This window comes from Halorussus marinus (genome assembly GCF_004765795.1).
GTDB lineage: Archaea > Halobacteriota > Halobacteria > Halobacteriales > Haladaptataceae > Halorussus > Halorussus marinus.
Genome location: NZ_SBIV01000011.1, coordinates 1 through 57,671 on the forward strand (window position 1 = coordinate 1; position 57,671 = coordinate 57,671).

Here is a 57,671-nt window from a genome sequence, read left to right on the forward strand (position 1 = left end):
GCTTCGCCGTGCGAGCGCGGTCATGGTTTCGTGAGTTCCGCGAGATCGCGCTGATGTGTGTCGTCTATAACATCAAACGCTTCGTCAAACAGTGAATCTCTCCGCCTTACAGCGATTCAACACAGCCGCTGTATATTATCGGCTACTTCACCGTAGAGTCCGTTCACGATCTGGAGGAACTAACGCCCGAGGAGCGTGGCAGCGTCTTGGACAAATACCCGAATAACGCGCATGTCAAACGGGAAAGATTGGCATCAGACAGTAGAACACCTGGTCGAGACAGCTATCCAATAATCGTAAGTGGTGATCCAGACCGGAGTGAACTGCTGGAGCATGCAGTTCCGCTGACCTCTCCGACCGTCTCTGGCTCTGGACTGTGGTACAGCAAGTACCGACCACTCTCAACGCCGAATACTTTGCTCGGTATCAACGCTACCGATCTCAAACGGTCTATGCCAAAGAAGCTGCGAGGGAAGCCAGACGAAATCAGATCGTGGTTGGAGGGTGATGTTTCGTATGAGGTTCAATCTCGTGCGAAGCCGCCGAAGCATTATCTCTCTGACGGAGAGAAAGCAGGTTCGGATCAAGCTTCCAAGTCTTCAACATCGAGAGGATACGTCATCGCTACAGATACCGGGTTCGCACCACACGTGCATCAAGGACTAATCTCTTTAGCGACTTGTGCACCGCAGGTTCGGAGTTCAACGAAACCAGGAGACTGGGTGTTTGCTGTCGGTAATCGGCACTATCCAACTCGACGTGAACTGGTGTACGCTTTTAGAACAGAGTATGTTACCAAGATGGATGACTACTATTCTGATCCCCGATTCCACGCCCGGAAACCTCTATCCGAGAATAGTAATCGCGCTGGAGATAACATCTATGCTCCCCGCTCTGCAGTGGAAGAGATCTCCATCGTAGACGGATCTGAACTCCCAGACGGTTCTGGAGCGACGGCAGGAACGCGCTATGAACGAGGCGAGATTGACGAGGAGCTATGCTATACTCACCAGGGAGGAGACTACTTCCAGCTCCATTCGGGATATCACGACCTATCGAATTACTCGACAGATGTGGAGAAGCAAGGAAATCGGGAGAAGGTCCTCATTTCAAGTGAGTTCTATTACTTCGGGGAGAATCCGGTTACCGTGCCTCAGGAAATCGCCGACTTGGTCATTCCAGGCTCCGGTGACCACAACGGTCGAAACTCAGGACGCACCGAGAGAGATAGCGAGAAGGTAGCACCGTTCGTGAAATGGCTTCGCTCAAATCACCGTGTTGGTATCCAGGGCCATCCAAAGCACTCTGATTCTGACTTTGATTTAGAAGACACTACTGGGCCTGGCTGTTAGTGTTTCAAGCCAGTCCTGAGTCCCTCACGGGAGACTACATCAAGTAAGTTGGTTCGCCAGTGATTCGAGTTCCTCGGCCGCATCGAGAGCAGCAAGCCACCGGTCAGGAAGCGTCGATGCTCCGAACCGTGCACCGGCGACCGCGCCCGCTACCGCGCCAATCGTATCGGTGTCGCCGCCACGGTTGACAGCGGTCACAATCGCCTCCTCAGCACTCTCGGCGAATAACCCATCGTGGAGTGCTGTTTGCAGCGAATCGATGACGTACCCTGACGTTTCCAATGCACCGGGGGACTCACCGCGAGCGAGTGATTCGAGCGCCGCTATGAGTTCGTCAGGTGCGTCTGAACCGACGTAGTCAAGCGCGTCTCCCAACGGCGTCTCCGTGTCGTCAAGTATGCCTGCTATGGTGAGATTCAGAACTGCACACCCGTACGTGCACCGTGAATCCGCGTGTGTGATCTGTGAGGACTGCCGGCTCACCTCTGCGAGTCGGTCCCAGTCAGTCGCGTACGGGATGGCGAGTGGTGGACACCGCATCACGCTCCCGTTCCCCGCGTTCTGGCCCTCGCGGCTCTGCTCCCAGACGTGCTGGCCTGCCTCGTCCCATTCGTCGCCGTGTTTGAGGCGGCTGAGCGACCGCATCGTCATACGCCCGATATCGAACGGCCCACTGTCATACCACGCGACGAACCGCTCGGCGATATCCGCTGGATCGAACACTTGGTGTTCGACCAGACTTCGGGCGATGCACAGCGCTTGTTCGGTGTCGTCTGTGATCGTCCCGGCGGGCTGGTTCCACGTCCCGTCCCCAACCATCTCGTCAAGCCGTCCGTGCTCAGTCTCGATTGCTGCCGCCGAAGAGAACTCAACTGGCCGGCCAAGCGCATCCCCACACGCGAGACCGAGAAGTACGCCACGAGCGTAATCCGAATCCATACGTCATCAACGACAACCGGTGAGAAAAATGTAGGGTGGCAGTCACTCGTCGGACTTCGTTCCCTCAGAGGGACGACGTTCAAGGGGTACCGATCATAACGGATTCAATAGGGAATAACAGCTCTGCCGAGTCCTGATTATTAAAACCAGAATAGAGGAAGTTGGGTTATAACGGGGACTGGTCACGGATCGTTTGGACTGCGAGACGGGATAGGAGGCGTGCGGGCCCGCGCTTGGGCAGGTCGCGGAGCGTGTCGATCCCGCCTGGTGGGGATCCGCCACCGACGTCCAGCTCCCACTCGGTTTCGTCGGCGAACCGTTCCACGGCGCGTTCCACGCGCTCCTGGACCGCCCCGGCGTCCATCGTCTCCACGACGCCGTCCCGCAGCACGAACTCCCCATCCACAATCACCGTCTCGACATCTGCTGGGGCGGCGTTGTTCACCACGTGTGCGGGAACGTTAGTTAGCGGCGTGAACTTCGGCTTGTCCACGTCAAGAAGAATAATGTCCGCGCGCTTTCCGGGTTCGATACTGCCGATCTCGTCCCCGATACCGAGCGCTCGGGCCCCCTCAATAGTGAGCATTCGCACGAGTTCCATCGACGAATACTGGCCGGTCGTCCGCTTGACGTTGGCAGAAAGACGGGCTTGGCGTGCCTCGCCGAACATGCTGTAGGAGTCGTGCCAGTAGTGGTCGTCAATCCCGAACCCGACATCGACGCCCGCGTCGCGTAACTCGGGGACTGGCGTCCACTGCATGTCGGCGTCCGGGTTCCAGTACGCGAACACCGACGGGCAGTGCGCGACTGACGCCCCCGCAGCCGCCGTCCGCTCGATATCGTCCGCGTCGGCGACCCGAAAGTGCGCGGCGAGCAAGCGGTCGTCCAGGAGGCCGACGTCATCGAGCAGCCCTAGTGAGTCAGCGGCGTCGTTCGCACGCGCCATCGTATTGCTCTCCTCAAGTTCGAGCAGGTGGGTGTGGACGAGCAGATCGGGATACTCGGCGGCGAGGTCGGCAGTTCGCTCCCATAACTCGCGGGTACACGACCAGTCGTCGTGCGGGCAGATCGTCGCCCGAATCCGGCCCTCGTAGGTGTCGTGATACGCCTCGATGAACGCGCAGGCACGCTCGAACTGCTCGTCGAGGGGGACATCCCAGAACAGGTCCGTCATTGTCGGTCCGAAGAACCCGCGGAGGCCCGCCTCCCCGAACGTGTCAGCCCCCGACGCGGGCCGGACATCCATCGAGTTGACCGTCGTCACGCCCCCTAGGAGGAAATTCAGCGCGGCGAGGTCGTACCCGGCGTCGACGAGATAGTCGAACTCACCCTCGCCGATCCGGCCGTAGAGGGCGGTCATACTCCCCATCATCTCCAGGAGGTCGAGGTCGCTGAACGCGCCGATCAGGGGTGTGAGTTCGAGATGCGTGTGGGCGTTGACCAGCCCCGGCATCACCACCTTCCCGTCGCCGTCAATCGTGTGCGTCGCTTCCCCGTCCGTCTCGTCCTCGTCGGTCTGTCGGACGGCAGTGATGCGACCGTCCTCGATGAGGACTGTGCCCCGCTCGTACAGCCGGTTGCGCTCATCGACCGTGAGCACGAGCGCATCAGTAATCGCAATGTCAGCAGCCATCTTGGTTCGTCACTGACGTGGCCATCGCGTCAAGGTTCGGGTCGCGTCTTTCTTGAATACGGGCCTCGTACAGAGGACAGACGTCACTCGTCGGGTTTCGTCCCCGTGCGGAGATTCTCCCGGTACTCCGCCCATGCCTGGTACATCTCCACTCGTTCTTTCTCCGTCATCGTGTCGTGCTCGTCCGCGTCGTAGAACGGGAGTTCGTCCTTCTCAGGCATCGCCATCACTCGCCCGAGCGGGTACAGTTGCTCGTAGTAGTGTTCGAGCACCCAGTCTTCGCCGTGTTCGTCGACGGCTTGCTGGATGTACGGGGCGGCTTCGGGATACTCGTCGGCGAGTGTCTCAGTCATTGGGAGTCGTGTACTGCTGGCGTTGTTTGCGTCAGTACGTCCAAGCGTTGGAGGTCAGGCGTCGGTGAACTCGGCGAGTGAGTGATTTGCGCTGGTACTGTTCCACTTGCCAATCTGGATGAGCTCGAACGTGTCTACGGGGTCGTCAAGCTCGGTGGCAAGCTGGGTCTGAACTGCAGTGGAGATACTGTCGACGGGGATTGCGGTCAGCGCATGCCCGGTGAGGAAGTAACTAGTTGCAAGGCTTGTCGGGGCGACGACGATTACGTCTGAGCCATCGACGTCATCGAGCGCGAGTTGGGCATCTCGGTACTGGAGCACGGTCGCATCCAGCTCATCGACGGGGAAGAGGCAGCCCGCAGCACCGTACTCGATACTCGCCCCCGCCGACTCAAAATGCCCTTTGAGCATAATAATACACAGATATATGCTCCGAGAACATTATTCTTGTGGTGCGTGGGTTCCTTGACCCGGCTTTGTCGAACCCTACACGCAATAACGGGTATTCGTAGTCGTACTGAATATTCAAAGATAGTCCGAGAGACAGTGTTCGCCAGTACTGGGGTAGGGGAAGAGACACTCGGAAAATCAACCAGTCGGACGGGTATCGGCTGGCGACGACACCTCAGGAAGGCTCGGAACGGTGAGATCGGCTCGCCGAAGGAACTGTGCATTAATAGCAACAATAACTGTGCTCAAGGACATCAGTAACGCTCCGACGGCCGGAGACAGAAGAATACCCCACGGGAAGAGGACACCCGCTGCCAGCGGGATGGCGAAGACGTTGTAGCCAGCCGCCCAAACGAGATTCTCCCGCATCTTCTTGTAACTCGCCCGGCTCAACTTGACGAGTCGGACAACGTCCATCGGATTGTTCTGGACCAGAATGATGTCCGCCGATTGAACCGCCACGTCCGTCCCGCTCCCGATAGCGATGCCGACATCCGCCCGGGTGAGCGCTGGTGCGTCGTTGACGCCGTCGCCGACCATCCCGACGCGTTTGCCCTGATCCTGCAGTTCGGTCACTTTCTTGTCCTTGTCTTCGGGAAGGACCTCCGCGAACACGGTGTCGATGCCGAGGTCCTCGGCGACGGCGTGCGCCACGTCCGCGGAGTCACCCGTGAGCATCGCCACTTCGATATCGAGATTGTGGAGCGCTTCGACGACCCGATAGCTATCCTCCCGAATGACGTCCGCCATTGCGAACGCGGCGACTGGCGAGCCGTCGCGGACGAGGTAGACGACCGTCTGGGCGTTCGCGCCAGCCTCGTCTGCGAACACTTGAAGGTCGGACGGAACGTCGCTATCGAGGTGTTCGAGGAGGTTCGGTCCGCCGACGTGGACGGTTTCACCTTCGACTGTCGCCCGCACACCGCGTCCTTTGAGCGCCTCGAAGTTCGTTGCGGCCGGTGAGGTGACGCCGTTCTCATCAGCTGCGTTCCGGACCGCTTGGGCGATCATGTGTTCGGAATCACCCTCGACTGCGGCGGCCAGTGCAAGCGCGTCGTCCTCGCTGATGGCGTCGGTTGTCTTGATTCCGACGACGCCGTGTTCGCCTTTCGTAAGCGTCCCTGTTTTATCGAACACGATAGTGTCGAGGCTTCGCGCCTGTTCCATAGCGATGCGGTCGCGGATGAGCATCCCGTTTCGTGCAGCCATCGAGGTGTTGATGGCGACGACGAGCGGGATGGCCAGCCCGAGCGCGTGCGGACAGGCGATGACGAGAACGGTGACGACCCGCTCAATGACGGTGGCGTCGAACTGGACCGCAAGCGTCCACGCGATACCGGTCACGACTGCTGCCCCGAGAGCGACGTAGAACAGCCACCCCGCTGCCCGGTCAGCGAGCATCTGCGTTTTGGACTTGCTCTGCTGGGCTTCTTCGACGAGTCGCATAATACCGGCTAACGTGGTTTCATCGCCGGTCGCGTCGATCCGGACGCGGAGACTGCCGTCGCCGTTGACGGTGCCGCCGATCACCTCGTCGCCGGGTTCCTTCGAAACGGGCCGGGATTCGCCGGTGATCATCGCCTCGTTCACGTCGGAGTCTCCCTCTTCGACCACACCGTCGGCGGGAACGCTCGCCCCGGGACGAACGAGCACGAGATCGCCGTCTTCGAGTTCGCTCACGGGGACATCTTCGGTGTCACCGGAGTCAGTAATACGCTCGGCGGTATCGGGCATCAGTTTCGCCAGTTCGTCAAGTGCACTGGAGGCGCGCCGGACCGACCGCATCTCGATCCAGTGCCCGAGTAGCATAATGTCGATGAGCGTCACGAGCTCCCAGAAGAACGCCGACTGCGCCGGGTAGACCACGCTCGCCAGACTGTAGACGAAGGCGACGGTGATCGCCATGGAGATGAGCGTCATCATCCCAGGCGACCGGTCTTTCAGCTCGGGGAGGGCCATCTTTAGGAAGGGGATGCCACCGTAGGCGAATACGATCACTGCAAAGACAGGGTTGACCCATTCACTGCCCGGAAACGCCGGAACGGAGAAGCCAAGCCACTCCTGAAGCGTTGGGCTGTAGAGGAGGACAGGGATTGAGAGGAGCGTCGAGACGAAGAAACGCCGGCGGAACATCTGCTCGTGGCCTTCGTGCATCCCACCGTGACCGTCATGGTCACCGTGCTGGCTGTGTGCGTCGTGATCTTCTTCGCCGGGTGGCTGGGGCTCAGCCTCTGTTTCGATGAGCGACTGTTCACTGCGCTCCTCAGTATGCGACTCGTCGTGGCCACTATGTGCGTCTTCCCCGTGACGCGTATGGTCAGTCCCGTCAGTCGAGCGTTGAGAGTCGTCGTCCATTACTCGATAATTGACCCCGCGGGGGTTTCAACGTGGAGGTCACTTCGAACTGACATACTCGCTGAACGGGCCTCAATCGGAGCGGTTCCGAGACTGATGTGGTCGAATAGCGTCCTCCGCCACTCTCCGACGTCACTGTCCGATTTCCCGTCAAAACGACGTAGACCGTCCCCGGTGCCCCTCCAGAACTGACGAAGCACTCTCCACCGACGGGCACCGTTTTGGCTCAGGGGTTGGGGGCGTAGAGGGCGTACAGAATAGACAGCATCCCCGCTGCCGTGACGAGTGCCGCAACGAAACCCGCTTGGAAAATCGATACTTGGAGTATCTCGAAAAGAACTCCTTCCAAGAGTCCGCCGAGCCCGACCAGAGCGAAGCCAGCGGCGACGTACAGGAGTAACTGCGTGCGATGCCGTTGATATCCACGATACGCCTGGTACGCGATGACCAGCGCTAACGCAGTCGTGAACAGTTTGCCGATGACGAATAACGTGTGTTCCATAGGTCAGTCTCCCCGCATCTCCTCGAAGATGGACGTGATCCGGTCGGCGGGGTCCGGCCGGACATCGATCTGGACGTCGAATCCCTCCGCCTGCAGAAGGACTTCGATGCGTTCGAGGCGCGCCTCGTACTCGCTGTAATGTCGTCCCCCGGGATCGACGTGCGTGTACTCCTCAAGGAGGCCCTGCTCAACGAGGCGGGTGACGCGACGGGAGACGGTCGGGCGGGACATGTCGCATTCCTCGCTGAGCTCCTTCGCGGAGAGTCGGTCGGTCTTCGTCGCCACGAGGATGTCACGGGCGTACTCGTCGTCGAGTGTGGCGAAGACCTCCGGCGGGTCGGGCTCCTCGGTCACACGCACCTACTCACGACAGGAGCGTAATATACCCTACCGATTTTCTGACCCAGAACGCTGGCTCGCTATTATATCGTGTCCGCACTCGTACTGATAGTTGAAGGTGCAATAATTATGTCTACACTCGACTCCGGCATGAACCAGCTTGAGAGCAAAGTCGGCGGCCTGACCGTCGGCGGGAAAGTCCACAGCCTCAGCGCGTGGTTCGTACTGGCGCTCCGCCTCATGATGGGGTACGCGTTCGCGTACTCCGGGTTCACGAAGATCACCGGCGAGTTCGCTGCCGGCGGCTACCTCTCGAACGTCGCGGCGACGAACGGAAACCCGCTCGCGGGCGTGTTCGCGTGGATGGGGTCGACGCCGTGGTTCGTCGAGTTCGCCAACGTCGCCGTGCCGTACGGTGAGCTCCTCATCGGTCTTGGGCTGCTCGTCGGTGCGCTGGTCCGCCTCGCGGCGTTCTTTGGCGCGCTCATGATGCTCATGTTCTACTTCGGGAACTGGGAGATGGCGCACGGGTTCATCAACGGGGACTTCGCGTACATGCTCGTGTTCCTCGCGGTCGCCGCGTTCGCCGCGGGCCGCATCCTGGGCCTCGACCAGTACATCGAGAACTACGATGTCGGCGGCGAGACGCTCGTCGAGCGCTACCCCGCCCTTGAATACATCCTCGGCTAACCACGCCGAGACTTTTGGTAGTACAACTATGCAAAATCCAATTCACGCACGCGGGATTCGTTCTCTGGGACTCATCGTCGTCGGAGCGCTGGCTCTGGCCGTCGTCGCCGGAATGGCGCTAACGCACGCGACCGTCCCGGATGCAATGATGTGGGGCTGGCACGACGGTATGTGGAACGGCGGCCATATGGCCGGGTGGGGCGGATGGGGCTGGGGGATGATGCTGTTCGGTCTCCTATGGATGGCCCTCCTTGTCGCTCTCCCCATCTATCTCGTCTACTGGCTGGCAACGCGATCCCAAACGGATGGCCGCTCTGCGGACAGCGCGCTCGCCGTCCTCCAGGAGCGGTACGCCCGTGGCGAGATCGACGACGAGGAATTCGACCGCCGGCGCGCCCGTCTCACACCTGACGACGGCCGTTAGCGGCTCTTCTTTGGCTACTCGTTGACTTCGGTCTTCACGACGGTCGCTGGACGAGTCGTCAGGCGGAGGACGCGGTCAGTGACACTCCCGAGCAGCGCACGATATTCGTCCGGCCGCCGTTTGGTGCCGAGTACGAGTAGGTCTGCGTCGTGGTCGTCAGCATACTCGACGATAGTTTCAGCAGGGCGGCCGTGGTGCATCGCCGTCTCGACGTCTACGTTGGCCTCTGATGCTCGGCGGCGGAGCTCTGTAAGCGTCTCTTCGCCGTGTTCTTCGAGGCCGTGTTCGGGGCCTTCGGCTTCATCGACGTATTCGTCGCCACTGTATGCAGTCACGACGTCCTCGTCGACGACGTAGAGAACGTGGAGGACGGCGTCGTGTGCGGCCGCGAGGTCGAGTGCGTGCGCTTCAGCGCGTTCAGATGCGACCGTGCCGTCTGTCGAAAGCAGGATCTGGTCGTACATTCACTCGGATTTCAAAGGCGCATACAATAAAATCGGCTTCCGATTCTCGACACGTTGGAGGGACTCACCACGTGTGAGATGCGCTGGGAATCGGCGGAGTCGAAATGAGAACCACGGATAATACTCTGTACAGCGAGGAATCTTCGATGAAACAGACGTTAGTGGTCGTGGCCCTCCATCACCATCGGATGCCCGGTGGCGTATTCGTCCGGGTCCTCCTCGAACGTCTCCTTGCAGGTCTGCGAGCAGAAGTAGTACGTCTCACCGTCGTGGGTCGCCGATGGCTCGCTGTCGTCAGTTCGCATCCCACAGACGGGGTCACGGTACTGGCCAGGCGCACCGAGGCCGCGACGATACACGTACAGGAGAAAGCCGGAAAGCGCGAACGCAATGAGGTTGAGGTAGAACGTGTAGTTGAGCTCGAAGTACGTCTGCTCGGTCGCCGTCTCGCCGCCCGCCAGATCAGGGACGATGTTGAGGACGTCGAACAGTAACTCCATGAGGAAGCCGGTGAACGCCATTGTGACGAAGAAGACGCCAAGAATGTACAGCATCACCTTCCAGCCGTAGTACTTCCGGTAGACGTTCAGCACGGGGATCGTGATGAGGTCGGCGTAGACGAACGCGATGACACCGGCGAAGCTGATGCCGCCGCCCCAGAGTGCGACGGCGAACGGGACATTACCCATGCTACCGACGAAGCTGAGGACGGCGATGGCGACGCCCATAATCGCGTTCTCGGCGGTCACGAGCAGCCCGTCGCCCTGGATGAACAGGGTGTTCCAGACCGACTGGGGGACGAAGACGATGACGAACCCCGAAATGAGGAAGCCGGCGATGACGTCCTTCCAGATCATCGACCACTCCTTGCGGTACTGGTTCCCGATCTTATACCAGCCGCCCCACGACAACAGCTCCTCGCGCCACCCGCCACGACTCGACGTCTCCTGGAGGTAGGTCTCCATACAACCCTTCGAACAGAATTTCAACGTCTCACCGCCGTCAGTCGTGAGGGAATACTCGTCTTTGCCCTCCATCCCACAGGTCGGGTCCTCGGTGATACCAGCCTCGCGGTCGCGCTCGTTGAGCGTCTCCCGGACTTCGTCGAACAGATTCTCTGGGAGCGTCAAGTGCACGATGGCGGCCATGACGGCGATGAGAATCAGGCCGCCGAGCAGTTCCGCGACGAGGAACTCCCAGCCAAGCAGAATCAGAATCATCAACCCGAGTTCGACGATGAGATTCGTCGACGCGAACATGAACGCGAGGAAGTTCACCGCGTGGGCCCCCTTCTTGAACAACCCCTTCCCGATGGCGACAGCGCCGAAACTACAGCCACTACTGGCCGCGCCGAACGCAGTCGCCTTGGTGAGCCCACTCAGATCGCCGTCGCCGAGGACCTGTGCCATTCGCTCCTTGGAGACGTAGACCTGGACGAGACTCGTGATCGTGAGGCCCATGATGATCGCCCACGCCGCCGTCCAGAGGAAGCCCACACCGATACGTAGAGCTTCGAAGATACCATCAATCATCGTCGCTACCATAGGTATCAGTTCAAAGGGATCATCTATTGCAGTTTTCCTTCAGATAGTTCGGGTCAGAGCCGTGGTGAGTAGGAATTCAAAAGAATAGTGGTGGGTAGAACACGCAGGTCAAAGGCACAACCGCATTGAATAGTTAGATCGTAGTATTACCTGACACCCGAACTAACGGAGGGATACAATATGCCGACAAATACAGACGATACGCGACTTATTACGCTCCTCCTCGTTATCATCGGTGCCGTATTCATCGTCCCGTTGTTCTTCATGGGCTTCGGGATGATGGGGTTCGGTCCGATGATGGGCGGGATGTGGGGCGGTCACATGTGGGGCGACGGGACGATGCCTGGCTGGATGTTCATCGTCGGCATCGTGATGCAGCTGCTGTTCCTCGCCGCCCTCGTCGGTGGTGGGTACCTCATCTATCGCGCAGTCACGGGAGATGCGAGTGACTCGGACCAAGCACTCGAAGAGCTTCGGCTTGCCTACGCTCGCGGCGAGCTGACCGACGAGGAATACGAACAGCGACGCGAAGCACTCGAACGAGACACTTGACCCGATACATCTGAAGCATGGCCAGCTTCCCTGATCACCGTCAACAGTCGACCCGTCCGCAACTTCCAGCATGGCTTGACCAATACACGACGCTGGGATTATACGGCCTCCTCGTTGGCACGGGACTCTGCCTGATCGCCTTCCTCACGAATCCCGTTCCCGACCCCTCGTTCCCGTGGGCGACGCTACCGGAGTCGCTTCGATTCCCCTTTGAGCAGCCACGGATCGAGCACTGGCCAGTCACGTACACCATCGGCATCTGGCTGTGGATCATCGGGTTCCCGGCGCTGTTCCTTGCTGGCTACCGGCGATTCGGAACTCGAACACCGTTCGGCTCGATGTTCTGGCTTACTGGCCTCCCCACGCTGGCGATGCTCGGGTGGACGACCTACTGTCGATTCTTCTGGCCAAAACTCCATCCACCGACCTGGAATGCTCCCTCCTATACACTGATTTGCTGGTTGTACTGCTCCTCGTACAATGTGGTTTGGAGTAACACCGCGTATCTGATCGCGCTGTTCGGTATTATCGCAACGCTGCTCGCCGTACGTAACCAGAACGCAGACGGAGTCGCTCTTCTCGGGTTTGGGATCTTGGCACTCCCCCTCGGATTACCAGCAGTGTACGAAGGGTATCGCCGAACGACGACCTGAGAGAGTGACCGACTCAGAAATAGTGCGCTTTAGGAACCGCTGAGAACGCGAACAAATGCACGTTGTAGGACACTCCGGAGACCAATCTACTGGATTTGTCGATTAGCAACAGTCGGTTACATTGGGGTTCCACTCACACGAATTGCCTGTCGTAAGGTCGTTCTCGTCGATGTACGCTGAGAGACAAGCGTAGTTACAGAAGTACAGCGGAGATCCACAGTCGTCGTCACAATCGCGGACACAGATCGGGTCGTGGTCGAAGATACGTGACTCACAGTACACACATGTCTCCTCCGCGTCGGGAGTTACAACAGTCGTAGACATACCGGTGCCACGGATGCTGGAATGGAAAACGTATCGTACGAGTGTGAGCAGCGCTTCTGTATCACGCACGCAGGTACTGCCAATTATTAGGGATTTCAACGATGACCTAGATTCACGAATCATGCAAGCCGGGTCCCCAGTTTGACTATCCCTCCCTCCCACCATGGAGTATGTCCCGCGATCTCTATGACTGCACCGCGGCTGAACTCGCTACCCACTCCGTCGAACACCTCCAACACGACACGCCACCACGCACCGCTGCCGAGTGGCTCGCCGAGAACGGCTACGACGCCGCCCCGGTCTACGCGAACGACGACCCAATCGGATTCATCCACAAAAACGACGTCACAACCGACGACGACGGCGACACCCTGGACGACCACCTCACCCCGCTGACCATCGGCCACATGATCAGCGGCGACACACCGTTCACCGACATCCTGTCCGCCCTCATCGAGCAACCAGTCTACTTCCTCGGCGGCCACAACCACGTCACCGGCATCCTCACCCGCGCCGATCTCAACACCGCCCCAGCACGCATCTACCTCTTCGACCGCATCACCTACCTCGAAGAACACCTCCGCGAACTCATCCTCGACACGAAACCAGACTGGAAAACCACGCCCGTCACCGCAGACGAACTCGACGACATCGAAGACCGGTACGAAGACGCCCAAGCCGCCAACGTCGCGCTAGACGAACTCCACTACGCACAATTCTCCACGCTCGAAACCATCGTCACCAGCGTCGAAGCCTGCTGGCAAACCTGCGGGTTCTCCACGAAAGGCAGCGCAGGCTCACGACTCCACGAAGTCACCCAACTCCGCAACGACGTCGCCCACGCCAACCTCCTCGTCGAAAACACAGATAGTAACGAGTTCCTCAGCACCGGCCGCACCACAGAAAACCTGTATGACACTCTCGACACCATCGACCAAGTACTCACGAACCTGCAGGAAGCCGGGTACGCCCCAGAGACAGTAGAAGCATAACGTACAGTGAACCCGGGTCGAATCGCGCTCTCCATCTAGTCGACACGGCTCAATTAGAACTGCTCGTAGAGAGACTCACAGAAGGAACGATGATGGGAACCCCCTCGCATCCTCCTCTTGGAGAATCTATAAATGCTTGACTGGGGTTCACACTACCATGGTTCCCTGGCGGGTGTACCAGCAAATCGCCACCGAGCTCGATGTCCCTCCCGAGACGATGCACCTCGTCAACGTGCTTGCTGATGGCGGCTATCTCACGGAGAACCAGCCGCCGTATCTGAACTACGACTTACCTGACTTTGGCACGCAGGTCACGTGGCTGGAAAAGCACCCGACGCAAGGGATCGCATACTGTAAAGAACGCTACGGGGAGGACGCCGCAGTCGCCGCGACAATCCATGCTGTCGGCACAGAGGTTGCCTCCCGGACGGAGGGCGATCTCGCGGTTGGCTTCGCCATCCTCGGCAACTACATCGACGACTTTCTGCAGGACATTTCCCGGCACGACATCGCTGCCGAGGTCGAGAAAGTCCGGTCGTATTTCGATGCGAACACGATGGAGCTCAAGCGCATCGAAGACGCGCATACCGACGAGGAAACCACGTACGAGTACTGTGATTACTGTGGCGACGAACTCGAAACCGCGTTCAGGTATCGCTGCGGAACGTGTGGCACGCGGTTCCCCGGCTGGTCGGCACTCGTCTTCGCTGAAGGTGAAGAACAGAGCGACTCGAAATGGCGCGAACAGCTCGACGTCACCGTTCTGAGCCAGAACGTCGAGAAGCGATTCCTCGTCCTCCGCTCGAAAACCTCGCTTCCCGGGTGGATCGAAGAAGGCGGGCAAATCGGTCAGATCATCGACGGCAGCCTCCACGACATGGGCCGCGTGGTGAATATCGATAACCGCGACATCCAAGTCGATTACTGGGGCGGCGTCGCAACAAGCCTTGAATCAGGACAGGACATCACGGTCTGCAGCTCCGAAACGATGATCGCCACAACCCAGCAACTCGGGTTGTTACGAGAACTACGCCGCGACTTCGCAGGCTGGCGGAACGAACAGAACCCAGACCCGACAGTGGCGAAACTCGCTGTCAACGGCCCCCACCTGTGCAACACACTCGACCAATCCACGATCACTCCGCCGACACCTGCCGAGGTAGAGGATACGCGGAGTCTCGACGGCTTCGAACTCGACGACTCACAGCAATCCGTGCTGGCCGACATCCTCGGCCTCGACCCCGGAGACCTCTCACTCGTCGTTGGGCCACCAGGGTCCGGGAAAACCGAGGTGATCGCTAAAGCCGCGCACGAACTTGCGAACCGAGGCGAATCCGTCCTCGTCACGTCGCACACCAACATCGCCGTTGACAACGTCATCGAGAAACTCAGCCACCAAGATTCGCATCAACTCGTCCGGGCCGGCCGGCCTGAGAAAATGTCGAAGGGTACGTCCGAAGTGATGCTCTCGAAAGTCATCGACGAGAGCGACGACGACTCCGTCTCAGAGTTGCTGGAGGAGGTCGAGGCCCTCAAATCGGAGATCAGCAACATGGGGAGTCAACTGGAGCACGACCAGGAGCAATACGAGGTGTTGCAACGAGCGGCTGAAACCGGACCTGTCAGCAACACGCAGATGAGCGAGGTCGAGGACGAGATCGATGCGAAGCAAGCCAAGCTCTCCGAAACGCGGCGGAAGATACAGGAGCTCCAGTCGGAGGCGGAGAAAACCTCCATCGAGAACGCGGACATCACCGGTGCGACGATCATCCGCTCCCAACTCGGCGGCCTCGCCCAGGTCCAGTTCGATACGGTCATCATCGACGAAGCGAGCCAAATCCCCGTCCCGCTCGGCCTCCTCGGGATGATCAACGCGAAGAAATGGGTGGTCGTCGGCGACCACCATCAACTCCAGCCAGTCCTCAAGACCCTCTCGACGAGCGACGGCAGCCCACCTGACGACGCCTCCATCTTCTCGTTCCTCCGCAACCGATACGATATCGACCAGTGGCTCGAATACCACTACCGAAGCCACGCCGACATCATCGGCTTCTCCCAAGACCACATCTACGACGGGAACATCACCATCGACGACTCCTGCCCCAGCGGGTTCGAATGGGACCCCGCGGACGACCCCGATTCGAACGTCGAAGCCATCTGCGACGGCCCACCCGTCACGTTCGTGGACATCACCGGCGAGCAATCCTGGCGCAAACGCTTCAGCGGCTCCGTCAACACCGCAGAAGTCGATGTCGTCGCCGACCTCGTCGCCCACCTCATAGACGAGCACGGCATCCCAGAATCCGAACTCGGCGTCATCACACCCTACCGCGGGCAACGTACCCTGATCAGCGACGAACTCACCGACTACGGCAGCGTCGAAGTCTCAACCGTCGACGGCTTCCAAGGCCGCGAGCGAGAAACGATCATCTTCAGCGCCGTCAACACCGAGAAATCCGGGCTGCAATTCGCCGGGAACAAGAACCGCTTCAACGTCGCCTGCACCCGCCCGAAAGACCAGTTCATCATGGTCGGCAACAAAACCGCCATCGAAGAGAACGCCCCGCGGAGAAACACACTCCGCGCATTCATCCGCTACGCCAGCAAGCACGGCGGCGTCTTCAACTGGGACGGCGGACTCTGGACTGACGGAATCGACCCCTCCAACGTCCCTGCACCAGAGCCACGCGACCAACCCGACATCATCGAACCACCGGCTGGCCAGTCCTCGAACACAGGTCGTACAACGACCACCACCAATGGCTCCGGACACAGTAGTAGTGGCAACCAGTCAGACAGCCCTTCCGTCGATCCGCAAGTCCGCTCACGAGTCACGGACATCGTCCAGTTAGCCCCGACATCAAACGGCGAATTAGCCGACGCATGGGGCCTCGACACCGGGAAAGAAGCCTGGCAATACCTCACCTCAGAACTCGACGACTACTACGAACGAAACGCCGACCACAAAATCCAACCAACCGACAAAGCCCACAAGCTCGTTTCGACTCCGAACACACCGTAACGCATCGGTGCCCCCGCATTCCGATTCCTCCAGATCCTAGAAAATCTAAAGTAAACCGTTTCTACAGCCACAAACGCTATTACTGAATACGCGCTCTCAATTCAGCAGGATCCTACGACCTCTTTCAATGAGAAATATTCGGTGATACACGCGGGAGAGATGCCGTCCTCAACTACGACTTCCGGACGGTAGTACTGTTCGCTAAGCGGTTCAATTCTATCTAGCGCGGGAATCTCAGCCAAGGATGTAACATACTTCGTGAGCGCGTCCTCGTACGACTCTGATATCATCACGTCGTCGGGTTCCTCTAAATATTGGAAGTCAATCGCATCGGAGATGAACTGGAATTCCGCCATATACAGTGGCCGCTCAATTTTCGTCGCGTCAATAACAACCACTATCTCCGGAATAGAGAGCTCACGACCATCTGCTGGAGACAAATTTTCAACTGCCAGTTCCAACGAGGGATAGAGAAAGCTACACTCTTGACGATCAATGGGGAACGCGATGTCTTTTTCAGCGGCTATTGCAGCCAGATCGGCCTCAAGCGAGTCACGGTGGGTACTGTCGGACGGCTGAACCCCTTCTTGTGTGATCGCCTCAAGTGCTTGCCGGGGAGCAAGATGATAGAGATACACAGAAGGTGTCATAGAACAGCTTCCAAAGAGAGTCTTACAGTACTTCTCGTTGAACTATCCGTTAGGAAAGTCTGCGTACCGAATATGGGACTTTCAATCAACGTCGGGTAACGGTTATCCACTCGTACTGAAATACTGGGCACGTATACTGCGCATTCTCGATTCGTCCAAATCACGCGAATCTACGTGAGGGAACGTCACTCGGAGTCAGGTTTACTGAATCCAAGGATTACGAGTTCATGGAGATCGAGCATTGGTTCCATAAATCTGAGCATCTTCCGTGTCCCGGAAAAGACTGTACTACCCGAATAGTAGTCCGGTACCACGAGACACCCAAATTCGACTTTTTTCCGCTCATTTACTTCGGTGTGTGCACCTCGCCCGAACTTTGCGAGATCCTTCCAGACATATTTTCTCTCCGATTTTTCCAACTCTATGGCGATTCGCTGCTCTGGATGATACAGGTCTACACTATGATTGAATCCCTCGTCGTCCCACAATGCGCACTCATCCGATCCTTCAAGCGAGTACTTCGTCAAGCTTTGTCCGACTCTTCGGTCAAACTCTGTAACTTCGCGGCCAGACTCAGACTCTAAAAACACATCTTCTGGGACGGATTCAATTGCTCGTCGAATCTGCGAAAGCTCGTCTTGAGGGAACACATGTTTCTCATTATTGTCTCGAAATTCACTCAATCGGTGTGTTCCAATAATCTCGACCATACACGATCCGTTTTCAGGAGAATGTATAGTATCTATGGACGGAGCGGGTCTACTTGCTGACCACACCCACTCTATCCAGCAACACGACACCCGATTCGTCGGTCAGAGGGTCGAGTTTGCCTCTTGTAACGACTCGATAGCTTCCTGTAGGTGTGCCCGCAATTCATCGCTCATACGGTCATCATCTCCGGGTCGCCCACTCCGGGAGTCACTATCACGCGATACGTCCGCTGCCGAGTTCGATTTCGGTGTGCCCCATGTCTCAGTCCGTCCCAGATCGATGCTCTCCTGTTCGGCGACGTCGTCGAGCCGTTGCTGTTGGTCAGACTCGTGTTCAGCCGTCGCTGTGCTCTGTTCCGGGCGGGACCCAGTCGGACGTCCGCCGCGTCCGAACGCGTCCAGCGGGAAATCGTACGCGTATGCTCGCTTCACTTTGTTGAACGTTGTACGGCGGGAGATCCCGAGCACCTCCGTGATGTTACTCCGGTCGCACCCGCGTTCTAACGCCTGCCGAACCTGCTCGTCCTCCATCCGTTGCAACAGTAATTGCTGGTCGTCTGGGATGTGGCCGCGCGCTGAGTTCTCGATCTGATCGACGAGCCCCCACTCGCCAGTCTCAATGTCCTTGTCGACGATCTGCCGGTCGCGCGACTCGATCCGGTTATCGAGCCCCATCAACACCCAGAGGCGCTCCCGGACCGCAGACACTGACAGGTCCGCGGTCATCCCGGACGCAATGTCTCCGGTCCGTGTCGGCCCGTGTGTCGCCAAGTACTGCAACACTTCGACGTCCTGCGGGAGGAGGACGCTTCGGTCTGCTTCCGTAATCGTGACCGGTGACTCACCCGGCGTCGCCTGCTGATGCACCCAGCTGTGACAGGGGCGGCACAGCAGCGTCAAATTCTCCAGGTCGTGCTCGCCCATCCCGTCTGGATCCCGCTCAATATGATGGACGTGCAGTGTCGCCAACCCGCCTTCCGCCGGGCTGCGCCGCCCGCACGACTGGCAGCGGTGCTTGTACTCCTCTAGAACGTCTTGACGCGTATCCGGGTCAACCGTCTCGTGACAGTTACAGTGCCCGGGCTGTTCGGACTCGCCGCTCTTCGTTCGGTCACCGCTCGATTCGCCGTGTCGTCGTGCCGTAGTTTCTGCCATGCTTCGTCCTCGTGGTGGTCAGTTACGCGCCGATACGCCGGGTACTGCGTGCTGTATCGCTTCAATCCGCACGTGCGCAGGGATCGCTACGACTGGGTCGAGATCGGTAGTCCAGCTGGGCTGAGTGGAGTGCTGGAGCCAGGGTGCTGGCGTGCCGATCTCGGGGGTGGGTGTGTGCGACGCATGCTACACCTCTCTGGTCGGGGTGAGTGACTTCACTTGGAACTCGGACTTGCTACAGTATCGTTCGGCGATACGGCCGAGCGCTCGCGTCCGCAGCACGTCCGCGACGTTATGCAACACGAGCTCCGCGAACCGCCCGTCCTCAAACGCCGCTACAGCCGCCGCACTATCATCGAACGGGTCGAGATCACCGTACGGGCCGTCGCACAACACGTCGTACGCCGTTACGAGGCCACCCTGGTCGGCGCCATCCACTGTCGTGTTGAATCGGTCCGTGACGACCGGCATCATATCCGCATACGGCGCGTCCACGAACGGCCACGCCAACTCACGGTGCGCGTACCGCGTTCGAAGGAACGGTAAATCGAACCCGCCGTTCCACGTCTCCCCGTTGTACGCGACCAGCAGGATGTCCTCATCACGGAACCGCTCCGCAACGAACTCGGACACCGCGAGCAACAGCTCTCGTTCACACGCGTGGGTAGACACGCTCACAAGCGTCTCTGACACTGCGGACTCAACCGCCGCCTCAATACCTGACGCGTCTCTCCCGTCAGTCTGCACGAACACTCGCACACCCAGCGGCACCGCAAACCCGACCGTCGTCACGACATCAACCGCGTCGAACCCGGTCGTCTCAATATCAAACGCCACTTGCTCCAACACCATCACACGTCACCCCCTGCGTGCGTAGCGTCCCGCTCGGGAACACGGTCCTCGGTCGCCGGGCGGACGCGGAACTCACCGAATCCGAACCGCGAATGCGTCCCAACCCGCAGCACGCCGTTCCGTGCCGTCTCAACCGGATCATCACCAGCATACTCGACGATTTGCCCGTGATCTACCGTGTCCACCACGTACGACTCGGCACCATCTGCGAGCCGGGTCTCCCGGCGCCGTAACTCGCCCGTCGACAGCCCGGACCTCGTTTCCGCCGTGTCGACACGCCACCACCACGGCACGCTCTGCGGATCACCACTCGGATGCTCGGAATCCAGCACGTACGGGGACACTAACTCGATCCGGCAGGCCTCACCGCTCGACTGCGCTGCCTCCAGCCGTGAGTAGTCCAGCGAATCCACGTCCACGACCTGCGTTGCAACGACCGACAGGTCGCCAAACCCGTAGTTCCGCGCGCCGCCGACCTGCAGTCCGTCGAGCACGTCCGCATCGACCGGGACGACATCGTCGCCGCGCGACTCGCTGTGGAGATAGCAGTGCACGTACCACGACACCGACCGCCGCTGGTTCCGCTGCCCGGCTGGCCGGCCAAACCAGCACGTGTCGTCGAACGCCACTCGGCCACCGTGCCGTTGCAGGTCGAGCGCGTTGTGCGCGTCTCGCGGCCGCGAATCCAGCAACCATCGCTGCGCCGCATCACGGAACACGAACAAATCCTCGTACGCCTCAACAGCAGGCAGCGACTGCCCGAGCTTCCCTGCATACCCATCCTGCGACGCCGCCGCAGGGTACGCACCGTACTCGCCCGGCAGGAACACGCCGTGACTCACCTGGAGCGACCGCCGCGTCTCACCGTCGACACGCCGCGCAACAGCGTTGAACAACGCGTTCCCCGTCACGAAATACGGGTGCCCGAGGTACTGCCCGTCCAGCTCGAACAACACTTGTTGAATCCGCGTCACGCACACCACCCCACACGGCGCTGGGCAACCACGTCGCTAGGCGGCCGGCACGCACCCACTCCGTTTCCAGTGTCTTTCACCCCGCAGCGCGACCACGATCTGCCACCCCACCACAGCACTCCACCACACACCCGGTTTCCAGTGCCACGACCCACAGAGACGCTCACACGCCCGAATGTAGCACCTCCGGATACGGTCGAAGCAGACTGCAGCCGGACACACACCCTGTTTCCAGTGTCATCTCGACGACCGCCCACGCTTGAACCACACACCCCATTTCCAGTGTCATCGACACAGCAACCACCGAACACGGTCCCCCGCCGACCGACCGATCCACACACCCCGTTTCCAGTGCCACGGGCCAAACAGGCACGCTCCCCGGAGAAACCAGCCGGTCTCTCACCACCAGCACCCACGACACCGTGATCACGCATCACGCGCATCACCCCCAGCACCAGCAGCCGCTCCAGCACCCACCGGTCCCAGCGCCGCGACATACTCCTCGATGTACTGGAGCGCCGTCGACCACGACCGGATGCGTCGCAACTGCGCATCCAGCACGCGCCACCGCCGCTCCTCATCCACAGCGAACGGTACAGCCGGGAGCCGCGACCACACATCCGCAAACGACCGCGCCGGCCCGGCACCAAGCCGCGCCGCCAGCCGCCCACCCGGCGCACCCGTCACGTGCACCGCAAACGACGGCGTCGTCAGCACCGTCCGATGCGGCACAACCACTGAATCAGCCGGTCCATCACGCTCGCTGACCGCGAGGAACAGCTCATCGAACTCGAACCCCGACCGGTAATTATCCACGAGCGCCGCGACCAGCAACGTGTGGTACTTCAACGACGTGTACGGGTAGTACGGCGACTCGTTGAACAACGACGGCACCGTTGCATCCAGCCACGCCGCGTGCAGCGCCGTCGACTCCTCACCACTGATCACGTCGTACAACGCTCCGCCAATATCACCGACCGGCTCCATCGCCGACGCCTGCTGCCCAGTCAACAACGACACGCGGAACCACGACTCGTGCGCATCCAGCGTCTGCTCCGGTTCTCCACACGGACGACTGAGTAACGCTGCATCCCGATCTGCACCTAGCGGCACCGCCTCATTCACCCGCACTCCGCAGAACGACTCCGCAGCATGCTCATGCCCCCGCATTCGCGCTTTATGCACGTCATGCCGGTACACTGCGACCAACGGATCGACACTCAACCCGTCGACCTCCACTTCAGCAGCCTCCCGCTCCGAGTCCGTCCGTGACACGAACGGCCGGATCGACTCCGTCGGCGGCTGCAACCCTTCCTCAGTCGACTCGTCAGGATCGGTCATGCCGACCCACCTCCGGGCATCGACACATCACCATCACGCGCCGCTACACGCGCCTGCAACGCCTTGACGAACGCCGGTCGGCACTCCGAGGTCCACAATTCGTCCTTCTCCTCCATCGCCTGCGTCACTGCCTGCGCACGATTGAACACCCGCCGCACCTCCCGCTCACTGTACAGCGGATTCATCACCCACGCGTCCGCGATGCCGGCACCGAAATTCCGAGCGCCGCCAACTTGGAACTCGAACTCGTCGCTGTGCGCGTCGAGGAACGACACCGCTTCTAACAGTAGCCCGACGAACTCCGGCTTCAGCTCGCGGAGCGTCAGCTTCCACGTCCCGTCAACGTTCCCGAGCACGTCACGATCCGCCTGGCGGAGCGGCTGCCCACCGTCCTCCTCGTTCCGCGACCGCACCTGATTCGAGATTTGTCGATAGTGCGCCTCCGCCTCTCCATCTAGGACATCCACCTGTCGCCGGATCGGTGAGAATGACACCGGGCGACGCAGCAACTTCCCCGGCTGATCACCGAATCCACCGAACAAGTCGTAGACGACACATCCATCGTCGTGTTCGTCGAGACACTCACCTTTCTTGTGGTACCCCGATTCGAGGTCGCGCTCGTACACGTTCGCGCGCATGTAATCCGCGTTCGGTTCTCCCGGGTGGCACGCAGTCGCGCCAGCGATCTGGACGACTTCCTCGCACCCGTGCCGCAGCCAACCTGACAGGGTGAATGGTGAGATCTGCCCCTCGATCTGATTCATTGGATCGTCAGACTCGTACCGCTCCGCCGACGCGTGGTGCCGGTCCGTGACGATGCCATCACCAGGAGACAGCAGGTCGATTTCGAGCCCAATGTACACGTCCGGCAGCAACATCTCCTCCACTGACCGCGGCAGCTCCACCTCGACATCGAGATGTGAATCAACGAGCCCCGACTCATCCGATGTCATCGCTCACCACCCCAGAACAACCCGCGAACTACATCACCCTCTGGGCGACTCGCACGACGCCTCGCCTCGTCACGGGACAACTTCGCCCGCGTCTCGGACGTTTCTGGCTCCTCAATGTCCGACGCGACGTTCGCAGGTGATCCACCATCTGGGATCTTCCGAACCGACTTCGTCGCCTCCGCACTCACTCCCACCACTTCGGGATCCAACAGCACCGGCCACGACGACTGCGTAGCCCCGTCCGAGCACACTCCGATGCGGCCCTCGACAAGCAATTCCCGCACACCAAGCGTGTACTCCTTGGGAAGCTCATGACCCTCGTCACCGCACACTACGTGACCGATCTGAAACATCACCTCACCAGCCGGCCGAAACACGTACACTGCGACCGCTTCACCCTCCCGAAGAGAAGAGCCGCACACTTGACACGTCGCGGCCCCTTCCCCGAGCGAAATATAATTTAATTGATGTATGTCTTCAATCAGTGGCCTGTCGCTACCTTCTTGGGTTTTCGAAGTTGAGTTCTTCATGGGTTCTCGGACGGTATTCGGAACCCAGCCTGGGTGCTGCAACACCCGGGCACTTCTGTTGATCAGTGCCCAACGGCTGAGTTCGTGTCCATTAGTCAATCGTCCATTGGCATAAACCTTTGGACGCTTGACTAATGGAGGGCTATCCAGCAGTCATATGTGAAATGGCACTCACGTCAGTACTATGGCCGACCGGGACCGGGACGAAGAAAGTGGGAAATTTACTGAGGAATATCCTCCCCAAGAGTTCCTAGATGCGATAGCCGAACTCGGTCCAAGTGGAACGACGGACATCTCCGATTATGTTGGCTGTGACCGTCGAACCGCCTATCTGAAATTGAAATCTCTCGAAGAGGAAGGGGAAGTTAGAAGCAGAAAAGTTGGGAATTCTCTTCTTTGGGAGCTAGCTGAATAGTCATTTGTCCGTCGCCGTATCTGGCACAAACTCTATTCCCGGTAGAGATAAGTGCGCTCTCTCTGCAGGTTATAAGCATCTTCAGAAGCCAACGTAGGACTATCTTAAGCCTCTAACAAATGAGTTCACAACTCCCTTCAAATATCCAGCCAGGAACAGTCGTAGAAAACCGTAACAGACTCTGGAGAGTTGACGCTGTCGACGGAAACGTTGTCACGGCAACCCCCCTGGATGGGAACACAGCTGACCGGCATCGATTCTATACGCCTGTTGAGAACATCAAGGAAGGTAGTTTAGAACCGCCAGACCCGAAGAAGCTCGGCAATCCCGAGTTTCAGCGGTTACTGAATCGGGCATATCGTCTCTCTATGCTCCACGGGACGGCCCCGCTCGTGAGCCTCCAGCGATCACGAGTAATCCCAACCGAGTACCAACTTACCCCAGTTGTGATGGCTCTCGATATGCCCCGGGTCCGGATGCTACTGGCGGACGACGTCGGTCTCGGGAAAACCATCGAGGCGGGTCTTATCACCAGTGAGCTTATGGCTCGCAACAAGGCTGATCGAATCCTCATCATCACGCCTGCGAATCTTCGGGAACAATGGCGTGAGGCGTTCAATTACTTCTTCCACATCGATGCGGACATCATCAGCCGACGCCACCGAAAGGCGATGGAAAAGGAGATCCCGCCAGGAACCAGTCCGTGGGAACACTTCTCGAAGCTCATCGTCAGCATCGACTATGCGAAGCAGAATAGCGTCCGGCACGAGATTCTTGATCAAGATTGGGACCTCGTCATCATTGACGAGGCGCACCAAGCGGCGAAGCCCCACGAATCCGGGGCGAACGAAACGGTCGATATGCAGCGCTGGGACTTTGCGACTGAGATCACCGACCACGCCGAACACTGTCTCCTCCTGACGGCTACGCCTCACAACGGGTACACGGATTCGTTCGCCAGTCTGATCCGGATGCTCGACGTCGACGCTGTCTCCGGGCCTCGACACAATCCCACTATTCATCGAGACGTTGCCCGAAAGCACGTGGTTCAACGCCGGCGAGATGACGTCAAGCAGTGGTTCTCCGATAGCGAGGGGAAGAGTCCCTTCCCGGAGCGTGACCAAGACGAGGTTCGGGTCACACCCACGGAGTACGAGAAGGAGACGTACGACGCCGTTCGGGAGTACGGTGAACTGCTGATGTCCTCCGCACAGCGTTCCAGTTCCAAGAGCCAGACACTGGCACGCTGGTCCGTTATTCACTTCCTCAAGCGAGCGCTGAGCAGTCCCGAAGCCCTCCGACGATCTCTGAAGAACCGCCAGGACAAACTCGAAGGTCGGTTGGAGGATCTTGACGAGGAAGACACCCAGACTGTAATCGAGGAAACAGCCGGAATCTCTGAGTCGATGGCACAGGCAAATGCACTCGACGACGACCCCGGTGAAGAGTACAGCGAGGAGGAGGTCGGGGAACGAGTCGAGCGAGTCGTCACGGGTGACAAAGCCGCCATCGAACAGGAGCTGGACGTTCTCGAAGACGTCGCAGAGAAGGCGGAGCGAGTCACCAAAACCCGTGACGCAAAGCTTCAGCGGCTTCTCGACGAGACACTTCCCAATCGGTTCCAGTACCCCCGTGTCATCATCTTCACGAAGTACGTGGACACGCTGGAGTACCTCGAAGAGCAGATCAAGGACTCGCAGAGCGACGAAACAGAGGTCTTCACGCTTCACGGATCGCTGAACGAAGCCCAGCGGAAGGAACGGTTCAAAGAGTTTGAGGACTCTACACGGGGCGTTCTCATCGCCACCGACGTGATATCGGAGGGCATGAACCTCCAGCACGCGGCGAACCAGATCATCCACTACGAGCTGCCGTGGAACCCCAATCGTCTGGAGCAACGGAACGGCCGAATCGACCGGTATGGTCAGAAGACCGACGAGGTCGTCATCCGAACGATGGTGGTCGAGGACCAGATGGACGTCGCCATCCTCGAAAAGCTCGTCCAGAAAGCGAACAACATCAGGCAGGAGTACGGCTTCTCACCGCCGTACTTCGGTGACGACGAGGGTATCCTCGAACTCCTCAAAGACGAGGGGATCGACGCGGGCGTTCCACAGGCGACACTCGAAGAGTTCGGAGGCGGTTCCGCACCAGCAGAGCGTGAGAGTGCAAGCGTCTTCGACGACGAGACACTCGACCGGATTAAGTCCGAGTCCTTCTACGGACACACCGAAGTCGGACTGCAAGAGGTTCAGAAGCGCCAAGAAGAGACGCACCAGCGGATCGGCGGTCAGGGAACCCTGGAACAGTTCGTGAAGAGCGCTTTGGACTTGTTCAGTTGCTCGTACGAGATGAACGTCCAAGGCCACCTCGACATCAAGATTACTGCTGACCGGCTTCAAGGACCGGATATCGACCGAGAGTACGAGGACGTGACGTTCGATCCGAACGAGGCGTCCCAGTCCTCGGACACGGAGATGCTCGACATCGCCCATCCGCTCGTACAGCGGCTCATCGAAGCCGTCAAAGAAACTGCGTTGACCGACGAGGATCGCTATGGGCGGACAGCCATACGGGGAACCGATGAGGTGAGTGAGCCGACGGCAGTGTATACAGCACTGGTTCGATATGTGGCAGACACCGAGCCTGACCCAACGATTATGGAGGAGTTGGTGCAGGTCGGGTTGCCGATCTACAGGGACGAGCCCCTCAATCAGGACATCGTCGAGGCGCTGGAGGAAAGCGAAGCAAAACCGGTTCAGCTGACACAGATGGAGAAGGAAGACGATCTCGAAGCAGCACTCGGACACGAGGCGTTCGAGCAGACGCTCCAACACCGGGCGGAACAGCGCCGTGACAAGATCGTCGAACAGCGAACGGAGATGCGAACGGAGCTTGAGAAATCCGGAAGCGGAAGCTGGCTGTCCGGCATCGACGACGTCGAGATTGCGAGTAAAGATCTGCTGACTGTCACCGTCTACTACGGAAGCAACTAACGATGAGTATCGATACCCCCTCCACCGAAGACGAAACAGAATCGAGTTCCAGTACGCCACGAACCGGGTCAACGACGTTTATCAACACTAGCGGCGGCCTGCTCACGGACGAACTGGTGAGCAAACTCCGCCAGCGTCACTGTGGGGAGTCGGCCGTCCGACCGGAGACCTTTGCGTTACCGGACACGGAGCCGCCCGAAGAGGCCGACATCGAAGCGGAGATCGGGAATACGTGGGACACGCTTCGAGAGCGGTGGGACGAGCTCACGATGGACGAGACGCTGTTCCATATGGACATCTCGGACGCTCGTACGAAGTGGATCCTCAAGCTGTTCCAGAATCTCGGCTTCGAACCGGTCTTCCAGCGTGAGAATCTCGAAGCAGGCGGCATCGAGGCGAATCTCTCCCACAAGGGTTGGCCCGACGGTGACATCGAAAGCTACGGCGAGATGGAGGGGCGGACGGCTCCGATCATCCATACCGTCGAACCTGAGCAGAAGCTGGACGAGAAACCAGAGGACGCTCCCCGTGGAGCCAAAAGTCCACACGACACGCTCCAGGAGTTCCTGAACGCCAGCGACAAACACGACTGGGCCGTCGTGACCAACGGACTAACGCTCCGGATTCTTCGAGACTTCTACCACACGTACACCCGTGGGTACGTGGAGTTCGATCTGGAGAATATGTTCACGAGCCGGGATTACGGAGACTTCCGGGCGCTCTACCGGCTCTGCCACGCCACACGGTTCATCGAGCCCGTTGTCGCCGATGATGAAGAGGATGACGTCGAAACCCCGCTGGAGCAACTGTATCAGGTCGCTCTATCAACCGGGGTCAAGGTCGGTCAAGACCTCCAGTCCAACGTCGTAAGCGCCATCGAGACGCTAGGAACTGGACTACTCAATCAGGAGATTCGAGAATACCTCGAAGAAGGTGGAGAGGAGGAAGCCAAGGAGTACTATCAGGAGGTTCTCCTGGTGGTGTATCGCCTGCTCTTCCTGATGTATGCAGAGCAACGGGGAATGATGGCTTCTCGTGATAGTCTGTACACTGACGAGTACAGCATTACGAACCTCCGTGAGAAGGCCGAAACACGCACGAACAGGAGTGACCGGAACAGCGACCTGTGGCACGGATTGCAGTCCACGTTCCGTCTCGTCGAGAAGGGCGATGATGAACTGGGTGTCCCCTGTTACAATGGGATGCTCTTCGACTCGGATCGGTTAGAATGGGTGTCAGAAAGCGAGTGCTACAACGACGATCTCTTAGACGCAATCGAGGATCTAACGCTGATCGAACACGAGGGGACTCGCCAGCGCATCTCGTACGCCGACCTCGGCGTTGAGGAGATTGGCTCCGTCTACGAGAGCCTTCTCGAATTCACACCGAAGCTTGCAACCGAGGTTGTTGAGCTAGAAGACCGAACGGTCTCTCACGGTGAGTTCTATCTCGATGATCGAGGAACCGAACGGAAAGAGACCGGGAGCTACTACACGGATCCCGGACTGGTACAGGAACTCGTTCAGAGTTCGCTCAAGCCCGTCGTAGAAGATCGCCTCGAAGATGCTGCCACAGCTGAGAAAAAAGAAGATGCTCTCCTCGATATCTCGGTCTGTGACCCAGCAAGCGGAAGTGGGGCGTTCCTGATAGCTGCAAACAATTTCCTCGCACAGCGACTCGCTCGTATTCGGACTGACAGTGACTATCCACCTGAAGAGCAGATACGTGAGGCACGTCGTGATGTCCTCCAGCATTGTATCTACGCCGTTGACCTCAACCCAATGGCCGTCGAACTGGCGAAGGTCAGCCTGTGGATCAATTCCGCCGTGGAAGACAAACCGCTGAACTTCCTCGACCACCACATCAAATGCGGAAACTCCCTGATTGGAACCAATTCGAAACTTCTGGAAGGAGAATTCCCCGTTGATGCGTACGAAACCGCCGGTGGCCGTGATTGGCACGTCGGGAATGAGATTCGGAAGCGGATTAGAAGCGAAAACAAGGAACGGTCTAAGGGTTCCTCAGAGTCGTCGTTGCAACAATGGGGTGCGGGCAAGGAGGAGTATGTGGATATCGCTGAACAGATTGATGAGATCGAAGAGGAAGATACGGAAGACATAGAGAAAAAGAAGGAGCTGTACGACGAACTCCAGCAGTCAGAGGCGTACCAACAAGAGAAACTCGCGTACGATATCTGGACAGCAGCGTTTTACTGGCCAATGGATGGTTCAGCGAAGGAATATCCATCCCCTTCGACAATCGAAAAAATCCGTCGTAACCCGTATCCGAATGACGAAGAGCTTCGGGATTTGATAGATATAGCTACTGAGCTTGCGGAGGAGCAGCGATTCTTCCACTGGGAACTTGAGTTCCCGGAAGTGTTCGGTGGGTCTTCATCTGGTTTTGATTGTGTCTTAGGCAATCCTCCGTGGGATAAAGTAAAAGTAGAAGAAAAAGAATGGTTTGCCGGAAAGGTTCCTGAAATAGCGGAGTCTGACTCGAAAGGGCACCGTTCACAACTTATTAATGATCTGGAAGAATCGAACTCGGATCTTTATAAGCAATGGGAGTTAGCGTCCAAACGGTCTTCCCAAACGTCCAAATTCATACGGGAATCTGGACGCTATCCGTTATCTGGATCTGGTGAAGTCAATACCTATCCCATATTTACAGAACTCTCAAACTCTGAGTTAGTAAGCGATCTTGGAAGAGTAGGGATGGTCGTCAAGACAGGTATTGCAACAGACTATCGGACGAGAGATCTATTTGCTCATTTCGTAGAAAACAATCAGTTATCGACTTTATATAGCTTTGTTAACAGTGAAGGACTCTTCCCTGACGTTCATCCAAATGAGCGGTTTTGCCTACTCACTCTCACAGGGGACGAAAACCCAGTTTCCGAATTTGAGTTGTCATTCTATAATACAAATATCGAAATGCTAAATGATAGCAATAGAAAGTATACATTAACCCCGGACCAGATAGAAGCGATAAATCCGAATACAAAGGGCTGCCCGACCTTCAAGAACAAACGTATTAGGGATATTTCAGTTTCGATCTATGATAAATTCCCTGTATTAGTTAATGAGGAGTCAGAAAATAATCCGTGGGGATTAACATACCATCGGGTCGTCGATATGACGGGAGATTCAGGCTTATTCGAAAATAACACGCTTGAATCTCTTCGGGAGCGAGGATATGAACTTGATAAGAACGGTATCTTCCAAAGTGACAATCCTGCCGAGGAAAATTACCTTCCGCTATATGAGGCGAAGTATATTCATCAATTCGATCATCGTTTCGGGACTTTTGAAGGAGTCTCTAAAGACTCTCGATTTACTCGAAGAGCCAGTACTAGGACTCCGTCTACTACAGAGAAACAGAGTGTGGATTATGAAATTGTTCCTCGATACTGGATAGAAGAGGGCGACTTTGAGAGTCTGAAATCTGAAATGAATTGGGACCGTGAATGGATATTTACCTTCCGAGATATTGCGAGAGTTACTAGCGATCAGCGGACAGCAATGGGAACAATCGCTCCTTTCTACCCATTCAGTAACAAAGCACCTGTTCTTACTTTCTCTAAGGACAGATCGGGCGAGGAGGTGGTTATTTTCACTACACTATTCACCTCATTTGCATTTGATTTCATTCTGCGACAATCTCTCAGCGGTGCGTCAATAAACCTATATATCCTAAAACAACTCCCAATGCCTGAACCAGAGTTGCTATCAGAATACAGTGTTGAATATGGTGGAGAGGAGCAATCTCTTGATCAGTTCCTATTTGAGCGCGGGCTCAAACTAATATGGACTTCCCACTCATTAGATCCATTAGGAAATGATGTCGAGATCGAGTCAGGGCCTTATGTGTGGGACGAAGAAGAGCGAGCCCAACTCAGAGCTGAAATCGATGCCGCAGTCTCAAAGTTATATGGACTAAACCGAAGTGACTTCGAGTATGTTTTAGAATCATTTGACATATTAGAGAAAAAACAGAGGGAAGAGTATGGTGATTATAAACAGAAGAGAAATTGCCTACGGACATATGATGAAATAGAACTAGTGAGCGACTGACCTCGCTAATAGAAATTATTGTTGAGGGTCAGTTCTTAGGGTTTCTAAAGGCACCCACTCTTCTTTTTCCTCACCAAAAAATTCCCACCATGTCCATCCATTTATTTCATATTCACTATTCGTAACATCTGAATTCGCTTCACGAGCGGCCCCCGATGGGGAGAATTTCTGATTATTATAAATTATATGCCCATCTCGTATTTTGGCTTGAACCGCTTCACCGGCTTGCTCACCCCGTTTATACTGGTGACGAATTACAACTTTCCTTTCGAGTTCCTTTAGCCTTGGATGGCCATTTTCCGATGTGTAGGCCTTCTCCGACATAAGAGAAACTATTAAACATATCTTCTTAAGCAATTCGTCAAGTGGCCTTCCTAGAGCACCCCCCGTCGACAAGAAGCAACATCAATTACCCTTGCCCTCGTAAAGGAAGTTAGTATCGTGACTGATGTTGAGTTAGCGAATATTGTCGGGATTCTTGATTTCCATAGGGAGTTAAACTTAGAGGCAGTTGCTGAGTTATTAGAATCTTCTAGTGTAGTGTCTGAGGTCAACTATTCTCCTGAAGAAAACCACTGGCTTCAAACTAGGTTTAGATTTAATGAGGGGTCGAAATACGTGGCTTTCTATCGATCTGGAACCTGTGCATTAGTTGGTTGTAGTTCATTTGAACAATTGAATCAGCTTGTAGAACTGGTTGAGAACGCAATGGAGCCAGTAATACGAGATACCCCTTCACTGGATATTAAGAATTTGGTGTGTGTTGGTGAGTTAAGCCAGAAGCTTAACCTCACACACTTAGCAATTGCTGCGGGCCTTGAACATGTGGAATACGAACCAGAGCAGTTCCCGGGATTAATCTATAGAGGTAATGAATCCGATCCAGTATTTCTTGTCTTCGCTAGTGGAAAAGTGGTTATTACAGGGGCAACTTCAAGAAAGGAGGCAAATCAATCATTTCAAGATTTCACAGAGAAGTTAGTAGAATTGGGGTTAAGGGACTAACCCAGCACAAGCATTTTGTCGCACTTGGCCATCTGACAATGTAATGGCCACTCGTCTCAATCCTTTCGACGCCCTCGATAACGTCCAATCCTCCTATCGGTCCTACGTCGAGACGTTCCAGAACGTCGACGACGAGACGATTAACGCCTGGATTGAGAACCGCATCGAGACGGGGAAGGTGCTGTGGAAGGAACCGTTCGTCCAACTGAATCAGCGCTTCCAGTACGGCGATACCCTCGAAGAGTTCGTCGCAGACGATAAACTTCACGAGGGTATTCTGGACGTGTTCACCGGTGCTGGCGGCGATCCAATCGAGCCGTACAAGCACCAGACTGAGGCAATCCAGTCCATCCAATCTGGGAACAACACCATCGTCTCCACGGGCACGGGCTCGGGGAAGAGCTTCGCTTTCGGGATTCCCATCGTCAGCCATTGTCTCGAAGCCAAAGAGCGCGGTGAGGACGGGATCAAGGCGGTCATCATCTATCCGATGAACGCTCTGGCGAACTCCCAGTACGAGGACTTCGCAGAGCGACTCGCCGGGACTGGCCTCCGGCTGGGGCTCTACACGGGTGACACGCCACACAACCCTGACGAAGCACCTGAGTTCCTCCGGCAGTTCGGCCGTGAGGAGGCGTTCGACTCCGAAGTCGTCTCTCGGGAAGAGATGCAGAACGACCCGCCGGACATCCTGATGACGAACTACGTCATGCTCGACCTCATCCTTACCAGGCATGACGACAAGAAGCTCTTCCCAGAGATGCACGAGGGAGTCCTGCAGTATCTGGTCCTCGACGAGATCCACACCTACACCGGCCATCAGGGAGCCGACGTCGCCGCACTCGTCCGCCGGTTGAAGCAGAATACCGACGCCGGAGAGGAGCTCGTCTGTGTCGGTACCTCTGCGACGGTCCAGAGCGACGAGGGAATCGACGCCAACGACGAGATCGCCGACTTCACCGGGAAGATCTTCGGCGAGGAGGTTGACGCCGACAACGTCGTTCGGGAGTCTCACTATCCGCTCCCCCTCTCTGACGACGAGCCGCTCCCCGACGACATCGAAGTCACCGAGGACGACATCGCAACCTTCGATGGGAGTCTCGAAGCCGCACAGGGCCTCACCGAGAAGCTCCTCGACCGGGATCTGATGCCGGCGGAAACGACCGATGCTTCAGCACTCGGAAACACGCTGGAGGATCACCCCACGATCAAGTTCCTCGACGAAGAGCTCAGCTCCCAGAGCCAGCAGATCTTCGCCGGCGAGGACGACGAAAGCGAAGACGGGAAGGATCTCGTCAGTAGCTATCAGGAACAGTACCGACCCGATACATCTCGGTACGACATCGAGCAAGAACTTCAGGCCGCTCTGCTCGTCGGAACGGTTGGAACGACCGAGATACAGGGCGAGGAACAGCCGATCTTCATCCCGAAGCTCCACACCTTCTTCAGCCAGGGGAGTGGCCTCGTCTCCTGTCTTACTGAGGAGTCTTTCCAGGACGACGAGCCGCATCTGAGTGACGCCGGCGACATTGAGTGCCGTACGTGCGCACAAGAACACGACCGCACCCGGACTGCCTACCCGCTCTCGTTCTGTCGGGGATGCGGTCAGGAGTACTACACCACGGTCGTCGATCAAGAGAACACCGTCACACAGGGTGCGCTGAGTACCTTCGTGGACACGGAGGAGGACGAAGAGGAGGCGTACCTGATGCGGGGCGATTGGGACCGAGAAACCGCTCCACTCCCCGATGAGTGGCTGAACGACAACGGGCAGCTTCGAGACACCTACGTCGAGGCTGAACCCCGACCAGCTACCTATTGCCCGGAGTGCGATCAGCTTACCCCCGGACGAGTGGAACAGGGACAGCTCGAATGTGGATGCTTCGCTGCACAGGGCGTCGAGGTAATGCGAGTGAACCAGCCGTTCCTGTTCTGTCCGAACTGTGGCGTCCACTACACTCGCCGAGTCAAGAACGAGTTCAACAAGCTGTTCACGTTCGGGACGGTCGGTCGCTCGACGGCGACGGACGTTCTCATCGGGAACACGATGCGGAACCTCCCCGACGACCAGCAGAAGACCATTGCCTTCTCTGACAATCGACAGGACACTGCGTTACAGGCGGCTCACCTCAATAATCTCTACCAGCGGGTTCGATTCCGACGCTCACTGTACCATACCCTCGCACAGGAGGAAGACGATGTCAGCCTCACCACGCTCGGGAACGACGTCTTCGATCTCCTCGATGACGAGGAAGCCCTTCCGCCAGCCATAGACACGGGGATGTTCGGGCCGTCGGCGGAGGACCGCCAGAACTACAGCGACTACCTGCTGTTCAACGTCATTCTCGAACTCGGCCGTGAACAGCAACGCACCCAGCAGAGCCTCGAAGATGTCGGGCTGATCGATGTCGAGTATGAGAACCTCGATAAGCTTGCGGACGTCGACGATGTCTGGGAATCGATCCCCGTGCTTTCGACTGCAGATCCGACGGTGCGGGAAGAGTACGTCCACGGATTCTTGGACATCTTCCGCCGGAGTATTGCGATAGACCACGAGAGCACCACGAACTTCGCCGACTTCAAGCGGAACGTAATCAACCAACTCGACGAAGAGGTCCATTTCCACGGGCAGGAGTTCTTCAACTTCCCAGTCGGATACAGCGATACAGCAAGTACTAGTGGGAGACACCGTGTCCGTCGCCTCACTCACCCTCGCTCTCGACACGTTCGTTGGACAGCCCGTGCGTTAGACGTCGACACCGATACTGCGAAAGCGATCATCAATAGCGTTATCGACCTCATCAGCGATGACGAGGTACTCAAGCTGTTGACGCAGGAGTCGCTGAAGTACACCGGGAAGGTGTATATGCTGAACCACAGTGCGATTCGAGTTACTCACGCTGACCCCGATGACGTGCGGGTCTGCCCGAAGTGTGGAACACCGACGACTCGGGATGAACTCGACGTCTGTCTGAACTACAGTTGCGGCTCGATCACGCCCGAGGAGACGGATCTCGAATCGTCCTACTTCTACGATCTCTATACCGAATCGTTCGACGCCGCCGTCGACATCATCGCCGGCGAACACAGCGGTCAGGTTGAGAACGAGAAGCGGAAGCAACTGGAGTCGGACTTCCGAGAGGGCGAGAAGGTGAACACCATCGTCTCGACGCCGACGATGGAGCTTGGGATCGACATCGGTGACCTCTCAAACGTTTATATGCGAAACGTCCCGCCGAACCCAAGTAATTACGCTCAGCGCTCCGGTCGGGCCGGACGACAAAACCAACCCTCACTCGTCACGACGTTCTGTGGCCGTGGGTTCGGACGTGGATCCCACGACCAGTACTTCTACCGAAACCCAGAACGGATTATCGCCGGGGAAATCAGTCCGCCAACGTTCCTGCTCAACAATCAGGATCTGGTTGAGGCGCACATCAACGCCCTCGTTCTCGAACAGATCGAACTAAAGTTCCAGAGCAAGCCCCGCCAGATGCTGGTCATCGAGGAGGGAAGCAACTACGAGATTATGCCCGATTACCGGGCAGATCTGGAGAATGCCGTCAAGAACAACCGACAGAAAATCATTCAAGCGGTGAAGCAAGCGTTCACCCGTGAGCGTGAACAGGATACCGTCGGGGAGTGGTTCACCGATGCCTTCATCGAGCGCCAGGTGGACAACTTCGTCGAGAATCTCGATGAGGCATTCGAGCCATGGCGGCGTGAATACACCCGACTGAGCCGTGAACTACGGCGCTTGAACCAACTCCTCGCCACAGAAGGAGGATCGTATCAGGACCGGATCGAGCGCAACGCCATCGAGGACCGTCTTGAGGATATGCGCTCGGGGAAGAAACGCTTCTACACGTATCAGTACCTCCGCTCACAGGGATTCTTGCCGAACTACGGATTCCCCAGACAGAGTACGACGCTCACGTTCACTTCCCGAGAGGACGACATTCAGCGAGATCAGACACGGGCTATCAGCGAATTCGCACCCGGAAACCACGTTTACTACGCTGGAGAGCGGTTTGCTGTTCGGTATGCCCGTCCTCGGACGAAAGATTCGGAGCCAGTCACCCGACATCTCCGTGTCTGTCCGGAGTGCGAGACCATCCTGATGGGAGAGGATGCTCAGGAGGCCGCAGCGTGTCCCTCCTGTGAGACGGCCTTCGATGGGACCCATCCGAATCCGAATGCGATGGAGCTCCCGAACCAACACGCTCGACCGGAAGAGTACATCACCAGCGACGAGGAGGAACGCCGTCGACAGGGCTACGACATCAACAGCTACTACGAACGGTCCGATCCCCAAGCATACGACTTAGAAGGAAACGGGATCGAGGCCCGAGTGACATACGAAGGGAGTGCGAATATTGTCTTGGTCAATAGCGGGCTTCGAGATGCTGACGAAGACGACCTCAACGGATTCGCCCTCTGTATGGAGTGTAACCGCTGGCTGACTAGCGAGGACCAAATCGAGAGTCACGTCGACGAAGACGATCCGGACTGCTACGCTAATGCGTCAGAGGAGGCGATCAAGCGTGAGATCGAGTTGTTCTCTGAGGGGCAACACGACACGGTGACACTGACTACGCCACTCCCCAGCGACCTGGAGCCAGAACAGACTGAGGAATTCTATCGAACCCTCAAGGAAACCGTCTATCAGGGCATTCTGGTTGCGTTCGATCTGGACGAGGAAGAGATCGACACGTTCGTCAAACCAGCAACAGGGGAACACGGACAGGTTACCATCGTAATCTACGAAACCAGTGAGGGTGGCGCAGGTGTACTCCACTCGTTGATGGACGAGGCACGCTTCAGAAAGGCAGTTCGAGAGGCACAGACCGTCCTTCACGGAGATCCCGATGACGATGGTTGTGAGCGAGCGTGCTATGAATGCCTCCTGTCTTTCTACAATCAGCCAGAACACGAGTTCCTTGACAGAACACTCGTTGAGTCGTGGTTAGAGAATATGGAATCTGGGACGCTGACGGAACTGCCCGGAGGAAGTGGTGGTGAGGACAAGGGGAACTTCGATAAGCTACTGGAGGCTTGTGAATCCAGCTTTGAGCGTGAAGTGCTTCATACCATCCGGGATCAAGGGTTCGAGCTTCCCGACGATGCCCAGAAAGTCATCTATGACGGCGATGAGCCAGTCGCAAAGCCGGATTTCTTCTACGAGCGGTCAGGAAGATCTATCGCTGTATTCGTAGATGGGCCTGCCCACGAGAAGGATTACGTCAAAGAAGACGACGAGCAAAAGCGGACCCGACTCAAACAGATGGGATATCGTGTAGTCCCTATTACTGATATTGAACAAGTAGCGGACGTATTGAGAACAATTTGACCAGCTAGGTCTGCTGAACGTGTTTCATCAAACTCCCTCAATATGGACGTGAATGCTACGGAATACCGAGTGCTGATAACCATCGCTGTCGTCTGATCCGATAATGCAGCGCTTCTCTGAGGGAGATCGCGTCCGGATCGATATTCCTGATGAGACGGATCCCGATCATCAGGAGTATCACGGCGAGCACGGGCGAGTCGTTGCAGTGTTGAGTGATGATGCGGATTCAGTTACTACTGACGAGCGGGATGCGCAGCTCTACCGGGTCGCATTTGATTCAGGTGAGACGGGTGATTTCCGGTGGCGTGACTTGCGACCGCCCATCGACGACTCCTCACAAGTATAGTCCTCGGCAGCCCTCGACCAGTTTCAGGACAGATCTGGCGGGGAAAGGATCATCATCCCGCTCTGTTACTGTTTCGTCATGCCTCCGGATCGGCTCCGTAGTATCGTCCCGATGTTTGGTGGTGGAACGCGGTATGTCGACACGCTGGATGCGATACTTGAGTTCGTTGAAGCGCATCAGCCGACGACGGACGAACTCGTCGGATGGCACCGTGGTTCGTTCCAGAACGTTTCCAGTCAGGACTCGATCCTGCGGCGGGTGCGGTATTTACAGCAGGTCGGGTTTCTCCGTCAGGCGAACGATCACTGGGAGCTTGGTGATGCTGGTCGGGAGTACGTTGAGCAGGATGACGTGGCGACGCTGCTGCGAATTATGTGTGATCGGAACGTCGGGCTGAGGAGTCTCATGTATGCGTTGGCTGCTGGTCCGATGACGCTCGCAGAGGTGAGTGAACAGCAGCTCGATACGCATCCAGAGTTAGGGTGGAGCCGTGGAGAGACCGACATGGCGAAGCAGCGGGTGAATTGGCTGCGGAGTATGGGGCTCGTTGAGAAGCGCGGCGACGAGTACGCGTTGACGGAGGACGGCCTACAGTTCGTTGAGAGCGCGGTGGAGGAATGGGCTGACTCCGAGTGGACACCGTCGGTGGGCGATGCTGGAATGGGTGCTGGGACGTACGAAACGACTGTTCACGCACGGTCCGTCGATCCGGAGTTCCGCGCGACAGTACTGTCCCGTCACGACCGGACGTGTCCGATTTCCGGGATAGACCATCCCGGCCTATTGGACGTGGCGCATGTCCTGTCGTGGAGTGATTACCCGGAATACAGGGCTGATCTCTCGAACGTGCTGGCACTCAGTAAGACGCATCACGCGGCGTTCGACCGGGAGTTGTTCACGATTGACCAAGATTACCGACTACGCGTGAATCCTGAGTTCGAGACTGAGAGTGACGTGTTACAGCGGACGATTATTGACTGCGAAGGGGAGCGAATCTCGCTTCAGGAAGAGAGCCTGAACCCGCAGTACGTCTCGCAGCACAATGCGGCGCTTGAGTGGGTGTGAGTGGGACGAACAAGTGGAACAGCAGGGCTGTTGTTCGCTCCGTTTGCGGGCCAAGTGTTTATAAGCGAGCTGGTGATAGTACGGGTTACGCGACGCCCGAGACCACCCCTGCATCTGTACATCGGACGATGCGTAGATCTCTCTGGCAGACCCCCTCGATACCTCAAACCCTGGTATCATAGAACGTTGCCGGCGCGGTGCCAGCGCGCCATCGGACGTCGCATGCTCGCTGTGCGGACAGCGGCTAGCATGTGATACCAATGACGCGAGAACACCCAGCTGAAGATGACGAATGTACAGTGCAGGACAAGGACAGTCAGCAGTTCCAAACAGTAGAGGAGAAAGCGAGAGAAGCGCTAACGCACGATGATCCGATGGAGAGTTGTGCTGTTACCGTTCGCGCGCATAACCGGTACTGTGACAACAATGGCGTGACGCACCATCTCATTAGGACTACGGAAGAGTGGATGGCGATTCGAACGTGGGTAGAGGCTGGCGGCGACACCGGGATCACGGTCGACAGTCACGGTGAAACGCTGACGTTGGACGTGTTGGAGCTTGACCAAGACAAGGTCGCAGACCGGATCTGTACCGAAGCGCTTGACGCGATTGATAGTCACGACGCGGTCGGGCAACCCGTGGAGCCGTTCACCGAACTGGTTCGGCACGCCGAAGGTGTCGCAGAACTCCTCGTGACGGAGTGGGAAACCGGCGCAGACCATGTCGTCAGAGAACGACTATACGAAGGGGTGGCCGGGTGGATTGACCGCACTGCGTGGACCGCTCATGAAGAGGAGGCCATGTACATTGAGGCAGAACGGGCAACAACGCAGTTCATCAAGAACCATGTCGGGTGCGAGGTGAGTGATGACGTGGAAGCGACCATCCAAGACATCTCGAAAGAGGCGTTATACGACGCGGTCGCCAGACACCGCGAACGTGAGACCCCGCACTTGGACTACGCAGCGGAGGTGACGCTCACAGACTGACCTTTGTTTAGTGACCGGGGGTTTGGTGACAGCGAAAGCAAGAACGGAAGGTTCGGTGAGTGTCTACCCCTTTGATTTTTCTCCTGGCCAAGTAGTGATTCTGTTACACACGAATGACGGGAATTGCCATTATTACAGCTGGACGGGAGGACGCCTATCAGGATTATCTGCAGTCTGTGAAGGAAGGGCATGACCCGGCAGAGTTTGAGGAGTATCTTTCTGATGGCGAAGTTGACGCGGTTACTGATTCGGAGACGGGGAAAGTGCATCTGTGGGGGACATCAGTTGACTCGAAGTGGCAGTTCGTGGAGGGTGGGGACATCGCGTTAATCTACCGGGATGGGAGGTACATCGCGCAGGCAACGGTTGTGCGGACACGTGAAGATCTTGACCTGGCTGAGCACCTCTGGCGTACTGAGGGGAACCCGTGGGATCCTGAAAGTCCGTGGCGGTATTTGGTGTTCTTGACTGGGGTGGAGGAGATTGATGTGGACGTTGAGTCGTTCAACGAACTCGCGGGGTACCAAGACAATTATATCCCGCAGGGATTCAGTCGTGTGTCTGATTCGCGTATCCGCGACATAGAGAATGCGTACGAGTCCGTTGAAACCGCGGTTAATGAGTTGACAGGGAGCGGTGTCCGGGTTCATGAGTTCGATGAGGAGCCGTCGCAAGAGGAATCTGAAGAGGTACAAGAACTAGATCTGGGAGAGCGTATTGTTGCGGCGAGTCGGGATGGTGACCAATATGAGGAGTTGGAAGAACTGGTCGCCAAGGCGTTCTCTCGGTTAGGGTTTGAAGCGCGATGGATTGAAGGCGGAGATGATACGGACGTTGAAATCACGGCTCCAATTCACGCAGTCATCGAGGTAAAGGCGCGAAGCAGTGGGACATTGGCCTCGCCGGATGCGACCCGAATCCAGGGGCATAAAGAGCGGCACTCGGCCGACCAGGCGATTGTTGTTGCGCCTGGCTTCACTCCGGCCGCAATTGAAGATGCGGACCGACAAGGGATTGTCCTCCTTGCGACCGATCACCTCCAGGCGCTCTTAGAACGGCGTGATACCTATGGGATTCCGCCGGAAGCACTCTCGGCATATCTCACCGAACCGGGGGCGTTCCAAGATGACCGGCTTGACCAGATCGATGATGAACTCCGGACTCGCCTTGGCGGTACTGAGGACTTATTGGCCGTGATGGAAGCGCTTCAACGAGCAGATCCAGAAGAAGGAACCGCCAACCGACTCCGCTTGATTTTGAAGGGCATGTACAATGAAGAACGAGTTCCGGAGCAGCACGTCATTGAACAGTCACTCAACCTATTAGCTCACCCGAGTATCCAACTGGCAGAGTACAAAGAGGGGCAGTACCAGCCGACAACAACCAAGGAGAATGCAGAAGTCCTGCTCCGACGGTTCGGGAATCTCATCACCGAGGTGAGTAAGTCAGGCGAAGAGTGAGCCAGTCAGATCCCGACTGCTTGATGTAGCGCCCACTCGTTCGATAGAACCTCGTCCTTGTCGTCGGTCCCACCTTCCGTGAGCAGTCCAATATGCCGGAGGTGGTATTTGAACTGAAAGTGAATGCCGGATTTGTACACGGTCGGATCGGTAAGCACGGATTCGTTGATGTCGCCGTCGGCCATGAGCACGTCCTCGCGCCTGGATTGGGTGATGAATACTTCTACGGCGAGTGGTTGGTTGATGCGGCAGGCTTCTCGGACGACGGCGTCGATAGTAGCGGGTTTGATGCCGCGATGGTGGAGGCGTTCGAGAGCTTCGATGATGAGCTGCGTTGGCTCGTACTGGATGGCGACTGAGCGGGCGAGTTGCGCCCAGCGAGGTGCGAGGTCGGTGAACGGTGTGGATCGGCCTTTCCAAGAGGCGAATTCGTCAAGTGCAGCATCGACGGTTCCGTGTTGAGTGCGGGCGAAGCGGACGACTTCTGCACCGAGATGCGTGAGGGTCTCTCCACCGGGCTGATTATCGACGAGACCGAGAAGGATAGCCCCGCGGCGGCCACCTGATACGCTGTTGATCACGTGCTCGGAGTAAACGTCAGGCGTGTCGTCATCTGCAGCGAGGGAGAGGGCGTAGCCGAGGTAGTTCTTCGGATGGTTGACTGGAAAACTGCCTTCGGTGAGTTGGTGCGTCGTGGCTTGAAACCGGATTGCGTCGATAGTGGTGGAGAAGTCGCCGACGCCCGTGACGCGAGCGGGTTCGATGAGCGTTGCGTCGTACGGGCTTTCGACGCCGATGACACCGATGTTAAGGTCGCGGGCCAGTGCCCGTGCCTGGTCGGTGATGCTTTGGATAGGGGCAGCGACGTACCCGATGTTGACTTCGGACAAGTGGCCGTGCGCCTGGTTAATTCCAGTTCGGACATCAGCAGCACTCGGATCGCTGTTGTGGCCTTTCGCTTCGATTACCGTGACTGGGGTTGTTGCGGCGTCGGCGTTCAGGACTTCGAGAGCGGGCATTCCGACACCGAGGAGATCAGGTTCTCCGTCCGTGAGGCGAATCGTGTTGTACGGCGCGAGGCGACGATGTAATTCGTCAGGAATCTCCCACCCGCCCCACGAGGGTTTCGTGAACTGCGTTTCCGTGACAGCGTAATGGTCCGGGCTCGTATCGAGATCAGGGTAGAGAGTGTCCTTCGCGGCAGCGAGAACCGTGGGCTCGGTGAGAGTAGCTGCCATTGCTACAGTCTTTCCCAACCTGTCGTCATTAAATTGGGCTGTCTGAGAATCATTCTAACCGTTCAAACGGGGACTCTTGTACAGAAAGCAGGGTCAGCTGGATATAGACTTGATGCTAATGTCTCTATATCGAGTCGGTGTAGCTAATGATCGATTCCAACTGTGGTGTTGGGTCGTTCGCCCCTTCCATTAGCCGAACGATTGGGTCGAACGTCCCTTTTCGTAGACCCTCGTACTCCCGCCTGTCTTCGACTCTCTGCTTTCCCCGAAGCGCGATACGTGCCATTTCGGCTAGTCCAGCAGGATTGTAGTGTTCAAAGATGGCGGGATTGTCGAACAGGTCCGTGTCGCGTTGCTGTGAGAGTTCTCGATACCAGAACCCGTAGAACAATAATTCGAGCCCGGTATCGAGGTCTCCCGGTAAGGAGAGGTCACGGTCAACTCGGTCGCCAAATGCAGAAAGTTGGTCTTCTAAGGTGCGTTCAAATTCAGACATCCGTCGTGAAATGTGTTCACCGTTAATTAGAAGCTCTCCAATGAGCGGATCAGCTACTGTGAGGGCTTCGTGGTAGTGTCGGAGGAACCCGAACCGCTCAACGAAGGCGTCATCGTGCCATTCCATCAGGGATAGAAGGGTCGCCGGATGGACGGCGAATACGCCTGTCAGCTGGTCTCTATCGAGCACGTCAGCGGTCGTGTCTGGTTCGATTCGACGGATTTGGTTGAGACGAATTCTACTGCGTACCAAGAATTGGGAGGCGATGATCGTCTGAATACGATTTACACAGATCGAGTGAAGCCTCTCGACGTTCAACTCGGTTTCGTAGGGTTCGTCGCCCGCCTGAAGTTGTGGAGAGAGCGCAGACCGAATTAATCCTTTAATGACGTAGTACCAGAGGTTGTCGAAGTGATCGAGGAGTTCTTCGACTGAGCGGACAGTTGGTGGTTCTTCGAGAAGCGTTTCAATTCGCTTCTGTGCGTAGTCCATCCCGTCTTTGAGCTCCAAATGCGGTTTTCGTCGCTTTGTTGTGATTCGAGTGCCGCCAGTTGCCCAGCTTCCTTCCTCGGCGTCTTGATCAGCTATAGGGGCATCTGGGTTGTCCTGTCGCTGCTGGTATCTTTCTGTGAGTTTAGACGTTGCTTGGGAGATGGCTGCGGTCGCAACTCCGACGTCAAAAAAGAGGGCTTCATCTACGAGCGACTGGATCCCCGCCCGGCCGTCGCTCCGTAGCAATTCGGTTACTTCTCGGGTTCCCTCGGTCGGTTCCGTCGTGATTTGGCGGAAATTTGAGTGTCTCTCATCGGAGAGACGGAGGCGAACGATTGACTGGGCCCACGTTTCTGGAAGCGAGATAGTAACGCCTTCTTGCTCATCATCACTATCTCGTTGCCAGTTGATCTGAAGGGTCTCTCCCCCGTCTGATTCGAGAATGACAGCATCTCCGTCGTCGATTTCTGGTGCGACGAACCGTGCTGTAATCATCTCACTTTCGAAGCGTTCGACACGCGCATCGTGAAGAGTTAGCGTAGCTGTTGAATTCTCCCGGCTGGCCGGCGTGTATTCGGCAAAGTCGAACGAGTCAGGGTTGCGCTGCTGCCCCGGGTGTGCGGGAAAACTCGATTGATGCCATAGCGATGATTCACCGTGCGTTTCGTTGGTCACCGAGAGCAGGGCGGCTTCAAGATTCCCGGATGACGCTGTATCGAGGAGAGCACGACCGGTGATGTTTGGGCTTCCATAGAGCGTTGCTCTGCCCCAGGGGCCTTCGAGCAGTAGTCCTTTGGCGTGAATCCAGCGGGAAGTATCGTGTTCAAGGGGTCGAAACGTGACGCTTTCACCAAACGCTGCGACTGCATCGCTAGGGCTGAGGTGCGTATTCCCATCAGAGACGAGCAGTTCGTATTGATTGGCTTCAATTATCGTCTCGATGTTGGATAGTGTCTTTTCACTTCCAAAGAATGGCGCAAAGAATACTGCGGTAGTGATGTCACCTAACTCATCAATGACCTGCTGGAGAATCGGTTCTTCGAGGTTGTGGAAGAAGCCACCGGAAACCTCAGTCGGTCGGTCGAGATCTTCCAGCCACTCGGTCGTATTCACTGCCCGGTCGATTTGCGTCCGAACGTCGTGTCCTGAGACGTGATCGGCGGCAAGATGTTGTATAAACCGGCGCACATCTTTTGTTACGTGAATCGCTTCTGGGGGACGTGAATCTTCGTCGTCGTCCAATTCCTTTGAAACCGTTATCGTTCGTCCCAGTTGTGCTGCCGTCGAATATTCTCCAAGGGTAAGATTGGCCGAGGAGACTCCGACGTGACATGCCTCCTCTCCGGCGAGGAAATTGACTTTTGGATGGAATGTGCCGCTGACGCTGATTGGCTCTAGGTAGTAGTGGTTGCCGATTGCGCGACTCGACAGCTGATTGCGACGGGCTAACTGTTCGTATTTCTGCCCGTCCATGAGGACGACCGGTGTGACGACGCCCGCGTCTTGCAGCGGGTCAATTGCGTAGTTCCCGAAGAAAAGCGGCTCAAATGGGAACGTGGTGCAGACTGCGTATTCTACGTCTGCACCACCAAGGGCATCGATAAGATTCACTCGTATTCACCTCGGAACCGGTCGAGGATGATCTCACCATCCTGCGTCGGTACCCAGAGGTCTCGGTCCTCATTGTACGTCAACAACCCCGCATCCCGCATGAGCCGACGGAGGTCATTGTAACGGAGGGCTTGGGTTCCGGGTTGTTTCGTCCCTCCTGCGGCGTAGAGTGTGTCATCACTGTACTCCGTTGCTTCCCCACCAGAATCTGCCCCGACACCGAACACAAGCGAAATCGGTCCGCTTCCAAGCCGATCATGGATCACTTGGTTGTGAACGTCGATAACCCGATCCGCCAACACCTCGCGTGCAACAGTGATGAGTGGCGTGTCTGGAGGAATGCTACCCACGTACTGAGCGGTACGGACGATTGAAGAGGGTCTACGCCCGTATTGGGCCTGCATATATCGATTGAAGAGGTCATTATGAGCGGTCAAGTGGTTGTACTGTCTGACGACCGCGAGAAGTTGAACCAAACTCCGAGCGACGAGGGTGCTCATTGCGTCAAATGCCTCGGATGGCGAGGAGGCAGCTTCAATTCCCGTAAAACTGTGCTCAGTCGCGTGTAGCAGCGTCCAACAATTTACGGTATTGTCTGTCGTTGGTCGCCATTCGCCAGCGAGATTTGAGTCCAACCACTCTTGAATCTCTCCGAGCGTCGTGCCGATTATTGTGGTTGTCTCCGGAACAGTGGTCTCGTAGGTAGTGGGTTTCACGCGGCCTGCAAGAAGCAATTCCTTCGTAACTCCGGACTGACTCATGCGTCCATCATCAAGTATGGTTTCGGTCTGAAGAACTGCGTTTGCCTCATCGACGAGTAAAGGTTCTTTCAGCCCAGAAAGTAGCTCCGAGCGGGACGTGCCGCCAGGAGCTTCGCGTTCTAGGTGAGCAGACAGACCCCATAGCTGAGATCGGAGTGCGTGGGCCAGCAGTACTTGAAGGAAGTAGGCGCGTCCGATTGGACGAAACGGTTGAAATCGCTCAGCGTCAACGTCGTCATATTGGAGCACCTCTTGGTCGGTGTTACCTTGCAGTAACTGGTGAGCCCTCAAAATCGATAGGCACCAAGCACGTCGAAAGTAGTGAACCCCGCCGACGACAGCATCCTTCAAATCGTTTGAATGCCGTTCTTCAGAAATGAGGTAGCGATAGTGATCTCCGATGGGGATGTCGAGTTGAGAAGGCCACTCGGCGAGTGATACAGTCTGTTCTCGTTCTTCCCAATCGAGGACTCCGAGAACTACGCGCTGTAGAGAATCCCGTTCAGACGGGTTGTCTGAGCCAGTAAAGCATCCCTGGTGACTAAAGGCATCTGCCAGTTCGTCAAGTAAATCAAGCGAGACTTCCCCGGTCTGAATTGCTTCAAGTATCTGGTCGAAATATTCGCCCGCGACGACATCCAAACTCTCTGCGAGTGACCGTCCAGCAGCCGTGAGAGCGAACTCCCCCTCTTTTAACGAGAAGTTCCCGAGATTGGACTGGAATCCACGAATTGCGTACTGGCTTTTGTCCAACAGCGAGAAAGACGATAGGTCAATGCTCTCCACTTCGTACAGATTGTCGTCTGAGGCGTTCGTTTTCCCCGTTAATCCCGAGAGACCATCTCGGACTTCACCATTGACTTGCTGACGCCGATAGCTTGCGAGCGCGAGGATTTCTTCGAACCCCTTCAGAAGCCGTCGCTTTTCTGATCTGGGAAGTTCACCAGTTGTTGACGCAGTCGAAATTCGATGCATTGCCCAGCAAAATCCCGAAAGATACCGTCCTCGTGCGCGGACATCTGTAGTTATTCCTCGTGCAATTGTGCTTGCGATCCCATTACGGACGCTATCAGCCCGGAGTGGCTGTTCTGGTGGCCCCGTTTTAGATAATCGCTCGCTCCATTGCGGGTCGAGCGCCATTATTATCCGTTGATTCTGTAGGTGGCGTGATAAAATAACGGGCTCACAGAAATTCTAGGTTGTAGCACGCCAGATGGTAGAACAGTGGTTCAGCAGACGATGATTAGGAGTAGAAGACGACGGGTGTCGAGTGGTTCTTACAGCATCGTTATAGCTATTGAAATTGTCGCAAGTCATCTGTCTCAGCTATAGCATTCTCTACCCGGACAACTTAGCGCGGGGCATAGACGCTTTACTGACAAACTGCAAGGCTGGAACGAACACGCCTTCTAAAAGGGCCGTAAGGGTACGACTCAGAGGACGGAACAGACCACCGGCAGAGACGTATGGGTTTTCAGCAGATCAGTAAGAACAACCAGAACGGCAGATAGCAGATGCTGATCTCGTCCTTCTCGATGACTAAGGATTCGTCCTCTCTAACTTCCTTCGGCAGGCTGTCGGTGATGATGAACCGGTACGGTGCCTGGTAATCCAAGTCTCGGAGATCTTCACTATCGGATTCGGTGTGTTGGCCAGAGCCGGGGTCGAAGTCTTCGGCGATTGTTTCGGCGTTACCGGTGTGTGGGTGGTAGGAGAGGATGAAGGGGAGGACGTCCCCGTTGCGGTGGAGGATGTAGTCAATAAGGCCGGATTCGGTTTCTGTGTATTCGACGTCGTATGCTCCGACGGTGTATGCGAGGCGTTTGGCGTGGTCGAAGGCGACGGTGCGGGCGAGTTTGTACTCGAATTCATGGTTGAGCGTGTCTTGCTGTTCGTAGCCTTCGAAGCCGTGGTGTTCCTGCCGCTGTGAGAGGAGGACGAGGTGACGTGGGTTGCGGAGATACAGGCGGGTGCGGCGGTAGCGTCGCAGGGAGTAGTCTTGTGATTCGGTGACGGCGATGCCTTCATCGAGTACGTCGAGGTAGTTGTCGACGGTTCGCCTGTCGACGCCGATTTGATCGCTGAGGTCAGTGTACTGGAGTTCTTCACCGGCGTTGGTGGCGGCGATGGAGCTGAGGCGGTGGAGGTTTTCGGGTTGTTGGATGGACCGGTACTTGGCGAGTTCTTTGTAGAGGAAGAGGAGGAAGTGAGATTTGGAGAGTTCGTTCCGGATCGATGGGTTGTCTGTCTGATGGAGAGTGCCGCCTGTGCGGAGGTATGCGCGCGCGGCGTCGTGAAGGTTGTCGCGGTCGTCCGCACCGAAAATGTCGAAGCAGAGTTCTGAGAGTGCCTCAACGGCCGTGTCGAGCCTGGTTTCAGAATCTCTTCTGGACAGCCCGGTTCGAATCGTCTTGATCGGCGATGGCCCGTCTAAGTCTGATGATTGGTATTGTTCGAGTCGGGTTCGGAATTCGTCATCGAAATCGACGCCGAGGCCTGCGCCGATTTGAACCGTGTCGATGAATTTCATCGGGAGGATCGGCCACAGTTCGAATTCCTCGACGGTGTCGGCGGATTCGGTAGTGGAGAGATCGACTTGGGATTCGACGATGCCGGTCAGGAATACGTACGTGTTCTCGTCAACGAGATCGAGTAGCTCCGCTTTTTGATCCTCGTTGAGGTCAAGGGCTTGGACATCGTCGAGGAGGATGAATTTTTGTCCTTGCCGGGGTGCGACGTGGGTCTGGAAGTAGTCGATGACCTGGTTGAGGCGTTTGATGTCGTCGCCTGCGCGTTCGAGCTGGTAGAGGGAGTCTTCTAGGGGGATGTAGAGGATTTGCCGCGGTTCGATTGCAGAGGTGAGTTCGAGGTCTGTGTTTTGGTGTGGGAAGTTGGTCGTGTTGAGGAGCGCTGCGACGAGTTGGTGGAGAAGGGTGGTTTTGCCGATGCCGGTCTGGCCGTGAATCGCGTAGACGAGACTCTCGACGCCGTCAGTGTAGTGGGCATTCGTCGTTTTGAGAACGCGGTGGAAATCAGATCGTGGGATGAGGTCTGTGGCTTCCGATAGTTCTGGAGAGGTGCCGTCACTCCACCACTGGTTGTGGTGTTCGGCGTCGTCGATGAACTCTTCTGCGCTCCCTGTCCCGAGCATACAGTCGATTATTATAGGCTAGTACAAATATTCACGCATCTCGATGTCGCTATTCAGATTCTACTGTAGCTCTGCTGGCTATCTGGCCCAGTGTGGCAGTCTTTCGGTCCTCGGCGTCGTTCGACACTCCCTCAGAAGTGCCTCATCGGCGCGTCCCGAGGCGCTTTCTTTGAGTGTATTACCGCTAAAGTTGAGTTACCGTGTCTGAAGTTCGCCTAGTGGAAACCTATTTATTCTGGGCGTCCGTTGGTGGGCGTAGATGGCAGTCAAGGCTGATATCGAGGATGGGAAAGAGATCGACATCGCGCTGCGCGTCACAGGGATTGACGAGTGGGAGCACGATGCCATCGCTCGGAAGGTCCAGTTCGAGGACGTCGACGGCGCGGCGGTAGATCTGACAGTGTTCCACAACAACGATGTCGCGGACTTCGAGTGGCAGATCGGGGAGTGGTATCTCCTGGAGAACGTCGTCGGGAACGAGTTCCAGGGGGAGATGCAACTCAACCCAGGGTATGACCTCACTGTCACGCTGTTAGACGACCCTCCAGCCGCTGCCGAGAACGACGAGTTAGCCGAAGGTGATCCCGCGGAAGACTCTGTCGAGCAGTCCAAAGGGAGTGGGACTGCCGCGACAACATCGGATGCGTCCGATACTGAGGAGTTCGTTCGCGGAAGCGAGGTCGATGGTAATTCGCGGCCGACGGCTGATGGAGGCGGCGAGCTCCTGCATCAACAGCCGCTCTCAGACGGGAACTACCTGCTGCAGTTCGAGCTCGGAAAGTTGCCGGAGCTAACGGTCCACGAGTACGAACTCCGAGCGAGCGGGAGTGGCGGGATCGACCCTGACGATTTCACGAACGGGATTGAGGGGTTCTCGGCGAAGGCGGCGAACTACTACCAGTCGCGGATCGGGAGTCCCGTGACGACGGCCGATGCGTCGCAGCGGCGTATCTACGCGACCGAGAAACTCAACAGCCCGATCTCGATTCACGGGTATACGGTGAAGCCGGTCCATCAGGGCGAGACGACACTGGAAGCGCGCTCGTACACGGACGATGGGCCGCTACAGGAGTTCGTCAAGCAGGACGTGAAACGAGCCGTTACCGGGCGGTTCGAGGTGTCGGGGATCGATTCGATCATCGAGCCCACGCCGCAGCGGACCGCGAACAGCGGGCTGTTCGAAGCCTATCGGAAGTACAAGTGCCGGATTCGTGTCGATGCTGACGGGACCGTGATTTGCGGCGTGAACGTCGCGTACCACTTGGAATCGACGTTCTCAGCCGCCGAGTGGGTGCAACGCGGACAGGACATCGCCGATGTGACCGTTGAGCACGACACGGACCTGTACGACAGTGCACGCACGGCGACAGTCCAGGAGATCATCGACATGGACTATGATGATGTGCTGGACGGGCCGGGCGTCCCGATGTCGGAGTACCACGAGAAACACGTCGATCAGGACGTCATCGATTCGATGCGAGCCGGCGACCCGGTCATCGCTGATCTGCAGTACGGAAGCGGCGAGGACTCGATCTTCCCGCAGCTCTTGGAGTACTGTAAGGTCATCCCGACGTTCGACCAGTTGGGTCGCGTCGATGACGCGTTCCTGGACGTCATCCACAACGAGAGCCGGATGAAACCCGAGGAACGTTTCAACGTCGTCACGTCGTTCGTCGACTTGCTCGGTCCGACACCGTACTTCAACTTCGACCCAAGCCCCCAACCCACGAACGCCGGGTATCGAGAACACAAGACGCCGGACATCCCGAACCTGCGGTTCGGTGGCGGACAAACGGGGTACTACGGGGCTGGCGGGCTGGAACGGAAGGGCTACGGCGTGTACAAGGCTCCAGAGTCATTCGACATCATCGCGCTGTATCCCGAAGACGAGGAGGATGACGCGCGGCCGTACGTGCTCTCGCTGCTCAACAAGCTCGCAGAGTACAATGCGAGTCCAACAGCGTTCGACCGCGACACCTACGAACTCGGTTCGGAGTTCCACTACTCCCAGCCCGCGCAGAAAGCGAGTGACTACGATGCGGCACTGATCGTCGTTCCGGACGAAGACGAGGCTGCAGAAGCGGACTACGACGACCCGTATCCCGAGTTCAAGCGACGGCTCGGCCAACTCGGCGTGCCGAGTCAGATGATCTCCGTCGACAATCTCGGCAACGACAACTACCGCGGGAACATCTGCTCGTCCCTCATCGGGAAAGCGGGCGGGGTGCCGTGGCGGATCGACGACGTTCCTGGGGGCGTTGACGCGTTCGTCGGCCTCGACGTGACCTACGATCACGCGACCAAGCAACACCTCGGCGCAGCCGCGAACGTCATCATGGCCGACGGAACCATCCTCGCGTCCGAGGCCGTCACGAAGCAGGCTGGCGAGACGTTCGACGAGGACGACGTAGCGAACGTCATCAAGCACGTCCTGGAAATCTTCGCCGAAGAGGAAGGCCGACCACCGCGGCACGTGGTCATCCACCGTGACGGGAAGTTCTACCTCGACGTCGAGAGCCTCATCAACCGCCTCGACAAAGCCCGGGATCTCATCCAGCGGTTCGACCTCGTCGAGATTCGGAAATCCGGGAATCCCCGTATCGCCGAGTACGACGAGTCGAAATCCCGGTTCGATATCGCGGACAAGGGCGTCGCTTTCCACGTCCACAACGGCGACCACTCCTACCTGACCACGACCGGTGGGAAGGAGGGCAGCCCTGGTACGCCACGACCGCTGCAGATCGTGAAACGCCACGGGTCGACAGACCTCGACACGCTCGCGGAGCAAACCTACTGGCTGTCTGAAGCGCACGTCGGGTCGCTGAGCCGCTCCACCCGGCTTCCCATCACCACGTACTACGCCGACAAGTGCGCCGACTTCGCCATGAAGGGCTACCTCACCAAGGGGAGCGTCATCCGCGGCGTCCCGTACATCTGACCATGCGCCAGTACAGAACCACCCAACCACTCACGCATCCGTCGACACACCGGTAACCCTCGCATGCCCAAGACTGAATTTGAAGCAACGGTCGAGTTCGATGACGGCAGCACCGCCGATCTGGAGATGGCTGCCGACAAATCATGGGACAGTTTCCTGAACTACTTCGGTGACGCCCAGCACGTTTACTGCGTCACGTACAGTCAGTCCCCCGCGTTCATCTACAAGATGTTTCAGAACCAGGACCTTGCAGTGGATTCACTGGAGGTCATCGTCGGGGACAACCAGCACGACGACTACCGGCGGTCGCTGAAAAACACGAACAACGCGAAGAAAATCGCCGCGCAACTGGAATCTCTGCGCCAAGACGGTGATCTCCTCATTCACACCGTCGATTCCGCGCGCGTCCTCCTCCACACGAAGCTCTACATCGTCGAGAACCAGGACGGGTCTCGCACACTCATCTGTGGGTCGGCGAACCTCTCCAAGCAGGCCTGGCAGGGGAGCAAACAGACCAACGTCAACATGGCCTGGCGTACCGACGGAGATACGCCCGTCGACGAGTGGTTCGAACGGCTCTACGCGTTCCACAAGGACTACGCGACGCCGTTCATGGAAGACCTCACAGAGGAGATCGAGGACGCCGACACGGCAGAAGAAGAGGCGAAGATCTACGACATCTGGCTAGGCGGCGACGAGTTCAGTGACGACCCGGTCGCCGAGCTGAACGCCCGGCTCGATGAAGCAGTTGACGACGACCAAGTCAATACGTACAACGTCGTCACTGACGCCGAAGACGCAGAGAAGGCGGTGTTCGCCGCTGAAGATACGGATACCGACCCGACAGAGATCAGTCCGGACAAGCGTGTGCGGCTCTCCCCGCAAGGTCTCGAAGACGCCATCTCGAATCTGGACGACACGCTGTCGGCCAATAACATCCGTATCAACGACGGGGAAATCGTAGCGACACCAGCCGGGATCGCACGGTACAAAGAGACCTTCACGGGATACCCGGACCTCAACGTCGACAAGGAGGCAAACACGGTCGGGCTCCGGGTTGACGACTCCGTCCTCGAATTAACGGCACCGCTCCCGGATGACCCGCAGGAAGTCGCTGACGCGCTCGACCTGATCGAACAGTACGTCGAAACGGTCGGCGAGTTCGGCGAAACGCGAACGACGAAGGAGACGCGCGCGCACTTCTACGAAGGGGTAATCTACTTCTGCTGGGCTCCGTTCGCCAACTACTGCGCCCACCACTACGCCGAATACGAATCCGCGGAACTGGACAAGGACCTGCCGTTCCTGTTCCTTCACGGCGACAACGACAGCGGGAAAGGCATGTTCCTACGGTTCGGGGCGCGACTCATCTCGAACGGGTACGTACAGGAGGTCACGACCGGCGACGACTTTGTCAAAAACAACATCGAGCGTGCTCGTGCATCGGACACTGTTTTCCCGTACATCGTTGACGACGTGGCGAAGTCGAAGATCGACCGAGACATCATCAAGTCGTACTGGGAGGGGAAGTGGGACGGCTCTATCCAGATGCCGACGTTCATCTTCTCCTCGAACGACTCGACGAAACCCAAATCCGAACTCCGGACCCGCATGAAGACGCTGGACTTCAACGTCAACTTCTCCGAACTGGAGAAGGACGAACGGGAAGCCGCCGCGCAGATCGCGGGGGAAGCGGACAGCTGTAACCTGTTCCCGTGGTTCGCCCACCTGTTCCTGCAACGGGATATCTCGCTGCCAGACCAGGCAGACCGGCTCGCGGATGCTCGGGATGTGTTCGCGGAGCTGTACGCGTATGCCGAAAAGGAACCACCAGAGTATGTGCCACTGGAGAAACCCGCCGAGCAAGAACACGACCCGGGGCGTCGAAAATGGATCAGCGCGCTGTCCGACGGGCTGTGTGAGCTCGACTTCAAGGACGACGGGCGTGTCATCGCTGATTTCTCAGCGAATCTGGATCAGCAGCAGTGCTGGGAGTTCCAGAAAGCCACGCCAGCCCATATCCGGGCAGGGATTTACGGGCCGGCGGTTCAGTTTGAAAGCGCAAACAGGTTCAAGAACTGGATAGATGAGCCCAGTATCATCGAAGATGCACGACGCGACACGGAGACGGCCGCTGACGACACCGGTGTTCTGTCTCGGGTCACACGGCTCGTCCGAGGATAACAGTCATGTCTGACCACTCACCTCACCGGCGATTCGACGGGACATTAGTCACGGCACCGTTCGGGGGCGAAAACGTCGAACGGACAGCGCGGGACGAATACCGAGCGCTCCTCGACGAGCACGATTCTGAGGATGTGCTCGTCGTCACGGGTGCGCCGACGAGTACCGACACGTTCCGCGAGACGTTAGGTGAGGAACTGTCGGGTGCGGCGACGCCGTACGTGACCTCGCTCGTCGTGCACGCGACCGATGTCCTCAACCAGACTGATGACCGCGTCATTCTCTCCGACGCGCTGCGGCGAGAACTCCTCCACCGATTCCTCGAAGAGTACGAGTGGGACACGGAGTACCTCCAGCAGGCGTCTGAACAGCCGTCATTCATCGAGGACGTGGACGCCGTGATGAGCACGATCTCCTGGCAGACAGTCACGCCTGACGAAACCCCGGAACTCCGTGACATCACGGCTGCGCTCGATGCATTCCACGAGTGGCTGGCCGAGCACGGCCACATGGAACGCGGGCAACTCATTTCGGAAGCGCTCGATGTCCTCACCGGGGATGCCCGCGGCGATGTCGTCGATTTCGAGGCGGTACTCGCGTTCGAGTTTGAGGAATTCTTCCCGCTCGACCGCGCGTATCTCGACGCGCTCGCAGGAGACTGTGACCTCGTCTGTATCGCCGAAGAGAACGCGAGTGTACGCCGCACATGGGTCGAAACAGGACCCGTTACGGACTACGTCTCCTTCAGCGAATCTCGTCGCGGAGCCTCGGAGACGTCGTCGACGCGACCGGCTGCCACAGCATCGTACTTCGCCGACGAGACGGCTCCGGCAGACCCGGAAACAGGGTCGGTGTCCGTCCTCGCTACGGACTCCAGTGACGAGCAACTCGCCGAGGTTGCCAACGAGATCGAATCCCTCGTCGGGCGGTCGGGCTGGAACTACGACGATATCGCGGTCGCCACGAAACAAAGCGGGAGTGCGGTTACGGACACTATCGAAGCGTTCGAACAAACCGGCATCCCGGCGGAATCGACGACTGTCACTGGATTCGGCGACGACCCCGCGATTCGGGAACTCCTCGCTGCCGTCCGGTATCTTGCTGCCGACGACGAGGATGAAGTGCCCGACCGCGCCCCGGAGATCGATACAGAGCGCTTAGACCGTGTCCACGAGATGGACAGCCTCGAAGATGGGCTTCGCTGGTGGGCGACTGACTCGGGATTGAAAGAGCGAATTGCGGAACGCGCGACCCCGCTGGACGCGCGGGCGCAGTTCGGGAACGTCAAGCGGGCGTTTCGGATGGCCGAGCTCCTCGAAGACACTGCGTTCGTGGATGCCACGTGGGAGTCCGTCGAGGAGATGCTCGAACGCGCCCACGAGTACGCACCGCAACAAAACCAGACGAGTGCGACGGATCTCAACGGCGGCGTCCGCGTCGATCACTTGCAAGCCATCAAGAACGAATCGTTCCGCGCGGTGTTTCTCGTGAATCTCGTCGACAGTGAGTACCCGGGTGACCCGTTCCTGACGCGGTTGTTCCCGACCGAGCGGGTCGCGGCGATGCCGGACTACCCTGGCGTCACGGAGCTCGACGAACCGGACGTAGATGCGACGTTCCCGACGACGTCGACGGCGTCGAGCCGGCCGTTCGCCCGGTACCACACGGAACACGCGCGGCGACGCTTAGCGATTGGGGCTGATGCTGCCGACGAGCACCTGTACTGTTGTCTGTACGAATTCGAAGACACTGCGCTGGAAGAGCGTGCGCAGGCGTCGCGGTTCCTCACAGAGGCGTACGACCGCCTCCCGTGGGTCACCGACGCCGACGACCCACACATCACGAGCGAGCAAGCGGCAGAGGACTTCCTGTTGTCGCGGGTTGACGACGCGCTCGCCCAAGTGCGGCGCGCAAACAGTCAGGACCTGACGGTGTCGCTTGACGAGCTAGAAGCGGAGCTCGGCGAGATCCAGGACCTGCTTGATCAGAGCGGAGCGCGTGGCGAGGACCTCCGGAAGGCATTGCGTGCGCGCGTCGAGTTCGCTAACGGGGAGGTGCGGCGATGAGCCAGGAGTCGCTCTCACCGTCGGCGTTAGCCACGTACGCGACGTGTCCACGACTGTACGACTACAGAGAAGTTCAAGACGTGAACGCCCCGGACCGAACCGAACTCTACCTCAACCAGGGGACGATCTACCACGAGACAATCGAGGACGTGTGTGAGGCGACCGACCGCGACGACCCACCAGAGGTGATTCACGACCGGGCCATGCGGATTTTCGATGCGAAGTGGGACGAACACAGTAGCGCCGACGACTATGAATCACGCGCACACCGGGAGTACCAGCGTGCTGAGAACCGGGCTGCTATCGAGTCGTTCTTCGCGCCCGATGGCGGCGTCGGTATCAGCCACGCCCGTCGCTCAATCGCCACCGAGTGCTGGGTAGAGTGCGAAGTAGATGGGCGAGGACTCCACGGGAAAGCAGACAACGTCATCCGGACGGACGACGGCCTGCACATCTTCGACTACAAGCGGAAAACCCACGGGATGCTCTCCGACGGGACAGCTGAGTATCTCGGCGAGCATCTCGACGGGGAGGCCCACGAGCCGAAGCGTGTGCGGAATGCGTTCCAGACGGCAGCGTACATCGAGGGCGTGAAGAACGAACCGTTCTACGAGGACGGGATGGAGGTCCAGTTCAGTTTCTACGGTCTCCTCAACAGCACGTCGTTCGAGAGTACCCCTACCGGGTACGATGTGTCTGCACGCGGGTGGGGTCGGGAAACGACTGAGATTTACGACGACCACTATGACACAATCTGGGCGCTCATACGGGATACACACGACGGCATCACGGGCGAGACCTTCGAGCCAGAGCCGTTCGAGCTCATCAACGAGGAGGCGTGCCCGGACTGTGACTATCGAGAGATGTGTGCTGACCGCTTGTCGACGGAGGTACGCCGATGAGCGACGACAGTGACGAGCACCCGTCGTGGTTCCCTGTCCCGGAAGAGGACGTCTCCCCGGAGCCCCAGCAGCGGACGATTATCAACTCCGACGCGTACCCGATGCGTGTGCTCGCCGGGGCAGGGACGGGGAAGACGTTCACGATGGTGCGGAAGATCGAGCACCTCATCGACGAGGAGGACGTGTCGCCGGACCGGATTCTCGCGTTGACGTTCACGAACAACGCCGCGGACTCGATGCGTGAAAAACTCAACGCGAAACTCGGCGCGGCCGGGTACGACATCGACGCGTACACGTACCACTCCATCTGTAACGAGATCCTCACCGACTACGCGTACGAAGCTGGGATCGATCCGGATTTCGAGGTCGCCACGGAC

43 protein-coding genes and 1 pseudogene (1 of these 44 running past the window's edge) are annotated in these 57,671 nt (G+C 57.6%); 22 read left to right on the top strand and 22 right to left on the bottom strand.

Annotated elements, in window-relative coordinates; genetic code table 11:
- Positions 1 to 95, top strand: a pseudogene (locus EPY72_RS17155) (IS5/IS1182 family transposase); the annotation flags it as partial.
- Positions 96 to 452: 357 nt separating this feature from the next.
- A complete protein-coding gene (locus EPY72_RS19575) occupies positions 453 to 1,352 on the top strand; it encodes an Nmad2 family putative nucleotide modification protein (protein ID WP_168216063.1) in 900 nt (299 codons plus the stop codon).
- 39 nt (positions 1,353 to 1,391) lie between these two features.
- Here the strand turns inward: EPY72_RS19575 and EPY72_RS17165 are convergent, their stop codons facing one another.
- The 7 genes from EPY72_RS17165 to EPY72_RS17195 all read right to left on the bottom strand — a co-directional run bounded on the left by EPY72_RS17165 (position 1,392) and on the right by EPY72_RS17195 (position 7,938).
- A complete protein-coding gene (locus EPY72_RS17165; RefSeq protein WP_135807214.1) occupies positions 1,392 to 2,291 on the bottom strand; it encodes an ADP-ribosylglycohydrolase family protein in 900 nt (299 codons plus the stop codon).
- A 166-nt stretch (positions 2,292 to 2,457) separates the two neighbouring features.
- The gene (locus EPY72_RS17170) at positions 2,458 to 3,924 is read right to left on the bottom strand and encodes an amidohydrolase family protein (RefSeq protein ID WP_135807215.1); all 1,467 of its coding nucleotides are present in this window, start codon (positions 3,922 to 3,924) and stop codon (positions 2,458 to 2,460) included.
- An 83-nt stretch (positions 3,925 to 4,007) separates the two neighbouring features.
- Complete coding sequence (locus tag EPY72_RS17175; protein ID WP_135807216.1) at positions 4,008 to 4,277, bottom strand: DUF8110 family protein; 270 nt, start codon at positions 4,275 to 4,277, stop codon at positions 4,008 to 4,010.
- Between the two features lie 54 nt (positions 4,278 to 4,331).
- Entirely contained in the window at positions 4,332 to 4,688 is a 357-nt protein-coding gene (locus EPY72_RS17180; RefSeq protein ID WP_135807217.1) for a DUF8165 family protein, read from the bottom strand.
- Between the two features lie 177 nt (positions 4,689 to 4,865).
- Positions 4,866 to 7,082 (bottom strand): copper-translocating P-type ATPase, encoded by a 2,217-nt coding sequence (locus tag EPY72_RS17185; protein ID WP_210423563.1) that lies wholly within the window; start codon positions 7,080 to 7,082, stop codon positions 4,866 to 4,868.
- 226 nt (positions 7,083 to 7,308) lie between these two features.
- Positions 7,309 to 7,584: a DUF7521 family protein gene (locus EPY72_RS17190; RefSeq protein ID WP_135807218.1), complete on the bottom strand. Its 276-nt coding sequence runs from the start codon at positions 7,582 to 7,584 to the stop codon at positions 7,309 to 7,311.
- A 3-nt stretch (positions 7,585 to 7,587) separates the two neighbouring features.
- The gene (locus EPY72_RS17195) at positions 7,588 to 7,938 is read right to left on the bottom strand and encodes an ArsR/SmtB family transcription factor (protein ID WP_135807219.1); all 351 of its coding nucleotides are present in this window, start codon (positions 7,936 to 7,938) and stop codon (positions 7,588 to 7,590) included.
- A gap of 114 nt (positions 7,939 to 8,052) precedes the next feature.
- Between EPY72_RS17195 and EPY72_RS17200 the strand changes: the two genes are divergently transcribed.
- Positions 8,053 to 8,613, top strand: coding sequence for a DoxX family membrane protein (locus EPY72_RS17200; RefSeq protein ID WP_135807262.1), 561 nt, complete (start codon positions 8,053 to 8,055; stop codon positions 8,611 to 8,613).
- A 28-nt stretch (positions 8,614 to 8,641) separates the two neighbouring features.
- On the top strand, positions 8,642 to 9,037 hold the full coding sequence (locus tag EPY72_RS17205; RefSeq protein ID WP_135807220.1) for an SHOCT domain-containing protein: 396 nt from the start codon (positions 8,642 to 8,644) through the stop codon (positions 9,035 to 9,037).
- A 14-nt stretch (positions 9,038 to 9,051) separates the two neighbouring features.
- On the opposite strand, the gene EPY72_RS17210 is transcribed toward EPY72_RS17205, so the two are convergent.
- Both EPY72_RS17210 and EPY72_RS17215 read right to left on the bottom strand, forming a co-directional pair.
- Positions 9,052 to 9,501, bottom strand: a complete 450-nt coding sequence (locus tag EPY72_RS17210; protein WP_135807221.1) for a universal stress protein — start codon at positions 9,499 to 9,501, stop codon at positions 9,052 to 9,054.
- 158 nt (positions 9,502 to 9,659) lie between these two features.
- Complete coding sequence (locus tag EPY72_RS17215) at positions 9,660 to 11,045, bottom strand: permease (protein ID WP_135807222.1); 1,386 nt, start codon at positions 11,043 to 11,045, stop codon at positions 9,660 to 9,662.
- 180 nt (positions 11,046 to 11,225) lie between these two features.
- On the opposite strand from EPY72_RS17215, the gene EPY72_RS17220 reads away from it, so the two are divergent.
- Together EPY72_RS17220 and EPY72_RS17225 are read left to right on the top strand one after the other, a co-directional pair.
- Positions 11,226 to 11,597 carry an SHOCT domain-containing protein gene (locus EPY72_RS17220; RefSeq protein ID WP_135807223.1) on the top strand — a complete coding sequence of 124 codons (372 nt, stop codon included), beginning with the start codon at positions 11,226 to 11,228 and terminating at the stop codon, positions 11,595 to 11,597.
- 17 nt (positions 11,598 to 11,614) lie between these two features.
- Positions 11,615 to 12,250 carry a hypothetical protein gene (locus tag EPY72_RS17225; RefSeq protein WP_135807224.1) on the top strand — a complete coding sequence of 212 codons (636 nt, stop codon included), beginning with the start codon at positions 11,615 to 11,617 and terminating at the stop codon, positions 12,248 to 12,250.
- A gap of 102 nt (positions 12,251 to 12,352) precedes the next feature.
- Here EPY72_RS17225 and EPY72_RS19875 read toward each other — a convergent pair whose 3' ends face one another.
- Positions 12,353 to 12,574: a hypothetical protein gene (locus EPY72_RS19875; protein ID WP_135807225.1), complete on the bottom strand. Its 222-nt coding sequence runs from the start codon at positions 12,572 to 12,574 to the stop codon at positions 12,353 to 12,355.
- 170 nt (positions 12,575 to 12,744) lie between these two features.
- On the opposite strand from EPY72_RS19875, the gene EPY72_RS17235 reads away from it, so the two are divergent.
- Both EPY72_RS17235 and EPY72_RS17240 read left to right on the top strand, forming a co-directional pair.
- Complete coding sequence (locus tag EPY72_RS17235) at positions 12,745 to 13,566, top strand: CBS domain-containing protein (RefSeq protein WP_135807226.1); 822 nt, start codon at positions 12,745 to 12,747, stop codon at positions 13,564 to 13,566.
- 157 nt (positions 13,567 to 13,723) lie between these two features.
- Positions 13,724 to 16,588 (top strand): DUF5797 family protein, encoded by a 2,865-nt coding sequence (locus EPY72_RS17240; protein ID WP_135807227.1) that lies wholly within the window; start codon positions 13,724 to 13,726, stop codon positions 16,586 to 16,588.
- 101 nt (positions 16,589 to 16,689) lie between these two features.
- On the opposite strand, the gene EPY72_RS17245 is transcribed toward EPY72_RS17240, so the two are convergent.
- The 7 genes from EPY72_RS17245 to EPY72_RS17275 form a co-directional block, all read right to left on the bottom strand.
- Complete coding sequence (locus tag EPY72_RS17245; RefSeq protein ID WP_135807228.1) at positions 16,690 to 17,226, bottom strand: hypothetical protein; 537 nt, start codon at positions 17,224 to 17,226, stop codon at positions 16,690 to 16,692.
- Between the two features lie 197 nt (positions 17,227 to 17,423).
- Entirely contained in the window at positions 17,424 to 17,948 is a 525-nt protein-coding gene (locus EPY72_RS17250) for a hypothetical protein (protein ID WP_135807229.1), read from the bottom strand.
- A 102-nt stretch (positions 17,949 to 18,050) separates the two neighbouring features.
- Positions 18,051 to 19,103 (bottom strand): HNH endonuclease, encoded by a 1,053-nt coding sequence (locus tag EPY72_RS17255; protein WP_135807230.1) that lies wholly within the window; start codon positions 19,101 to 19,103, stop codon positions 18,051 to 18,053.
- A gap of 186 nt (positions 19,104 to 19,289) precedes the next feature.
- Positions 19,290 to 19,955: a 3'-5' exonuclease family protein gene (locus tag EPY72_RS17260; RefSeq protein WP_135807231.1), complete on the bottom strand. Its 666-nt coding sequence runs from the start codon at positions 19,953 to 19,955 to the stop codon at positions 19,290 to 19,292.
- A complete protein-coding gene (locus EPY72_RS17265; protein ID WP_135807232.1) occupies positions 19,955 to 20,929 on the bottom strand; it encodes a hypothetical protein in 975 nt (324 codons plus the stop codon). Before EPY72_RS17265 ends, EPY72_RS17260 begins: the two co-directional genes overlap by 1 nt.
- Before the next feature lie 426 nt (positions 20,930 to 21,355).
- Positions 21,356 to 22,138: a DUF8168 family protein gene (locus tag EPY72_RS17270; RefSeq protein ID WP_135807263.1), complete on the bottom strand. Its 783-nt coding sequence runs from the start codon at positions 22,136 to 22,138 to the stop codon at positions 21,356 to 21,358.
- A gap of 128 nt (positions 22,139 to 22,266) precedes the next feature.
- Positions 22,267 to 23,223 carry a hypothetical protein gene (locus EPY72_RS17275; protein ID WP_135807233.1) on the bottom strand — a complete coding sequence of 319 codons (957 nt, stop codon included), beginning with the start codon at positions 23,221 to 23,223 and terminating at the stop codon, positions 22,267 to 22,269.
- Positions 23,224 to 23,937: 714 nt separating this feature from the next.
- Here EPY72_RS17275 and EPY72_RS17285 point away from each other — a divergent pair.
- The 3 genes from EPY72_RS17285 (at position 23,938) to EPY72_RS17295 (ending at position 31,240) form a co-directional block, all read left to right on the top strand.
- Positions 23,938 to 24,168, top strand: coding sequence for a helix-turn-helix domain-containing protein (locus EPY72_RS17285; RefSeq protein WP_135807235.1), 231 nt, complete (start codon positions 23,938 to 23,940; stop codon positions 24,166 to 24,168).
- A gap of 119 nt (positions 24,169 to 24,287) precedes the next feature.
- Complete coding sequence (locus tag EPY72_RS17290) at positions 24,288 to 27,164, top strand: helicase-related protein (protein WP_135807236.1); 2,877 nt, start codon at positions 24,288 to 24,290, stop codon at positions 27,162 to 27,164.
- Positions 27,165 to 27,166: 2 nt separating this feature from the next.
- Positions 27,167 to 31,240, top strand: coding sequence for an Eco57I restriction-modification methylase domain-containing protein (locus EPY72_RS17295; RefSeq protein ID WP_135807237.1), 4,074 nt, complete (start codon positions 27,167 to 27,169; stop codon positions 31,238 to 31,240).
- A 15-nt stretch (positions 31,241 to 31,255) separates the two neighbouring features.
- Here EPY72_RS17295 and EPY72_RS17300 read toward each other — a convergent pair whose 3' ends face one another.
- Complete coding sequence (locus EPY72_RS17300; protein ID WP_135807238.1) at positions 31,256 to 31,564, bottom strand: hypothetical protein; 309 nt, start codon at positions 31,562 to 31,564, stop codon at positions 31,256 to 31,258.
- 117 nt (positions 31,565 to 31,681) lie between these two features.
- On the opposite strand from EPY72_RS17300, the gene EPY72_RS17305 reads away from it, so the two are divergent.
- The 6 genes from EPY72_RS17305 (at position 31,682) to EPY72_RS17330 (ending at position 41,455) form a co-directional block, all read left to right on the top strand.
- Positions 31,682 to 32,245 carry a TATA-box-binding protein gene (locus EPY72_RS17305; RefSeq protein WP_135807239.1) on the top strand — a complete coding sequence of 188 codons (564 nt, stop codon included), beginning with the start codon at positions 31,682 to 31,684 and terminating at the stop codon, positions 32,243 to 32,245.
- A 43-nt stretch (positions 32,246 to 32,288) separates the two neighbouring features.
- Positions 32,289 to 37,595, top strand: coding sequence for a DEAD/DEAH box helicase (locus tag EPY72_RS17310; protein ID WP_135807240.1), 5,307 nt, complete (start codon positions 32,289 to 32,291; stop codon positions 37,593 to 37,595).
- A 103-nt stretch (positions 37,596 to 37,698) separates the two neighbouring features.
- Entirely contained in the window at positions 37,699 to 37,941 is a 243-nt protein-coding gene (locus EPY72_RS17315; RefSeq protein WP_135807241.1) for a DUF8139 family protein, read from the top strand.
- Between the two features lie 78 nt (positions 37,942 to 38,019).
- A complete protein-coding gene (locus tag EPY72_RS17320) occupies positions 38,020 to 39,006 on the top strand; it encodes an HNH endonuclease (RefSeq protein ID WP_210423564.1) in 987 nt (328 codons plus the stop codon).
- A gap of 299 nt (positions 39,007 to 39,305) precedes the next feature.
- Positions 39,306 to 39,995: a hypothetical protein gene (locus EPY72_RS17325; protein WP_135807242.1), complete on the top strand. Its 690-nt coding sequence runs from the start codon at positions 39,306 to 39,308 to the stop codon at positions 39,993 to 39,995.
- A gap of 113 nt (positions 39,996 to 40,108) precedes the next feature.
- Entirely contained in the window at positions 40,109 to 41,455 is a 1,347-nt protein-coding gene (locus EPY72_RS17330) for a restriction endonuclease (RefSeq protein WP_135807243.1), read from the top strand.
- 5 nt (positions 41,456 to 41,460) lie between these two features.
- Here the strand turns inward: EPY72_RS17330 and EPY72_RS17335 are convergent, their stop codons facing one another.
- The 4 genes from EPY72_RS17335 to EPY72_RS17350 form a co-directional block, all read right to left on the bottom strand.
- A complete protein-coding gene (locus EPY72_RS17335) occupies positions 41,461 to 42,693 on the bottom strand; it encodes a hypothetical protein (RefSeq protein WP_135807244.1) in 1,233 nt (410 codons plus the stop codon).
- Positions 42,694 to 42,817: 124 nt separating this feature from the next.
- Positions 42,818 to 45,292, bottom strand: coding sequence for a phospholipase D-like domain-containing protein (locus EPY72_RS17340; protein ID WP_135807245.1), 2,475 nt, complete (start codon positions 45,290 to 45,292; stop codon positions 42,818 to 42,820).
- The gene (locus EPY72_RS17345; protein WP_135807246.1) at positions 45,289 to 47,193 is read right to left on the bottom strand and encodes a hypothetical protein; all 1,905 of its coding nucleotides are present in this window, start codon (positions 47,191 to 47,193) and stop codon (positions 45,289 to 45,291) included. Before EPY72_RS17345 ends, EPY72_RS17340 begins: the two co-directional genes overlap by 4 nt.
- Before the next feature lie 334 nt (positions 47,194 to 47,527).
- Complete coding sequence (locus EPY72_RS17350; protein WP_135807247.1) at positions 47,528 to 49,204, bottom strand: AAA family ATPase; 1,677 nt, start codon at positions 49,202 to 49,204, stop codon at positions 47,528 to 47,530.
- Between the two features lie 259 nt (positions 49,205 to 49,463).
- Here EPY72_RS17350 and EPY72_RS17355 point away from each other — a divergent pair, with 259 nt between their 5' ends.
- The 5 genes from EPY72_RS17355 to EPY72_RS17375 all read left to right on the top strand — a co-directional run.
- Positions 49,464 to 52,142: a Piwi domain-containing protein gene (locus tag EPY72_RS17355; protein ID WP_135807248.1), complete on the top strand. Its 2,679-nt coding sequence runs from the start codon at positions 49,464 to 49,466 to the stop codon at positions 52,140 to 52,142.
- A gap of 63 nt (positions 52,143 to 52,205) precedes the next feature.
- Positions 52,206 to 54,326, top strand: a complete 2,121-nt coding sequence (locus EPY72_RS17360; RefSeq protein WP_135807249.1) for a phospholipase D-like domain-containing protein — start codon at positions 52,206 to 52,208, stop codon at positions 54,324 to 54,326.
- Positions 54,327 to 54,331: 5 nt separating this feature from the next.
- A complete protein-coding gene (locus EPY72_RS17365; protein WP_135807250.1) occupies positions 54,332 to 56,392 on the top strand; it encodes a PD-(D/E)XK nuclease family protein in 2,061 nt (686 codons plus the stop codon).
- The gene (locus EPY72_RS17370; RefSeq protein WP_135807251.1) at positions 56,389 to 57,294 is read left to right on the top strand and encodes a RecB family exonuclease; all 906 of its coding nucleotides are present in this window, start codon (positions 56,389 to 56,391) and stop codon (positions 57,292 to 57,294) included. The genes EPY72_RS17365 and EPY72_RS17370 overlap by 4 nt, the downstream gene beginning before the upstream one ends.
- Positions 57,291 to 57,671: the 5' end (the start) of an ATP-dependent helicase gene (locus EPY72_RS17375; RefSeq protein ID WP_135807252.1), read on the top strand. Its footprint extends 3,075 nt past the window's final position; the window shows 381 of its 3,456 coding nt (coding positions 1-381); its start codon is at positions 57,291 to 57,293; its stop codon lies beyond the right edge, outside the window. Before EPY72_RS17370 ends, EPY72_RS17375 begins: the two co-directional genes overlap by 4 nt.

Coding starts and splice junctions, on each gene's coding strand:
- EPY72_RS17295 (WP_135807237.1), top strand. CDS start 27,167: ATGAGTATCGATACCCCCTCCACCGAAGACGAAACAGAATCGAGTTCC.
- EPY72_RS17215 (WP_135807222.1), bottom strand. CDS start 11,045: ATGGTAGCGACGATGATTGATGGTATCTTCGAAGCTCTACGTATCGGT.
- EPY72_RS17240 (WP_135807227.1), top strand. CDS start 13,724: ATGGTTCCCTGGCGGGTGTACCAGCAAATCGCCACCGAGCTCGATGTC.
- EPY72_RS17350 (WP_135807247.1), bottom strand. CDS start 49,204: ATGCTCGGGACAGGGAGCGCAGAAGAGTTCATCGACGACGCCGAACAC.
- EPY72_RS17345 (WP_135807246.1), bottom strand. CDS start 47,193: ATGGCGCTCGACCCGCAATGGAGCGAGCGATTATCTAAAACGGGGCCA.
- EPY72_RS17220 (WP_135807223.1), top strand. CDS start 11,226: ATGCCGACAAATACAGACGATACGCGACTTATTACGCTCCTCCTCGTT.
- EPY72_RS17360 (WP_135807249.1), top strand. CDS start 52,206: ATGCCCAAGACTGAATTTGAAGCAACGGTCGAGTTCGATGACGGCAGC.
- EPY72_RS17330 (WP_135807243.1), top strand. CDS start 40,109: ATGACGGGAATTGCCATTATTACAGCTGGACGGGAGGACGCCTATCAG.
- EPY72_RS17225 (WP_135807224.1), top strand. CDS start 11,615: ATGGCCAGCTTCCCTGATCACCGTCAACAGTCGACCCGTCCGCAACTT.
- EPY72_RS19575 (WP_168216063.1), top strand. CDS start 453: ATGCCAAAGAAGCTGCGAGGGAAGCCAGACGAAATCAGATCGTGGTTG.
- EPY72_RS17210 (WP_135807221.1), bottom strand. CDS start 9,501: ATGTACGACCAGATCCTGCTTTCGACAGACGGCACGGTCGCATCTGAA.
- EPY72_RS17235 (WP_135807226.1), top strand. CDS start 12,745: ATGTCCCGCGATCTCTATGACTGCACCGCGGCTGAACTCGCTACCCAC.
- EPY72_RS17355 (WP_135807248.1), top strand. CDS start 49,464: ATGGCAGTCAAGGCTGATATCGAGGATGGGAAAGAGATCGACATCGCG.
- EPY72_RS17365 (WP_135807250.1), top strand. CDS start 54,332: ATGTCTGACCACTCACCTCACCGGCGATTCGACGGGACATTAGTCACG.
- EPY72_RS17190 (WP_135807218.1), bottom strand. CDS start 7,584: ATGGAACACACGTTATTCGTCATCGGCAAACTGTTCACGACTGCGTTA.
- EPY72_RS17170 (WP_135807215.1), bottom strand. CDS start 3,924: ATGGCTGCTGACATTGCGATTACTGATGCGCTCGTGCTCACGGTCGAT.
- EPY72_RS17315 (WP_135807241.1), top strand. CDS start 37,699: ATGCAGCGCTTCTCTGAGGGAGATCGCGTCCGGATCGATATTCCTGAT.
- EPY72_RS17205 (WP_135807220.1), top strand. CDS start 8,642: ATGCAAAATCCAATTCACGCACGCGGGATTCGTTCTCTGGGACTCATC.
- EPY72_RS17290 (WP_135807236.1), top strand. CDS start 24,288: ATGAGTTCACAACTCCCTTCAAATATCCAGCCAGGAACAGTCGTAGAA.
- EPY72_RS17255 (WP_135807230.1), bottom strand. CDS start 19,103: ATGGCAGAAACTACGGCACGACGACACGGCGAATCGAGCGGTGACCGA.
- EPY72_RS17260 (WP_135807231.1), bottom strand. CDS start 19,955: ATGGTGTTGGAGCAAGTGGCGTTTGATATTGAGACGACCGGGTTCGAC.
- EPY72_RS17285 (WP_135807235.1), top strand. CDS start 23,938: ATGGCCGACCGGGACCGGGACGAAGAAAGTGGGAAATTTACTGAGGAA.
- EPY72_RS17310 (WP_135807240.1), top strand. CDS start 32,289: ATGGCCACTCGTCTCAATCCTTTCGACGCCCTCGATAACGTCCAATCC.
- EPY72_RS17250 (WP_135807229.1), bottom strand. CDS start 17,948: ATGGTCGAGATTATTGGAACACACCGATTGAGTGAATTTCGAGACAAT.
- EPY72_RS17275 (WP_135807233.1), bottom strand. CDS start 23,223: ATGACATCGGATGAGTCGGGGCTCGTTGATTCACATCTCGATGTCGAG.
- EPY72_RS19875 (WP_135807225.1), bottom strand. CDS start 12,574: ATGTCTACGACTGTTGTAACTCCCGACGCGGAGGAGACATGTGTGTAC.
- EPY72_RS17335 (WP_135807244.1), bottom strand. CDS start 42,693: ATGGCAGCTACTCTCACCGAGCCCACGGTTCTCGCTGCCGCGAAGGAC.
- EPY72_RS17175 (WP_135807216.1), bottom strand. CDS start 4,277: ATGACTGAGACACTCGCCGACGAGTATCCCGAAGCCGCCCCGTACATC.
- EPY72_RS17320 (WP_210423564.1), top strand. CDS start 38,020: ATGCCTCCGGATCGGCTCCGTAGTATCGTCCCGATGTTTGGTGGTGGA.
- EPY72_RS17165 (WP_135807214.1), bottom strand. CDS start 2,291: ATGGATTCGGATTACGCTCGTGGCGTACTTCTCGGTCTCGCGTGTGGG.
- EPY72_RS17180 (WP_135807217.1), bottom strand. CDS start 4,688: ATGCTCAAAGGGCATTTTGAGTCGGCGGGGGCGAGTATCGAGTACGGT.
- EPY72_RS17370 (WP_135807251.1), top strand. CDS start 56,389: ATGAGCCAGGAGTCGCTCTCACCGTCGGCGTTAGCCACGTACGCGACG.
- EPY72_RS17200 (WP_135807262.1), top strand. CDS start 8,053: ATGTCTACACTCGACTCCGGCATGAACCAGCTTGAGAGCAAAGTCGGC.
- EPY72_RS17185 (WP_210423563.1), bottom strand. CDS start 7,082: ATGGACGACGACTCTCAACGCTCGACTGACGGGACTGACCATACGCGT.
- EPY72_RS17300 (WP_135807238.1), bottom strand. CDS start 31,564: ATGTCGGAGAAGGCCTACACATCGGAAAATGGCCATCCAAGGCTAAAG.